This is a genomic window from Litorivivens sp., from assembly GCF_057445395.1.
This window is the reverse complement of the sequence record NZ_JBVBUV010000015.1, coordinates 1-57,671: the sequence shown is the minus strand read 5'-3', so window position 1 is coordinate 57,671 and position 57,671 is coordinate 1. Positions and strand designations below refer to the sequence as shown.

The window sequence follows — 57,671 nt, the reverse complement described above, 5'->3', positions numbered from 1 at the left end:
TTCGATGGCATTGATATCGTTTTTGATGTCTCACACAACCCGGCGGCTGCCCGCGCGCTGGCTACGCGTTTGCAGACCCTGGAACCTGTGGAGCGCTGTTGCGCATTGTTTGGGGTAATGAGTGATAAGGCCATCGGCGATATCATTGCGCCGATGAAGCCGGTCATAGACGCCTGGTTCCTCGGTGATCTGGTCGGTAATGCGCGTGCCAAACCTGCGCGAGACTTAGCGCCATTGCTACACGCTCAGGGTATCTCTATGATCAGTGTCAGTAAAAATATGCGTCAGGCATTTGCGCGCGCTGTGTCACTGCTTGAACCTGGGCACCGGTTGGTTGTATTTGGCTCGGTGTTTACGGTGGCCGCTGTGATGGAAATCATTGAACGTCGCAAATCCAGGCGTTCACTGGAAGAGGATATCTAAATGAAACAACGCCTCGTAGGGGCTCTGATTTTGCTGAGTGGCGGCGTGGTTTTGTGGTCAATCCTGTTTACCGGTCCCGCAGCCTATAAGGTCAATGAGGCGACGCAAATTCCTTCTGCGCCGGTGGTGACTCAGCCGCCGCCAATCGAGCCGCAGCGGCCACGCCAGGTGCCTGAAGTGGCCGACCCTGAGCCCTTGCCAGAGCCACCCGTGCCTGCGTTGACCAGCGCCAACAAAAAAGTCGCTACTGAGCCTCCGAAAACCGAACCTGTGCAAGCCTCGCCGACTCCGCGTCCTGCCGAGCCACCAAAGGCCCCGGTGAGCACGCCGGCAAAGGTTGCTGAAAAGCAAAAGCCAAGCGCGGATAAAGCCGCGGGCGACATGCCTCAAGCGTGGGTTATCCAAGTGGCCAGTTTCAGCAGCGAAGCCAATGCCGAAAGCCTAAAAAAGCGTTTGTCTGACAAGGGTTATGACGCCTATGTGAAGCCTGTTAAAACCCCTTCTGGCAGCAGTATGCAGCGGGTATTTGTCGGGCCGGAACTGAAGAAATCACAAGCGGAAAAACACAAGGCCGAGATTGAAAGTGCTTTCAAGCTCAAGGCGCTGTTGCACGAATATGCGCCCTGAGGCGAATTAAGTTGGGCGAAGGCGGCATAGCTTGATAGAATTCGCGCAAATTCACTAGGGCGAAGGCAGTGCTGACTGAATTTTTGTGGGTAGACTGGGCCATCGTAAGTATTTTGGCGGCGTCAGCCATTATCAGTCTTATACGTGGCTTTGTTAAAGAGGCGCTGTCGCTGGCCTTTTGGGCCGTCGCCTTCGTTGTCACAATGACCTTTCATCCACAGATGATGGGCCTGCTCGAAAATGCAATCGACAAAGTGTATATCCGGGAGCTGGTCGCCTATGTCAGCCTGTTTGCCGGCACATTGGTCATTGGTTCCATTACCACCTATCTGCTCAGTGAGTTTGTCAAAAAGACAGGGCTCGGCGGCACCGACCGTTTGTTGGGAATGATTTTTGGTGCGGCCAGAGGCGTTATTATCGTCGTGGCCCTGTTGGTGCTCGCACCGACCCTATTGACCGATATCGACCAGGACCACTGGTGGCAGGATTCGAGTTTGATCCCGCACTTTCTGCAGCTGCGGGATTGGTCTGAACAAAGTTTCAATGATGTAAGCGCCTGGATTTCGTCGCTGGTGGCGAAGCATCGGGCTTAGAAAGAGGTAGCACCATGTGTGGCATAGTTGGCATCGTCGCCAAGTCTCCCGTAAATCAGGATATCTACGATGCCCTGACAGTTCTACAGCATCGCGGGCAGGATGCGGCCGGGATCGTCACCTGCCACAACGGCAGGCTTAATCAGCGCAAAGCAAACGGGTTGGTGCGCGATGTATTTCGCGCAACGCACATGCAGCAGTTGCAGGGCAACGTCGGAATCGGCCATGTGCGCTATCCGACGGCGGGCAGTTCCAGCCCCGCATTGGCACAACCTTTTTATGTTAATTCTCCCTATGGTATTTCGCTGGCACACAACGGCAACCTGACCAACTCCGATGTACTGTCAACAGAACTTTACCAGTCGGATTTGCGTCACTTGAACACTGAGTCAGACTCGGAAGTACTGCTGAATATCTTTGCCCACGAGCTGCAGAAACTGGGCAAACTGGTGCCCACCGCCGACGATATTTTCCATGCGGTCAGTGGCGTGCACCAGCGTTGTATCGGTGGTTACGCTGCCGTGGCGATGCTCGCCGGTTATGGCATTGTCGGCTTTCGTGACCCCCACGGCATTCGTCCCATCGTTTACGGCAAGCGTGAAGGTAAAAACGGGCCGGAGTATATGATCGCCTCAGAAAGTGTGGCGCTGGATGCACTTGGCTACAAGGTCGTACGGGACCTGGCTCCCGGTGAAGCGATATACATCGACTTCGATGGCAACATCGAAATGCGTCAGTGCGCCGAGGAGACAGAGCTGAACCCGTGTATCTTTGAGCACGTTTATTTCGCTCGCCCGGATTCTATTATGGATGGTGTCTCTGTCTATAAAGCGCGGTTGCGGCAGGGTGAGCGACTGGCCGATAAAATTTTGAAGCTCCGACCTGATCACGATATCGACGTGGTTATTCCGATACCCGATTCAAGCCGTATTGCTGCTCAGTCATTGGCCGCGCGGCTAGGCGTGAAATTTCGCGAGGGCTTGGTGAAAAACCGTTATATCGGTCGCACGTTTATCATGCCCGGACAAAGTGTTCGCAAAAAATCGGTCAAACAGAAACTCAATGCGATTGGCCTGGAGTTCAAGGGTAAAAACGTATTGCTGGTTGACGACTCCATTGTCCGCGGCACGACCTGTGAACAAATTATAGAAATGGCCCGTGATGCGGGCGCGGCCAAGGTCTACTTCGCGTCGGCAGCGCCACCCGTGCGTTACCCCAATGTCTACGGTATTGATATGCCGTCAGCGCATGAGCTGATCGCTCACGGCCGAACTGAAGAAGAAGTGGCCGAGCTGATCGGTGCAGATTGGCTGATTTACCAGGATCTTGACGCCCTTATTGCGAGTTCTGGCGAGGGCAATAAAAAGATCAAAGGCTTTGACTGTTCTGTGTTTACCGGCGAATACGCTACCATGGATGTAGATCAGGCATACCTCGACCGATTGGCGCAGGATCGCAGTGATGCGATGAAAGAAAAGCGCGAGCAGATGCTGACCACCGATGGCGCATTGATTGGCCTGCACAACGATATGTCGTGACCTTTTTGAACCCAATGCATTGACCCAGAAGGCGGAGCCGGAATTGACCGATATTGACCAGCAACGACGCGATGTACTGGCACAGGCTGACCTCGACACACGCGCTGTGCGAGCGGGACAGGTTCGAACCCATGAAGGTGAACATGCCGAACCCATCTTCGCCACATCGAGTTATGTTTTTGCCAATGCCGCGGAAGCCGCGGCACGATTTTCCGGTGACCAGCCGGGCAATGTATATTCTCGCTACACCAACCCGACGGTGCGCACCTTCGAAGAGCGGATAGCCGCGCTGGAAGGGGCTGAGCAAGGCGTGGCAACCTCGTCGGGCATGGCCGCCATACTGACTACTTGCCTGGCTTTGTTGAAAAGTGGCGACCATATTGTGTGTTCCCGCTCGGTGTTTGGAACCACAACGGTACTGTTCACCAAATACCTGGCCAAGTTCGGCGTTGAGACCACCTTTGTTGCGCCCACGGTGCTTGATGAGTGGAAGCACGCAATACGTCCACAGACAAAACTGTTTTTCCTGGAAACGCCATCCAACCCGCTGGCGGAAATCGCCGATATCGCCGCTATTGCTCAAATTGCCAAATCTGCCAACAGTTTATTGGCGGTGGACAACTGTTTCTGTACGCCGGCGCTGCAACAACCCTTGGCGTTAGGGGCTGATATCGTGATTCATTCTGCCACCAAGTATCTGGACGGGCAGGGGCGTTGTGTCGGCGGGGCGGTAGTTGGGCGCGCCGAACAAATGGCGGAAGTCCTCGCGTTTGTCCGCTCTGCGGGGCCTACTATGAGTGCCTTCAATGCCTGGGTTTTTCTTAAAGGGCTGGAGACCCTGCGTCTGAGAATGGAGGCCCATTCCGCTAACGCCTTAGCCTTGGCGCAATGGTTAGATGAGCAGGATAAGGTTGAGAAAGTCTTCTATAGTGGTTTAAGCAGCCACCCGGGCCATGACTTGGCGGCGCGTCAGCAACGCGCCTTTGGTGGTGTGTTATCCTTCAGAGTGAAAGGCGGTAAGGAGAGTGCCTGGAAATTCATCGACGCGACCCGGCTGATGTCCATTACCGCGAATCTGGGCGATGCGAAGACGACAATCGTGCACCCTGCGACAACGACCCACGGTCGTTTAAGTCAGGAAGATCGCGACATTGCTGGCATCACCGACAATTTAATTCGCGTAGCGGCAGGCCTGGAGTCTGTGGAAGACCTGAAGGCCGATCTGGGTCGGGGTCTCGCTGCGCTCTAACAGCGATTGCAAACCATGAAAACCGATGCCCTGGTTAACGCCGTAGGTTCTATTTTACTTGGAAAACAGCAGCAGGTTCGCTTGGCTATCTGCTGTCTGCTGGCCCGGGGCCACTTGCTGATTGAGGATCTTCCGGGCGTCGGGAAAACCACTCTGGCCCAGGCCTTGATGCGTGTGACAGGGTTAGACTATCAGCGCATTCAGTTTACCAGCGACCTGCTGCCGGCCGATGTACTTGGCGTGTCGATCTTTGATCGTAGGGAAGGGGGCTTTCAGTTTCACAACGGCCCCATTTTCACTCAGCTGCTGCTGGTGGACGAAATCAATCGCGCCAGCCCCAAGACCCAGAGTGCGCTGCTGGAGGCCATGGCGGAATTTCAGGTCACAGTCGAAGGGAAAACTCGACCACTGCCCCGGCCGTTTTTTGTTATTGCCACCCAGAATCCGCTATTTCAGTCGGGCACCTTCCCGTTGCCGGAATCGCAGCTTGACCGGTTTTTGATGCGAATTTCCCTTGGGTACCCGGATGCTGTATCTGAGCGGCAATTGCTGACCGGCACAGACCCTCGGCATCTGCTGGATAAACTATCCGCGGTGGTTACCCCGGATGAGCTGACAAAACTGCAGGCCAAGGTTGATACCGTTGAAGCGCGTGACAGCGTGCTCGACTATCTACAGCGGCTCGTGGCCTATACCCGAACCGACTCACACTTTGCTTACGGTCTATCAACTCGCGGCGCACTGGCGTTGCTGCAGTGTGCCAAAGCCTGGGCGCTGTTGGCCGGTCGCGACTACGTATTACCTGAGGATGTGCAGATCGTGCTGGAGCCGGTCGCGGGCCATCGACTGCGGGAATCTCAGTCTGGCGGCGACAGTCGATCATTGATAGATCATCTGTTGGACGATGTGCCGGTTGTGGCCTGATCTTCCATGATTCGCGAGCGTATCCGGCAACGTTGGGAAAAGTGGCTGGCGGTGCGAATCAGGCCGGTCAACTCGGTGACGCTCGAGCAGAAACGGATTTTCATCTTTTTGTCGCGCACGGGGCTTGGCTATCTTGTGCTGCTGACTATTCTGTTGGCAATGGCCATCAACTATCAGAACAACCTCATTTTCGGTCTCACCTTCTGGCTCTTCAGTTTGTTGTTGGTGGTGATCTTTCACACCTACGCGAATTTTTCTGGTCTCGAACTTCAGGCTGGCGCTGCCAGCACCGCTTTTGCTGGCGATGTGGCAAAATTCACTTTGTTTTTGCGCAGCCACTCACGCGAGCGGGTTGCCATACAGGTCGGTTGGCCGGAGCAGGGTTTGCAGACCGTTTGGCTTAAGCCCGGCGAAGAACGACAGCTTGAGCTGCGGCACCCGGCGGAGGAACGTGGCCTCTATCGGCCACCGAGACTCCGTTTAGAATCCCATTTTCCACTGGCCTTGCTGCGCACCTGGAGTTGGGTTCAGTTGGACTGGACGGCATTAGTTTACCCGAAGCCCTATTGGCCCGGCGATATTCCCCCTCAAGCCGGTGACCAGGAGGGTACAGCGGTTACTGCTCAGTCCTGGGGTGACGATTTCGCGGGTTTTCATCAGTATCAGCCAGGTGATTCTCTACGCCGCGCCTATTGGCGTGCTTATGCGAAAGGGCTGCCACTGCTGATCATGGATCACGCCGAATCCATCGAGCAGGAAATCTGGCTGGATTGGAACGCCTTGCCGGCGCTCGGCATTGAGCCACGGCTCAGTGGATTGTGTGCCTGGGTATTACACTGCGAACAGGAAGACGTTCTGTACGGACTGCGATTACCGGGCACAGAGTTTCCCCCTCACAAGGGGGATCGTCACCGCGACGCCTGTTTAAAAGCGCTGGCGTTGTTTAACGGAGCAGTGCCATGAAGGCCGATTACCTCAGCAGGCACGCCTTGCTGTGGCTGTTTTTAGCGCAGGTGGTTGTGATCGTGCCGCGCCTCGATATTCTGCCGCTCTGGACCGCACTGGTATGGGGTGTCGTGGTGTGGTGGTACCTCAAGATATTTCGCGGTGACTGGCGTTTTCCCGGAAGAAAAGTCACTTGGGCGCTGGCGGCAATCGCGCTGTTGGGCATTGGTTTTGAGTACCGCACCGCGATGTCCCTGGAGCCGCAGGTAGCGCTGCTGATTACCGCCTTCATTCTGAAACTCCTCGAATTGAAGACGCTGAGAGACCACTGGTTGCTGTTGATGCTGTGCTACTTCCTGGTGGCCTGCGGTTTCATTTTCAGTACCTCCATCAGCACGGTGATTATCGCCGTGTGTCAGCTTTTGATATTGCTGATGGCGCAGCAGGCATTATTCCGACCTCAGGCTGCTGTGAAGCCCATGCTGGCCTCTACTGGCCGGGTTTTTGCGCAATCGATTCCACTGATGCTGATTCTCTTTGTGGTTTTTCCACGCTTCGGGCCGTTGTGGTCGGTGCCGCTACCGGGCGAGTCTGGCACCACCGGCGTTAGTGACTCCATGTCGCCCGGTGACGTGTCAAAACTGAGTCGATCTTCTGAGCTCGCCTTTCGCGCAAGCTTTACCGGCAATATTCCTGCCCAACCGGATCTCTACTGGCGTGGTCTGGTGCTCGACAGTTTTGACGGCAGGGAATGGACTCGCGATAGATTTGGCAGGCGTAGCGAGGAGCCTGGCACTTACACCGGGCCTGGCGTGAGTTATGAAGTCATTCTTGAACATGGCGTGCATGAATGGCTGTATGTTCTTGCTCCCGCAGAGGTTAGCAGGGAGGGTGTGAGCCAAGATACAAAGTTTCAATGGCTTACTCGTTCGGCACTGATTGGCCGCGTACGCTACGAGGCAACCAGTTACCCCGAAGCGGGGCTCAAGACTGCACTGGAAAACTATGAGCGCTTTAGAAACCTCCAGCTCCCTTCAGGTTATAACCCTCAGGCCAGAGCCCTGGCTGCAAACTGGCGTGACTTGGCACCGGCGGAGCGTGTTACTGCCGCACAGCGCTTTTTTCGCTCGGCTCCCTTCGTCTACACGCTTGAGCCGCCGGTGTTGGGTGAGCATTCGGTCGACGACTTTATTTTCGGCCAGCGCCGAGGGTTTTGTGAGCACTATGCCAGCAGTTTCGTGGTGTTAATGCGAGCTGCCGGGGTGCCAGCACGGATTGTGGTGGGCTACCAGGGCGGCGAGCGCAATGAGAGCGGCGGCTACCTGCTGGTGCACCAGTCGGACGCCCACGCCTGGGCTGAGGTCTGGCTTGAAAACAGTGGCTGGGTGCGTGTTGATCCTACCGGCTGGGTTGCCCCGGACCGCATTGAGCTCGGTGCGGATATCGCGCTAGCGGGGCAAAGCGGGTTTCTTGCCGATAGTGCGGTTTCATTGCGCCGTTTCAGCGGTTTGAAATTCGTGTACCGCTTGCGCTTGTGGCTGGATCAGGTCGAATATCAATGGGTGCGCTGGATTGTCAATTTCGATAGCGAACGCCAGTGGGATATTCTCAATAAGCTATTTGGCAGTATCGATAATCAGCGGTTGGCGTTAATCATTCTGTTTGCCTTGGCGGCACCATTAGTCATCAGTGCATTGTTGACGGTTTCCTGGCGCCGACGAAAACCTGCTGTGGCGGAGGTGCGCGCCTACCGGCGCTGCTGCGACAAACTTAAGGCGCAGGGCTTGGAACGCAGCGCAGGGGAAACCCCCGGAGATTTTGCTCGACGGGTTGCGTTAACAAAGCCGGAGCTGGCCGAGTGGATTAACGCGGTGACCGAGCAGTTTACGGCGGCGAGCTACCGGCCTGTCGGCGGGGTGGAGCATTCGGAAGCGGTTCAGAGTTTGCGCAAGCTCGCCCGACAGAACCCGCTCAATCGTCGACCCCGTAAGCCCTCATAAACACGTTCAGGCAACTTTCCAGATAGGCGGGTAACTCGCGACGGGCTTGATCTGTGGGCAGGCCGAGAACACCGCGCATATGTACATCCGATTTGATCATGAACAACAGCTGGTCGGCGGCAAATTGGACATTGTCGATGTGCAGCCTGCCACGTTTTACCTGCTCTTCTAAATATTGCGTTAACTGCTGCTTGATGGGCTCTGGTCCCGCATGCCAGAACAGCTCGGCAATCCGACTGGGTTTGTCGGCTTCGGCAATGCAGATCCGATGAATGCCGATACCGGCCTCGGACGTTACCAGATCATTGAAATGTTGAGCAAAATCATGAAGGTAGTCGCGAACTGGCCGATCGTAGTCCGGCGTATGGCTGTTGATCTCATAGTCAGCGCACTTTTTTTCAATGGCAGCTGAGAGAAGGGCTTCCTTGCTGCCGTAGTGGCTGTAAACCGTCTGCTTTGAAACGCCCGCGTGACGGGCGATCTGCGCCATGCTGACCGTGCTGAAGCCCTCATTGAGAAAGAGCGCGCCAGCGGCCTCCAGTATCTGGTTTCCCTTGTCTTCATCCTTGTTGCGACCTGGGGCTGCGCGATTGTCGAGCGTTGCGGTTTGGGACACTGCAGAAACCTTGTGCATGAATCAAAGTGAATTCACTTTAATTAAACTAGACTGGACTGTCTAGTCTAGGTTTAATAGCCTGGACTGGACTGTCCAGTATGAGTAGCTGTCGTTATTCGCTTTTTGGAGTTTCACATGATTTTGCGTGCCGTGGTTTTGGTGCTGACATTGGTAAATGCTGTGCAAGTGGTTGCGGGCGACGTCTACCGGCATCCGGTAAATATTGTTCAGGTCGCACCTCAAGACAGTTATCTGGCCAACCGCCGTTTTTCCGGTCGCGCGGTTGCTGCACAGCGCTCCGCACTGGCTTTTGAGCTCCCTGGCACGGTAAACGCTGTTCACGTTGAAAATGGCGACAAGGTCAAACAGGGTGATGTACTGGTTGAGCTGGACCGCCGCCTGTTAGAGGTGCAAGCCAACGAAGTGGCTGCCGCGCTGGCAGAGGTGCAGGCGAGTTTGGAGAAAAGTGAACGCGACCTGCGACGTCAGCAAAGTCTGCAGAGCAAAGGTTATTCAGCGCAGCAGTCGATCGATGATCTGAATGCCAATATCAAAATTCTTAGCGCCCAGCGCGAGCGTCTGCGAGCGCAGCAACAGGGCGTTGCCTTGCGGTTGGAGAAATCTGTGCTGGTGGCTCCCTTCGATGGTGAAGTCGTTGCCAAGGCAGTGGATTCCGGGGTGATCGTCAAAGAGGGGCAGCCAGCACTGGAGTTGGTGGAGACCAGCCATACTGAAGCCGTTATCGGTATCCCGGAAGTGATGAAATCCTCGGTTAGCGCTGGTCAGACTGTGACGGTTAGCGGTCTGTTTGGTACTACCGAGGCGGAAGTTGAGTCGGTTTCGGTTACGGTGAATCCCAATACGTTAACGCATTCCGTGCGCATACGTTTTCCAGCTACAACGCAAGTCGCTGACGGCAGCATCGTGTACATGCTGCTGGATCAGCGGGTAGAGGCTGAGGGCTTCTGGTTACCACTTTCTGCACTGTTGGAGGGCTATCGTGGCACCTGGGCGGTGTATACGCTCAATGACCAGAAGGTGCTGGAAAAACGTAGCGTAACGCCGTTGTATCAGGCGGGTGAGCGAGTGTTCGTTAGTGCAGGTCTGGCGGCGGGTACACAGGTGGTAGCCAATGGCGTTCATCGTTACGCCGCTGGACAAGAGGTGGAGGTTGCCAAGCAATGAGCCGCCCATTGGAAAAATTACTGGGTAATCCGCGTATAGTCACACTGATCATTGCATTGGTGCTGGTTGCCGGTCTGGGTGCATTGCAGAATCTGCCGCGTATCGAAGATCCCTTTATGACCAATCGTCACGCGACGGTGGTTGTTCATTTTCCTGGAGCCAGTGCCGAGCGCGTCGAAGCGCTGGTGATTGAACCGCTTGAGCAGGCCTTGCGGGAAATTCCGGAGATCGAGCACCTGACGGCAACAGCCCGCTCCGGGGTAGCCTCACTGGTGATTGAACTCGAAGACGCGGTCACGGCGGAAAACACTGATGGGCTTTGGGCTGAGGCGAGAGACAAAATTCGGCAGGCGCGCAGCCAATTACCTGCCGAGGTTTCTGAGCCAGTACTCGATAATGATCGTTCCTACGCATTTACCTGGATAGCAGCTTTGTCGTGGGAAGGCGCTGGTAACAACATCGATGTGCTCAGTCGTCACGCCAGTGAGCTTGCCTCGCGCATGGTCAACACCCACGGTACCGCTCAGGTAAAAATATTTGGTCAGCCCCGCGAAGAAGTAAGGGTTGATATCGACCCGGTAAAAATTGCGTCTCTCGGCCTGGACGCCAACGCGGTAAGTCAGCGTGTGGCGCAGGTTGATGCAAAAGGGGCATCAGGTGAGTTGCATAACAGCAGTCATCGCATGTCGCTGGAAGTATCGGGCGCTTTTTCTCGTGTTGAAGACGTGCGGGGCCTGCCCTTGGTCACCAGTGACGATGGTATTTCATTGCAGCTGGGCGACGTTGCTCGCGTCTATCGCGCGGAGGTAACGCCAGCAAACGACTATGCCATTATCGATGGCAAGCGTTCTGTTGTGATTGCGGTGCGTATGCTGTTTGATGTTCGAGGCGATCGCTGGACTGAAAAAATACGGCAGGTTGCGGCTGATTTTGAGCAGGGGCTTCCCCGCGAGGTAGCGCTTAAAGAACTGTTCGTTCAAGAGCGCTACAACCAATTACGGCTTGGGGACCTGCTGGAAAGCCTGGCACTGGGTTTTGTGTTGATTCTGTCGGTACTGTGGATAACCCTGGGCTGGCGGTCAGCGATTATTGTGGCCGCTGCATTACCACTGACTACGCTGTTTTCACTGGCCTGTATGAGGCTGATTGATTTGCCAATTCACCAAATGTCGGTGACGGGGCTTATCGTTGCGCTGGGTATTATGGTAGATAATGCGATAGTGGTTGCCGACACGGTGATGCGTTATCGGCGCGATGGGAAAAGCGTGGTGCAGGCGGCTGCTCTCACCTTCAGTCATCTCTGGATACCCCTGCTGGGCTCAACGCTGACCACGGTGCTTGCCTTTATGCCCTTGGTGTTGATGCCAGGTCCCGCCGGCGAATTTATTGGGGGCATCGCACTGGCCGTTATTGGCTCACTGGTAGGTTCCTGGCTGATATCACTGTTCGTGATTGCGCCTTTGGCCGGACGCTGGTTATCCAAGGGCCAGGCGCACGGACTTCAGGCGCCAGGTTTGGCCGCACTGTTTGCTCGCAGTCTCAATTGGGCTTTGAAGAAACCGCGATTGACCATGGTGGTTATTACACTGTTGCCGGTGCTTGGATTTGTGCAAGCCAGTAAGCTGCCGGAACAGTTTTTCCCGGTATCTGATCGGGATATGCTCAACGTGGAGGTATATTTGCCAGCCTCGGCTGGTATCGAAGCCACGCTGAATGCGACCCGCGAAATTTCCGGATTGATGGCGGAGTATTCGGGCATTACCGGGCTCAACTGGTTTGTGGGCAGCAGTGCGCCGTCGTTTTATTACAACCTGAAACAGGGCAAAGACGGTGCGCAAAACTACGCCCAGGCAATGATAACCACCAGTGACTATCGAGTTGCCAACCGCCTGGTGAAAGAGTTGCAACGCGAAATTGATGCGCGTTTTCCGCGTTACCAGGTGATTGTGCGTCGCCTTGAGCAGGGCCCCCCGGCCGACGCGCCAGTGGAATTAAGGCTGTTGGGTTCCGACATCGAACAGTTGAAAAAGGTTGGTGAGGACATTCGCCGTATCGCCTTGGCGACGGAGGACGTAATCCACGCGCGCAATTCTCTCGGTGAAGTTGTCCCAAAGGTCTGGCTCCAGGTGGATCCGGTGAAAGCACGCGTTGGTGGCGCTGCTCCTACCGACCTTTCAACGAAATTACGCGCTGACCTGAATGGTATTGAACGTGGCTCAATGCTTGAAGCAACAGAGCAGTTACCGGTGCGAGTTCGCGTCGCCGGCATTTCTGCGGTGGCTGTAGATGAGCTCGATCTGCTGCCGATAACCCTTGCCCGTGGCCCGCGCCCACTGATGGCGATTGCCGATACGGAGCTGCGTCCAGCGCCGGCACAAATTACTCGCCGCGACGGATTGCGTTTGAACAAGGTTCAGGTTTATCTCCGTGACGGTGTTTTGCCGTCGGTGGTATTGGCGCGGCTTAAGAAAGGGATCGAATCAGAAGGTGTAGAAATCCCGGCCGGAGTGCAGTTGCAGATTGGCGGGGATAGTGAAAACCGAGATCAAGCACTGTCGAAACTTCTGAGCAGCGTCAGCCTGATCGCGGTGTTAATGCTGGTTGCTGTTCTGATGGCCTTCAATTCCTTCCGTTTCTCACTGGTTATTTTTATTGTGGCCGGTCAGGCAGCCGGGTTAGGGATGTTAAGTTTGTCGTTAAGTGCCTTTCCATTCGGTTTCACTTCCATCATCGCTCTGATGGGACTGATTGGTCTGGCGGTAAATGCGGCAATCATTATTCTCAGTGAGCTGAAAGTGAATGCGCGAGCAATGGCGGCCGATCGACAGGCTATCGTCAGTTCGGTGAGTGAATGTACTCGCCATATTACATCGACCACTATCACGACGGTTTTTGGTCTGTTGCCGTTGATACTTGGCGGTGGAGGCTTCTGGCCGCCGTTTGCCATTGTGCTGGCAGGTGGCACGGCTTTGGCCACCATTTTATCGCTGTACTTCGTGCCGGCGGCATTTATGGTGTTGCGAAAACCTTTTCTGCTTACTTTGCTAAAAAGAGAAAATGGTGTGCGGTCTGAAGGTCATCGCGAGGAGCGGCAGATTGTGGTCAACCAGTAGCGCTCCTTCTGCACGGTGGTGTATCAGCCCGGCGGATGCTGTTCTAGAAAGGCTCGGTACTGATCCAGGTCTTTGCGAACCATGCTCCAGCACAGGGCGAGCACACTGGCGTCGTCGACCAGGCCGAACATGGGTATCATGTCTGGCAACATATCCAGCGGGTTTAATACGTAGAGCAGGGCGGCGACGATGGCGGCTATACTGCGCCATGGAATTTCCCGGTAGCGGCGGCTGCTGTAATCTCCCAATAACTGATAGGCGAGATTGACGTCCTCGATAAAGGGTTGCAGTCGTTTGTTGTCACGGACCATTTGTTCAAGCTTTGGCCAGCGCGATAGCAGGCGGGTTACGTCAGCTTGCTTAACATTGGCGGCATCCCTTTCCAATCGGTTATTAGCACTCATTGCTACAGCGTCACAGTTATCGCTTTGCTGGCATTGCTGGCCTTGTCCCGGGCAGCGCTAATACTGGTGTCACGCGCCAGCGCCACGCCCATCCGGCGCTTGCCAGAAACTTCCGGTTTGCCGAACAGTCGCAGATCGGTGTCGGGTTCTGACAAGGCTTTGTCGAGCCCGGAAAACTTCACAGCCGATGACTGACCGCTGACCAGTAGTACCGCCGACGCGGAGGGTCCATATTGTCTGATGGCGGGAATTGGCAGGCCGAGTATCGCTCGGGCGTGTAAGGCAAATTCAGAGAGGTTTTGTGAAATCAGAGTGACTAGCCCGGTGTCGTGTGGGCGTGGTGACACCTCACTGAAATAGACTTCGTCGCCGCTGATGAATAGCTCAACACCAAAGATGCCCCAGCCGCCGAGCGCTTCGGTGACGCGCGCTGCGATTTGCCGGCTTTTCTCAAGTGCCACGCCAGACATCGGCTGGGGCTGCCAAGATTCCTGGTAGTCACCGTCTTCCTGCCGATGGCCGATAGGGTCGCAAAAACTGACACCGTCGCGATGGCGCACGGTGAGTAGTGTGATTTCGTAATCGAATTCTACAAAACCTTCTACAATGACCCGGCCAGCACCAGCGCGTCCACCTTCCTGGGCGTATTGCCACGCTGCATCGATATCAGCCTCACTGCGGACCAGGCTCTGACCTTTGCCAGAGGAGCTCATAATGGGTTTGATGACGCACGGCAAACCAATTTCACTCACCGCCTGGCGGTAATCTGAGAGCGTGTCGGCAAAACGAAAGGGCGAGGTTGGAATGCGCAGCTGTTCGGCGGCCAGACGGCGGATACCTTCGCGGTTCATGGTCAGTTGAGCCGCCTTGGCGGTGGGCACCACCGTGAAACCTTCTTCTTCGAGCGCGACCAGTCGCTCCGTAGCGATCGCTTCGATTTCCGGTACGATCAGGTGGGGTTGTTCCTTACGGACAATCGCTTCGAGAGCTTCACCGTCCAACATGGAAAGGGTGTATGAGCGGTCGGCTACCTGCATTGCCGGGGCGTTGTCGTAGCGATCGGCGGCTATGACTTCGACACCAAAACGTTGCAGTTCGATTGCCACCTCTTTTCCGAGTTCGCCGGAACCGAGTAGAAGAACGCGTTTTGCCGTTTTGGAAAAGGGCGTGCCAATCGAAGTCATATCTATTCCTTGGTTTTTGCCGTGGGTAGCCAGCCCTGTGCTCAGTGATTGATGGCTGTGCGCAATCCTTGCAACAGCGCATTTCGCAGTTGTCGTGGATCTACAATCTCGTCAAAGGCCATGGTATCGGCTGTACTCCATGACGCGCTGGATTCCAGCGCCTGCATTTTCGCCGCCGTTTCCGGGTCCATGCCAGCGGCTGTGTCGCCGCCGCGAGTGGGCATGCCCCCGAGCATCACGCCCGGTAACGCCAAACTGATGGTTTGCCCGTCAAACGGGTTCATGGCCATCAGTGAGCTGCCAAAGCCAAATGCTTTTCTCAGGGTAACGTGCAGTTTCGCCGGGCGAAAACGGGTCTGGGCGCGATACATCTCTGCCGCTGCGCGCAGTGTGCCAGCCTGTTCAGCCTGACTGCCCGACATGATACCGGGATTATCAGCGAGGAAAAGAGCCGGGAGATTAAAGCGATCAGCGAGCTTGATAAGGTGGGTCGCCTTGTTAGCGGCCTCGGCCGTAATTGTACCGGCCATCACACTGGGTTGATTGGCTATCACTGCTATTGCATGGCCGCCGAGTCGACCCACACCAGTGATCATTGAGCGGCCGTAGTCGGGCTGTAGTTCAAAGAAACTGTCGCGATCCAGCAGTTCGCCGATCACCTTGCGGATGTCGTACGGAATTTGTGTATTGCGCGGCAGTGTGTGGAGAATATCGTTAAGTTCGCGCGGCGCAATATCGGTCGTAGTTTTTGGCGCGGCACTGTGAGCGTTGGCGGGTAGGTAACTCAATAACCGACGAATCTGCGCGCACAAGTCGGCCTCATCGGTAGCCAGATTATGCGCCACACCACTGTGACGGGTATGCATCTGCGCGCCACCGAGAGCTTCCTTGGTAACTTTCTCACCGGTGGCTGCCTCCACCAGCGGTGGTCCTGCGGCAAACAGCGTGGCATCAGCGGTCATCACAACAAGGTCCATCAGCAGGCCGCTGATGGCACTGTGACCTGCACTGGAGCCGACAACCCCGGCGATGGTGGGCGCAATGTCGTTGAGCCGGGCAATTTCGATCATGTCGTTGGGCGCATAGGGGTGCCGTTCGAGAGCATTGGTTGCTCTGGCGCCTGCGCCATCGAGTAAAAGCACGTAGGGAATCTTTTCTTGGGCTGCCAGCCGCGCATAGCGAACGCGTTTGGCGTTGGCGCCGTGGCCAATGGAGCCGCCCTTTACAGTAAAGTCTTCGCAAGCCACGACAACTGGGCGGCCATCGATCGTTGCGGTTCCACCAATAATACCGTCACAGGGCAGGGTATCTTCACCGTGGTAACTGACGCCGCCAACAAGCGTCCCCAGCTCCATAAAACTGGCGTCATCGACCAGCAGGGCAATTATCTCACGGGCATTCAGCTTGCCCTGGCTCTGTCGCTTAGCGAGTTTCTCCGGGCCACCCATACGGCGGCCGGCCTGTTGGCGCTGCTCAAATTCCTCAAGCAGCGCTTTCCAGTCGTCGGGGATCTCAGCCATGCTGTGCGAGGTAGTCTTGCTGCAGCTGTTTTTTGAGTATTTTGCCCGTAGCGTTGCGTGGCATTTCTTGGTCACGAACCCAGACGTAGCTCGGTACCTTGAAACCCGCCAGGCGAGATTTCACATGAGCTTGTACGGCAGCAGCATCCACGCTTGCGCCCGAGTTTGGGGTAATGGCAACGGCCAGTTCTTCACCCAGCGTATCGTGGGGAATGCCGAACGCGGCAACTTCGTGCACTTCGGGCATTTCCAGTACGCAGCCTTCTACTTCGGCTGAGGCGATGTTTTCGCCGCCGCGGATCACCATGTCCTTAGCGCGGTCGACAATGAAGACAAAGTTTTCTTCATCGATAAAACCGATATCGCCAGTGGCAATCCAGCCATCGTGAAAAGTCTCCGCGCTGGCTTCGGGCTTTTTCCAGTATTCGCTGACATTGGTGGGCGATTTGATCCAGACCTCCCCGGTTTCACCTCGCGGTAATTCGCGCCCCTGTTCGTCCACCGTCTTGAATTGCACTATGGGCGACAGGGTGCCGGCGCTGCGCGGTTTGTATTGAAACGCTTCGCCGGTGCAATTGGAGCAGGTGGCGTTGGACTCCGTCATGCCATAGCCGGACCCGGCGTAAGGGTGCTCGATTTTTTCGTTCAACAGGCGGTTGAATTTGGGCGGGCACGCGGTGCCGCCACCGCCTATGGAGATCAGGCTGGAGGTGTCGGTGCTATCGAACTCTGGGTGTTCAAGCACGTCTATCACCATCGAAGGCACGGCACTTATAATGGTGATGCGTTCCTGTTCTATCAATTTCAGGGCTTGGCCCGGATCCCATTTGTACATCATGACAATACGGCGACCACCGCGCAGAGACAGCAGGAATAGGGCGTGACAACCAGAAACGTGAAACAGCGGAACCGCCAGCAGGGAGGTTGGAGCAAATCCGCAACTCATCATGATTTCAACCGCTTTGGGGTTGGCCATGGCGGAACAGGCAGCGTGAAATTCGAAGTTGATCAGCGCCTGAACGATATTTCGGTGACTGCTTAAAGCACCTTTGGGTTTGCCGGTGGTACCAGAGGTATACATGATCATCACCGGGTCATCGGCATCACAGGCAAAGGTTGGCGCGGTTTTGCCCAGCCCGTCCTCGATGAAATCAGCATAATGCTCGGCATTATCCCCGAGGGTGTCCTGGGTGCGCGTAACAACGGCTTTTACGCCGATGTCAGGCAGAAGGTCAGCAACAAACCGATAGCGCTGCTCGTCGCAGAACACCACACTGGCGCCAGAGTCTACCAGGCCATATTCCAGCTCAGCGCGCTGTCCCCAGGAATTGAGCGGCACCACGATGGCGCCCAGAGAGACAATGGCGGTAAAGGCAATCATCCACTCCGGGTAATTGCGCATCGCGACGGCGATACGGTCGCCTTTTTGAATGCCGTAACGCTCTACCAGTTGATGGGTCAACGCGTCAACCTGACGAAAATAGTCACTGAAGGTTAGCTGTTCGCCCTCATAGACAATAAACACCGCGTCACCATGGGCGCGGCCGACGTCCAGCATTTCCTTGACGGTGGTCGGACAGTTTTTGTAAACGGTGAAGGGTATGCCGTTTATAGTCTGTTCACCGAGCTCAAAGGGCGAGCCAGGCTGCATGAGTTGTTTGGCGGATTCGTTTAAGCGGTTGACGATATCGGTCATGAACAATTCCTGAGCAAAGCTGGTGTTGTACGTTTTGATTAATCGCCCATGATAAGGCGGCCGATACAGGCGGGTCTATGCACGCGCCGGGAAAGTCGGCCTGGGTACCCCGAATGGCGTACCCTGAACCGGAAAGCTAGGCGCGGTGCCTGTCAATTAAGCGATTTCTGTTTATTCTGTAGTGCTCGGTTCTGGCTTAGCGAGGGGTATTTTAGGAGTTCGCTTACCTGCTGCCGCTGCTCGCCGACAGGGCTATTTTCCATAATGACCAGTAACTCGGCGATCAGAGCGTCTATTGCCTGTACCACATCCGGGTTACGTGGATGCAACGCATACGCTTTGTCCAGATAAAACAGCGCGCCGTTGATATCGCCAAAGCCCAGCGCCTGCTTGCCCTCATTGAGATTCTCAATAACGGCCTCCTGGGTCTCGGCCGGGAGTTCATCAAAGGGTATGTCTGGCCCGGCTTCAGGTTGAAATAAAACCAGGTAAGCACCAAAGGCGATGATGACAACCGCAAGGGCGCTCGCCAGTTGCTTGACGCGGCGACCACTGCCGGAAAATTGTTTGCGGAACTCTTCTGCATTCTGCCAGCGATCCTCGCGGCGAAATTCCAGTGCCCTGGCTATGGCTTTCCATTGGTAGCCGGGAAGGCCTTTGATTCGCTGGGGCTTCATGCCCTGAGACTGCGCGCGCGGCGCGCTTTTCCGGTCAAAGGGATGTTGACCTGTCAGCATTTCATAGGCGATCAGGCCCAGCGCGTAGACATCGTCTGCAGGGTGGGGCGGCTGGCGCTCAAACATTTCGTAACTGGCGTAGCTGGGGGTCAGCCCTGATATTTCGTCGGGGTCTGCTGCGGTTTTCTCGCCTTCTATCGCTGAATAGGCGCGGGCAATCCCGAAATCCAGCACCTTAAGCACGTTGTCTGCTGTGATGAAGATATTGGCGGGTTTTAGATCCGAATGCACGATACCCTTCTTGTGGGCGTATCCGATAGCGCTAGCCAGATCCTGTATGTAACCAACGGTTGTAGCCCAGGCGGCTTTGTCGGGATGATTGCCGATGTAACCGTCCAGCGTATTGCCGCTGAGCGATTCCATCGTCATAAAGAAAATAGCCCCGTCCCGATCGAAGTCGTAAACGGTGATGATATTGGGGTGAGCGAGGGTCTGGGATTTGTCCGTTTCTCGCTGCAGGGCAACAAATGCACGGGAATCTCTCGCGAAATCACCAGTGATAACCTTGATGGCGACCGTGGGATCGCTGTTTCCGGTCTCGACCCTGCGCAAGTCAGTGGCCCGGAATACCGCTCCCATGCCGCCTTCGCCTAACTTCTCGCCCAGTTCAAACCGATCTTTTAGTGAATAGCCCGGTTGGAGCTGGGTAATGCCACCCTCACTGGCGCCGTCTTGCTGGCCGGTGTGCGCCAGTGTGTTGTCCTTTTCAGTGGAAACAACTTCCGTCGTGTCGATGACCTCGCTGGCATCAGACACTTGCGTCGAGTCGTTGGGCTGCTGGTTGCTGATCTGAGTTTTATCGTCGTTCATAGGATGCGGGTATTCCCCTGCAGTAAGTGGTCAGGGCAGCTCATAGCGAATCCCCAGATTAATGCTTTCGCGGTCGAAGAGCTCGTTGTCGGCGTAAACAGCGTAGCTGAAAAATGCTGAGGCGCCGCGTCGAAATTGGGCCACAAGGCTCAGTTCGATATCTTTATAGTTCTTAACCGGAGCTTCTGTTATCTGTACCTGAGCCTGCCCGGCGGCAGACGTTTCGATCGATTGGGCGCCAATATATTCGTGGATATAGGCAAAGGTGGCTGTGGGTATCAACACACCCCAGTCCGTGGGAGTCGCATAACTGACACTGATACTTGCCGAGGCGTTAAGTGATTCAAACGTTTGTGTATTGAAGGTGGTGGGTGTGGCTGTTCCCGCAGCGGTTTCCGTATAGCGATTTATCTTGCCTCGTGTGTGTGATAAGCGAACTGCGGGTGACACCGATAAGGCCTGCATGTGATGGTTGATGCCAAGCGAAAGGTCTGCGGTGTGAAAATTGCCGTCGGTACTGCCATGCAGCCGGTTGCCCGAAGCCCCACGTTCCGATTCAATGTCGAGCTCGCCGTAGCCAATAAAGGCGTCGAGATAGATCCCCCCCCAATACTGAGAGGCATACGCACCCAGCAGATAGCTTTCGGTCGCGGATTCGCCGAGATTGGCCTGAAGGTCGGTGTCGCCATCACTGTATGAGGCCACGCCACCTAGGATGCGGTCAGCGTTTAGCCTGTAATCAGCGCCAATAAGCAGCGACTTTTCTGTTTGCTCAAAAGCGACGCCTTTGCTTGTCTCGCGTTTGTCGGTCTCGGCACCATTGATAATAATAAAGGGCGACAGCCTTCCGCTGTCGGTAATCGAATCGGCGCTGGCGCCGCCGCCTTTTTCTCTTCTGTTGCCTTGGTTGCTATTTGATTTTTGACCAGAAGGGCTACCGCTTGGTCTTGATTGACTGCGCAATGCGCGCCCCATAGTTCCGACCGCTGTGCTGACAGATTTGCTGCTGGTAACGGCCGAGCCCTTTACGGACTCGAAACTGGATACTTCTTCCTCCTTTTTGCAGTCGTTTTTGCAGGCCGGTGCATCAGAGGTGTTTGATGGTTGGGAAGGGGGCGGCACATTGTGACCATCTCCGTTGGAGCCCGTTGCGCCGGTTTGTGCCTGAGCCAGGCTGATGCACAACAGGCAACTGACGATCCCGAACAGGTAGCGTCCGTGTTTTTTCATGGTTCTATTCCTGGCTGCCAACGGCAGCTGCCTTAGGTACGTGGTGCTGGGCCCCGATAGATTGTCTCACCCAATGCTTGTCGGACGCCGATGTTGTCTGCGGAAAGTATTTGTCTTCTGCCAGCAGGGTTTTAAGCAGATCGGGCCAGTGTTCAAGCCAACAACAGCGATGGTTGTAGGATTCAAAAACCTGAAATTCACCGCCGTGGCTTTTTGCGAAAGACTTAATCTGCTCTTTGGGTATTACCCGGTCGTGTTCGGCAGCAAGGTGCATATGGCGCACACCCTTGAGCGAAACAGTTTTTGCCGGGTTAAGGGATTCGTGTAACGGTAGATAGCCGTGATGGCTAGTCCAGCGGTCGATATCGAGATTGCCGGCGACCGTAATAAGTACGAGGTCGCCGTCCAGCCGCTCAGTCAACAGTGTGGCCAGGGTTGCGCCGCCGCTGTAACCAATAAGCACGAGACGCTGACCCTGAAGACGCAACCGTTCAATGACGGCAAGCATACTGTTAACAACGGCCTCGCTATAACGGGCAGAGGTCCAATAACGCGGTTCACAAAGCTTGGTGGTAATCTGGTCAAAGTAGCAAGGGCGACCAATATAGACGCTGTTATAGGGCGATTTTGCCATCAACCGCAGGGCGAGAGGGTTCCTTGGTGTGGGGTCTGCAGCAACGGTGTTTCCACCAATCCAGGGGCTGCCGTCACCTTCAATGTATATATGCAGGCTATCGTTCGGCAGCGTATGCTGCGTGAACACCCGGTGATCGAAGCCTTTACCGGCAACAATTTGTGTGGCCATGCCTTGCCTCTGCGCAAAACGCAGTGTCTGATCTGATAGGGTGGCGCATGCGGTTATCAGGCAGACACTTACCAGCAGGGCAAATCGCCGCCTACATTTCGTAACGAACGCCCAGGGTAACGGTATCTCTGTCAAAGTATTCGTGATCAATCAGTCGCTCGTAACTGAGAAAGCCTGACAGACCACGCTTGAACTGTGCGGCCAGATTCAACCGCCCCATGCGATAATTTCTCGCCGGATCGTCCGTGGTTTGTGTCAGGGTGCCAAAAGTGGTTTGGCTGCGGGTGGTTTCTGCGCCAATGTATTCGTGATGGTAAGCGAAATAGAGAGAGGGAACCAATACGCCCCAGTTTTTCAACATGGCGTAATCCACTTGCAAGGCTGCGCGGGCATTCAAGGATTCGAAATACTGGCGCTGGAAATTATTAGCCTGCCCACCACTGTTAATATCGACCTCCCCGTATCCATCAAGGCTTCCCCGCAGATGCAGTAAGCGAACAGAAGGTGTGAAACCCCAGCCCCGATGTGTTGCGTTGTAGCCCGTGGCCAGTTCTGCGGAATGAAAGGCACCTTCGGTTTCGCTGTCATAGCGGTTGCCTAACGCATCGATACGGCTGATGTCGATATCCAGTTTCCCGTAGGTCAACAACGCATCAAGATAGAGATTGCCGATATAGTGGGAGGCGTGCAGTCCAGCGACGTAATTATCACTTTCAGAATGGCCGCGATTATTGGCGAAATCTGTATCCGATTTCAGATAGTTCAATGTGGCGCCCATAATAAGATCATTGCTCACCCGAAAGTCGGTGCCGAGAATCACCGCATCGAGATCCTGTTTATAGGCAAGGCCGGCATTGGTCGCGCGTCGTTCATTTTCGCTGTGATCAACTACGACAAACGGTGACAATCGGCCGCTCAAAGTGATGTCACTGTCGGTATCAGCGCTGGCGCCACTACCCAGTGAGCGACCGCTGGTCGCTGCTTTTTGCCGGCTGCCGGGACGGGAGTAACGCCCAAAGCCGCTGCGTTGAATCGAAATTTTGGTGCTTAAACCGCTGACAAAGTCGACGCTCTGGGTGCTCACGCTTGAGCTTGTTTGGCTAGGGCATTCGGCGCTGCCTGCTTCTTGGGTTTCGCAGCTGTTGCGGGTTTCCGGTTCATCACTTCGCGGAGCAGGGGAGGGCTCACCGGCGCTTTGGGTACAGCAGGTACCGCTCCGGTTTTCGGTTGTCGCACTGTTAGCATTCATTGCAAACACCGTGCAGAACAGCAGTGCGCCAAGAATGGTGCCACTCTTGACCAGATTCATCGCTTGCCTCACTTTTTCATTTTGTTATGGCTTGCCGGTTTTGATTAATTGGCTCTGGGAATAAAGAAGAAATCGCCGACTTCGTGTCCGGCGCCCTTGATGCTTTTGTAAACCGGTGCCTGATTGAAATTATTGGCCAGCGCACGTTGCGAAACCGGCTCCTTGATCGTCATAAATAGGTCAGGTGCTGATAACACTTGGCTGTTGTTTCTGAGTGCTTCGATCAGCTCGCGTGCAAATACCGAGTGGCCCTGGCCGCCGGCATCGATAACCGGTTTATCACCACCGGAGGAGAGCAGAAGGCGCGAACGTTTGGGGAGTTTGTAGCGAATGTATTCCAGTTTGTTGTTATTGCCACTGTTTCCAAAAAACAGGTGTCCCGGAGAATTGGACAGCAGTCCGCCATAGCAGGAATCGGCAACAACGAGAACCCGTTTGGCTTTGAGTCGCCCTAGATGATTGGTGACAAATTCATTGGGTACCCAGAAGGCGTCGTTAGGGGGGGGATCCGCATTCACTGGCAGCCAGTAGCCGGTGTTACGTTCACCCACATCAATCAGGTTGCCGTGACCCGCATAGTAAATCAGCAGGTTGTCGTTTTCGCCGAGTTTGTCATGCAGGTCATTGATGGCTTTCATAATGCTGAATCTATCTGCATCGAGCAGCATCTCAACCTGAAAGCCATACATGTCTTGTAGTATGCGGCCTAGCTCCTTGGCGTCATTCCACGGCGTATCGAGGCTAATCAGTGACTGGTATTGCTTGTTGCCTATGATCAGTGCGTAGTAGCGACCAAAATTCATATCGCCGATCATCAGTGGAGTGACCTCGTCACTGGTGGAGCGCTGAGTTTGTACCAAAGCGCCTGGTGTTGCAGCCGATGCCGTGCGCAGTTTCGGCCCATCGTTGGGCAGCGCTGCAAGTTGCATCGAAACTGTTTGTTTTGACGATTGAAGGCTGGCTACGAGTTGTTGCAGTGATTCTAGTTCAACGCGCAGATCGCGTTGCTGTGGCGTTTCTGTGGCAGCGCTACTTTGCTGAGCGGACCTCAATTTTTGTTGCAGGCTGTCTATTTGCTTTTGCAGCAACCGGACCTGTGTTTCTTTGGATTGCAGCTCCTGATTCAGACTGGCTCGCAATGCCTCTTGTTCTTTGCGTGCAGTCTCCTGAAAAATCACGCTGTCTTCGGGCAGGCCCCAGGCCTGGCGATAAAGGTTGAGCGCCTTGAGTTTGTTAGCTTCGACGCCAAGCCCCTGTTCGTAGAGCGTGCCAAGATTGAACAGTGCGCGTTCATTTCCTTGGGCCGCCGCCTTTTCATACCAGATGGCCGCCGCTTCATAATTGGGAGCAGCGCCCAGGCCTTTTTCAAAAATTTCGCCAACATTGACCTGGGCTTCTGGATCGCCCGCCTTGGCTGCTGCCATCCATACATTCAGCGCCGACTTATAATCTGCACGATCGTAGGCGACGTATTCGCCACCGCGGATGTTGCAATCGGACGCTGTTGTTTTGATCGGGCGACGTGCCGTGAGATAGGTCTGGTTGCCGAGGCTGCGCACCTGGCCAGGCAGCAGACAATCAACTATATGCATGCCTGAAATCAGGTCTTCCTGCGAAGGGGGATTGGCAGAGGAGTTCTGGGGGCCGGTAGAGCTGCAGGCCAAGAGGAACAATGAGGCTATCCCTGCCAAGCTTGTACGGCTGAGAGGTATGAGAACGTTCATGGCCGGACACCTTTTGAGTGGTGCGAATTATTAACGAGATTTTAGCACCGCCAATCGGTAGTTTGGTGCATTCTACCCCGACATTCAAGCATGGCTGCAAGCGCGGGCTACACTGATGTGCCCTGCGCAGTGCGGAAGCAAAATAAAAAAATCGATGAATATTAATAATATCAATGTGTTTCGCGGGGAAGCCACTACCCGGTTGGGCAATTTGCTTTCATCCGGTCTCACCTTACTGGTACTACTAAGGCATAGCGGGTGCCCGGTTTGCCGGGAGCATTTGGTGGTTACCGAGGGAATTCTAGGTGATATTCGTGCCGCAGGCTGTGAGGTCGTAGGTGTCTGTCAGAATGACGGCCGCGACGCGGTGTTGATGGAGCAGGAGCTTGATCTGCATTTTCCCGTTTATGGTGAACCCTCGCTGAATCTCTACCGTCTACTTGAAATGCCTCGTGGCAACTGGTGGCAGGTCACCTTGGGGCCGATACTGCGCCAGCCGGTGCGGGCGCTACAGCGAATGCGTGACGTGCGCAAGCCCGGTAAGGATGTCCGGCAGCTTGGTGGTGTGGTGCTGCTGTCGAGTGCTGGTGAGGTGCTGTTTCGGTACAGTCAGCGCGATTCTGGTGACCTGCCTGGTGATGACGAAGTGCTAGCGGCGATAGCGCAACACGCATCGGCCGAGTAATACCTTACGACCGGTGGTTTACATTTTTAACGTAGATGGAGGTAACAGAATCTGATGGAACGATTTTCGGGGAAGCGAGTGCTGGTCACCGGCGCTGCATCGGGTATCGGGCGAGCCTGTGCTGAGCATTTCGCACAAGAGGGCGCGTCATTGTATCTGTGTGATATGAATGCAGCGGGACTCAAAGCCGTAGCAGATTCGCTGGATGCCCGTGTTTTTTGCTCAGTGCTAGATGTAAGCGACGCTACTGCCTGCACTGCAGCGGTTGCTGATGCGGTTGATCAGTTGGGAGGCCTGGATGTGCTGTGCAATATCGCGGGGATTGCGCTGACTCACCACTTCCACGAAATCACCGATGATCAGTGGCACAAAATTCTGAACATCAATGTATCCAGTGTTGTGTATCTATCGCGTGCAGCATTGCCCCATCTGGTGAAGTCGAAAGGTAATATTGTCAACATGTCGTCCATCGCAGGCTTGATGGGGCAGGCCTACACCTCAGCCTACTGCGCCACCAAAGGTGCAGTCATCATGCTCACAAAATCCATTGCGCTGGAATACGTCAAGCAAGGTGTACGCTGCAATGCCGTGTGTCCAGGTGGGGTGCAGACTGATCTGGCGAAGAATTTTTCGGCACCCGAGGATATCGATTTCAGCCTGATGTCGCGCTATATGCCACTGGGGGAAATGGCCGAAGCCGGTGATGTGGCCAAAACCGTACTGTTTCTGGCGTCTGACGATGCCAGTCAGATCAACGGCGTGGCTATGCCGCTAGATGGTGGTGTTTCCGCAGGCTAGTTGTGGCTGGCGGGGGTGTTGGCCGCCAGAATAGATTACAATAGCGTGCTTTCCAGTTGCGGCGGTCTTGGTATATTCTGCCGCGGCTTGGTTTTTTAACGTTTTGATATCTAAGGAATCGCAATGAGCTTTTTTATCTCCCAGGCCCACGCCCAAAGTGCCGGACAACAACCCCCACCGGGCGGCGAACTGTTTCAACTGGGTTTTCTGGTGCTGCTGTTTGTTCTGTTTTACTTTTTGGCCATCCGCCCCCAGCGCAAACGCCAGAAAGAGCATGCAGAGATGGTGGCAAACCTGGGCAAAGGTGATGAAGTGGTAACCAGCGGCGGTATTCTCGGCAAGGTCGTGCGTCTGGATGAAAATTATGTAGTACTGCAGGTGTCTGACAATATGGAACTCAAGTTTCAGCGTGTCATGATCAGTGCTGTGCTGCCCAAAGGCACCATCAAAGCGATTTAAGGTGTCTGAGCGTGAGTGAGCAACGCGTTTCAAACCCGCCCGGTTTGCCGACGATGCCACCCCGACTGGCGTTGGCGCAGCTGCCAACGCCACTGCAGCCGCTGGATCGCCTCTCCGAGTCTCTCAACCTGGGGCCGAGGCTGTGGGTCAAACGAGACGATCTGACCGGCAGCATGTTAACTGGCAACAAGGTTCGCAAGCTCGAATTTACGCTGGCCCAGGCGCTTGAAGAGGGCGCTGATACCATTATTACCTGCGGCGGTGTGCAGTCTAACCACTGTCGCGCTACCGCCTTGCTCTGCGCCCAACTGGGACTTCGCTGTCACTTGATATTGCGCGGCGAACCGGCGGCGTGTCCCGACGGCAATCTGATGTTGGATGTGTTGGCAGGCGCCCACATCGATTTTTATCCCGCCAGAGAATACCAGTCCCGTTTGTCGGCGCTGTTGGAGCAGGCTCGCAGCGACTATGCGCGCGCTGGCCGCCACGCCTTTATTATTCCCACCGGAGCGTCTGATGGAATCGGGGTTTGGGGTTACCTAAATGCTGCCCGCGAACTGGCACAGGATTTTATCGCCCTAAACATGACCCCTGAACATATTATCTGCGCCACCGGATCGGGGGGCACGCAGGCCGGACTGACGCTGGGCAACCAGTTGTATGGCCTCGGCTCGACCGTATGGGGTGTTAATGTCTGCGATGACGAAGCGTGGTTTTTGAATAAAGTCCACGCCGACGTGACCGACTGGAATAGCCGCTATCAGGCTGGCTATGACCTGCAGTCGCTGGATACCCGGGTCATTGACGGGTATGTTGGGCCGGGTTACGCGATCGCTGAGGCGCCCGTGTTTCATACCATCGCGCTGCTGGCGCGCACGGAGGGCCTGATTCTTGACCCGGTATACACCGGAAAGGCTTTTCACGGCATGATCGAAGAAATTCGCGCCGGTCGACTAGTAGGCGAGAATATTGTTTTTGTTCACACCGGCGGCAGTTTTGGTCTTTTCCCGCAGCGTGAGCAGCTCGCCGGGATTTTAAGTCACGCAGAATAACCAATAGAGGCAGTGCAGTATAACAATGATTGATCAGATGATCGGCGCAATCACAGCGCTCAACGGCTGGGTTTGGGGTGCGCCGATGCTGGTGCTGATTCTGGGCACTGGGCTGTACCTCATGCTTGGTCTCAAGTTCATGCCCCTGCGCAATATTGGCGCTGCCTTTCGCATGCTGTTTGCCGGTCGGCACTCCGACAGCGAGGGGGATATCACACCGTTTCAGGCATTGATGACGTCTCTGTCTGCCACCATTGGTACCGGCAATATAGCCGGCGTGGCTACCGCCATTGCGATTGGCGGCCCGGGCGCACTTTTCTGGATGTGGTGTACCGCACTGGTGGGTATGGCGACCAAGTATGCAGAAGCTGTGTGCGCCGTACAGTTTCGTGAGCGTGATGCCAATGGTGATTACTGCGGCGGGCCGATGTACTACATCAAAAACGGTCTTTCCCGTCGGTGGCATTGGTTGGCTATCGCGTTTGCCGTGTTTGGCTCGATCGCCGGTTTTGGCATCGGTAATGGAGTGCAGGCCAATTCGGTTGCTCACGCCATGGAAAGCAGTTTTGGGGTTGATCCACGGGTAACCGGCGGTCTGCTGTTGGTGGCCGTTGCTGCTGTGGTCCTGGGCGGCGTGCGTCGTATTGCTGAAGTGGCCGGTGTGCTGGTGCCGCTGATGGCGACCCTTTACCTGGCCGCCGGACTGGTGATCATTCTGTTGTCGATAACCGAATTGCCCGGCGTGATTGCGCTGGTGGTGGATTCCGCTTTTACCGGCACGGCTGCAACGGGTGGTTTTGCGGGCGCCAGCATCTGGATTGCGATTCAGTTTGGCGTAGCGCGCGGTATTTTCAGTAATGAAGCAGGGCTTGGCAGTGCGCCCATAGCTCACGCTGCCGCCAAGACCAACAGTCCGGTAAAACAGGGCATGGTGGCAATGCTGGGAACCTTTATTGATACCTTGGTAGTATGCAGCATTACCGGTTTTGTGATTTTGCTGAGTGGAGACTGGAGTACTGGCCTGAACGGCGCCGCGCTGTCAGCACAGGCCTTTAGTAGTGCGTTGCCCGGTGGAGAATATGTGGTGACCATTGGTCTGGTGCTGTTTGCGTTCACCACCATTCTGGGTTGGAACTACTACTGCGAACGCTGCCTGGTATATTTGTTTGGTGTCAAAGTGGAATTGCCGTTCCGGATTCTCTGGGTGCTCGCCATTCCGGTGGGCGCGGCCGCAAACCTGCAAACCATCTGGCTGGTGGCGGACACCCTGAACGCCATGATGGCCCTGCCAAACCTGATAGCCCTGCTATTGTTAAGCCCGGTAATTTTCAGGCTGACCAGAGAGTACTTTGCCAGTGCAGCGGCAACAACACGCTAGGCTCGAGCAGGTTTGAACGGCGGCGGGTCAACTATAGATTCGCGGCACGCGTTGGGTTACCCCGGTAAATAAGTGGTAGCTGATTGTGCCGGCGCGCGCGGCGATCGTGGCGGCGGGTAGTTCGTCGCCCCACATCGTGGCCACATCACCCACGTTGATTGGCGATGCAGCCTGGCTGATATCAACGCTGCAAATATCCATCGACACACGACCAACCAACGGAAACAGCTGTCCTTGTATGGACACGGGGCAACCGTTGCCCACTTGCCGAGGGTAGCCATCGCCATAGCCAATGCCAATAGCTGCAATGCGGCAAGGTGAGGTGGCTGTCCAGGTAGCGCCATAGCCAACCGAATCGCCCGCTCTTATGTCCTTGATGGCAATTACACGCGCCCGCAGCGACATGACGGCCCTAAGATCTGTCTCTATCGCCGTGGTGGGGTTATCCCCATACAGCATAATGCCGGGCCTGACCCAGTCGGCGTGACTTTCCGGCCAGGCAATAATGCCGGCGGAATTGGCCAGGCTGCGTTCCATATCGGGAGCCAATGAGGTGAGTGTGGCAAAACGCTTGATCTGCTGCTGAGTTATGGGCGAAGACGATTCATCCGCACTGCTGAAATGGGTCAATGCTTTCAGCCTGAATCTGCTGTCTTTTTGCAAACTCGACAGGGCCTGAGTAAATTCATCGGCGCTGAGGCCAAGGCGGTTCATGCCAGTATCGGCTTTGAGCCAGACTTCCAGTGGGTGATCGAGCTGGCTGGTGAGCAGTAGAGGCAGTTGATTGCCTTCGTGCAGCGTAATGGCAACGTTATTGTTGGCGCACCATTGCAAGGTCTCATGGTTGAGCAAAGTGCCCATTAGCAACAGCGGGCTGTTAATGCCGCGGTCCCGCAGTGCCACCGCTTCTTGGAATCGGGCTACGCCAAGCTTGTCTGCTTTGCCGGCGAGGGCTTTGGCGATGGCAGTCAGCCCATGGCCATAGGCATCAGCTTTGATCATGGCAACAACGCGAGAGTGGGGCGCGAGTGAACGCACGGTCGCGAGATTGTGGGTCAGGGCGGTCAGGTTTATATCGGCCCAGGCCGTATGGTTCATTGTTGAGTCTGCTGTGGTCTCGGATGGCCCCGCGAAAGTAGCGCGCCGCACGCATTACTGCAACAGGTGAATTCACGGCGCATTAAAAAATCGCTATGCTGCGTTCAATGCTGAGATATGTTTGGGGTAACCATGCCAAAGGGTTTTGAAGAGAAACTGGTGATATCACTTTCTTCGCGCGCCCTGTTTGATCTTGGCGAAAGCCATCGGGTCTATGAAGAGCAGGGGCTGGACGCCTATCAGGCGTATCAGATCGAACACGAAGATAAGGTTCTGGAACCCGGGGAAGCATACCCGTTGGTGCAGAAACTGCTCAATATTAATGAGCGACTTGGCGAGGAACGCGTTGAAGTCATCCTGTTGTCGCGCAATTCGGCCGACACTGGTCTGCGGGTATTCAATTCCATTGAGCATTATGGGCTCAAGATTTCGCGGGCCGCGTTTTGCGGCGGGGAAAGCCCCTACCGCTATATCAGTGCCTTCGGCTGTCACCTGTTTCTATCTACCCACGCCGACGATGTTCGCAACGCCCTGAATAACGGGGTGGCGGCAGCGACACTGTTGCCGCGAGGCAAGCGCCAGATCGATGAGACCGACCAGCTGCGCTTTGCGTTTGACGGCGATGCAGTGCTGTTTTCTGACGAGGCCGAACGCATTTTCAAGGAGCGAGGCCTGGAGGCCTTTGCTGCCAGCGAGCGGGCTGCGGCCAGAACGCCGCTGTCAGGTGGGCCGTTCAAGCCATTTTTGGCGGCTCTGAATCGCCTGCAATCGAGTTTCCCGCCGGACCAGTCACCGATACGCACCGCGCTGGTTACCGCGCGCTCTGCGCCAGCCCATCAACGCGTGATTTTGACACTGCGAGATTGGAAGATCAGAATCGACGAGTCACTGTTTCTGGGTGGTCTGGACAAGGGCGACTTTCTGCAGGCCTATGGCGCTGATGTATTTTTCGACGATCAGGCAACCCATTGCCAATCAGCCAGTCAACACGTGGCGACCGGGCATGTTCCGCACGGTGTGGCCAACGATTAAGACTTCAAACAATGGGTGAAATTGCAGTTATAAGCGACACCATGCTTATGACTGTACTACACTTTCGCTGAGTGCCATCAAAAACAAGTATCAGGCCATGAAGCTTCAGCAATTACGTTATATCTGGGAAGTTGCCCACCACGATCTGAATGTGTCTGCCACGGCACAGAGTCTGTTTACCTCCCAGCCGGGTATCAGTAAGCAGATTCGCCTGCTGGAAGACGAACTTGGCGTGGAGATCTTTGCCCGTAGCGGCAAGCATCTGACACACATTACGCCGGCAGGGGAGGCTATCCTGAAGGCTGCGGGCGAGGTGCTGCGTAAGGTAGAGGGGATCAAACAGGTTGCCCAGGAGTTCAGCGATGAGAGAAAGGGTGCGCTGTCCATTGCCACCACTCATACCCAGGCCCGGTATGCGCTGCCTCCAGTCATTCGCAAGTTTATGAGCAGCTACCCCGACGTGTCGCTGCATATGCACCAGGGTACGCCATTGCAGATATCGGAGCTGGCAGCTGATGGGACAGTGGATTTTGCGATAGCCACCGAAGCGCTGGAGCTGTTTGGCGACCTGATCATGATGCCTTGCTATCGCTGGAATCGGACGGTGCTGGTTCCCAAAAACCACCCGCTGACCCAGGTAGCGACCTTAAAGCTTAGCGATGTAGCCGAATATCCTATCGTGACCTATGTCTTCGGTTTTACCGGACGCTCTAAGCTGGACGAGGCGTTTATCGAAGAAGGGCTGTCCCCGAAAGTGGTCTTTACCGCAGCTGATGCGGACGTCATCAAAACCTACGTGCGGCTGGGGCTGGGTATCGGTATCGTGGCAAAAATGGCCTACGATCCCGAGCTCGACAAGGATTTGGTGCCGCTCGATGTGAGCCACTTGTTTGATGCCTCGGTGACCAAGATTGGATTCCGGCGAGGAACCTTCTTACGCGGTTTCATGTACGAGTTTATTGAGTTGTTCGCCCCGCACCTCACACGTGATCTGGTTGACGAGGCCTATCGCCGGCACAGTAAAAGCGAGATAGAGGAGCTGTTTTCGCACATTGAGCTGCCAGTGTACTAGGGTCTGCTCACGTTGCTTTCACGCGGCGAACTGGTTAGAGTGCTGCCCTTTTCAGCAAGGGAATTAGTCACGTGGAAATAGCCTGTCTTGATCTCGAAGGGGTTCTGGTACCGGAAATCTGGATCGATTTTGCCGAACGCACTGGTATTGATGCATTGAAGGCGACCACCCGCGATATCCCTGACTACGACGTGCTGATGAAACAGCGTTTACGTTTGCTTGATGAGCACAAGCTGGGGCTCAACGAGATTCAGGAAGTGATCGCCACCATGAAGCCGCTTGAAGGCGCCGCCGAGTTTACTGATTGGCTGCGCGAACGCTTTCAGGTGGTAATACTTTCTGACACGTTTTATCAGTTTGCCAAGCCGCTGATGGCGCAATTGGGTTACCCGACTCTGCTGTGTCATAACCTTGAAGTGGATGCGCAGAGCGGCCGGATTACTGACTACAAATTGCGTCAGGCCAACCCCAAGCGGCAAGCCATTGTCGGCTTTAAAAGCATGTATTACCGCACGATAGCCGCCGGTGATTCCTATAATGACACGACCATGCTGGCTGAAGCCGATGCCGGTATTCTGTTCCACGCGCCAGACAATGTGATCGCAGAGTTTCCACAGTATCCGGCGGTGCATACCTACGAAGATCTTAAGAAAGAATTCCTCAAAGCCTCAAATCGCGAGCTTGAGATATAAGTGAGCCTAGCGCCGGACGCAGCGCGTCCGGCACTAACCGATCAGGGTCTGTCTGTCAGGCTTTCTAGCAACACTCCCACCTTGTTCCAGGTTTCCTCGAACTCAGCCTCAACTTCGGAATCTGCCACGATCCCGCCGCCCGACCAGCAATAAATTTTGTCGTCTTCGCACAGCAGGGTACGAATGGCGATATTGCTGTCCATATTGCCGTTCAGATCAATATAGGCAATAGAACCACAGTAGATTGAGCGGTCGTGGGGTTCGAGTTCGTGAATAATTTCCATGGCCCGCCGTTTTGGCGCGCCTGTAATAGAGCCTCCGGGGAAGCATGCCGCCAACAGGTCCAGGGTGCTGTATCGCGATGCGAGCCGCCCGCTGATGGTGCTCACCAGATGGTGTACTGTCTGAAAGCTCTGCAACTCGAACAGCTTTTCTACGCGAATACTGCCGGGTTCACAGCAGCGGCCGATGTCATTGCGCAGCAGGTCAACAATCATCAGATTTTCGGCCCGGTCCTTTTCGCTTTGTGCGAGCGTTTCTGCCAGTTCGCGATCGCGCTCGGGGATAGGCGAGCGCGGTGCTGTGCCTTTAATGGGGGCCGTGCTGACCTTGCGCTCTTTAACCTCAATAAAACGTTCCGGTGAAAGACAGAGAACCTGGCTTTCAGGGAGCTCCAGGTAGGCCGACCAAGGTGCCGCCGCGATCATTCTAAGCTTGCGATAGGCCTGCCATGGGTCGCCCTGGTAATCGGCGCTAAAGCGGCGGGCGAGGTTGATCTGGTAGCTGTCGCCACTGTCGATATACCTCTTAACTTTATTGAATAATGCTTTGTATCTTTCTGAATTTACATGTGTTTCAAACTCTCCTTTAATGGAGAATCTAGGGTGTGCTGGTGGCTCATCAAGCGATGCCAGACGATCCTCGATCGACGTGAGCAGATTGCCCGGGGTAGCGGGGTGGCTCACCAGCCAGCGTTGTTTGTTGTGGTGATCAACGATAATTGCCCAACTGTAGAGGCCGGCATAGATATCGGGCATCCGGTAAGGGTTCTCGGCGCTGCCTACACCGGCAATATAGCGTCCACCATCGTAGCTCAGACTGGTAATGATGCCGGCGGTAAAGGGCAGGTCTGGGTGGTCACAGCTGGCCGCGGGGAGGGTGCTGTGAAGCGCAGCCAGTTCTCGGAATGACTTTTGAAAGTCTCTTTTACTGTCTGATTTATTTATGAAAAGGGTGTCTAATGGCGCTGCGCTAATGATGTCAAAGCGGCCCCGTTCCGAGTATGGCCAAGCGCTGTCGAGAAAGACCGGGCAGGGTAGATCACGCACCCGTTCAAACAGCAGGCTGCTGTCGGACTGATAGGTCAGTTCACGAACAGATAGTCGAAGCATAGGAGAGTTTGAACAGGTTTGTTGAATGCGTGTGGCTATTGTATCGAGCGCAACTTCTTGAAATCCAGCGACATTAACACTTAAGGCAATATTTAGTGTCCGCTTTGTACATTGACAGCGTCCCCCTATGCAATTAATGTTGTCGCCCGCCTGAAGCCGAAGAACACGGGCATAAGCCCTTGAATGCAAAAGTGTTCTTTGTCAACTTTCGATTCAAAAGAGTGGGCCGCTGAGTATTGATAGCAGCGGCAGGTGAGCGACTTCTGCCTACCTGAAACCAGCCCGCCACCATCGTCAGTTGCTTATACAAGCCTCAACTTTAGTTGCTGAGACAGGAAGCATGACAAAAAAATCGCAGATCGCCCCAACACTGACAAACCCTTTTGAACAGGCCCAGGATGTGGAGTTTACCGTTCCCGGTCAGCTCGACTACGACCCGGGCCTGTATGAAACCACCCTGAAAATGGGTCACGAATTGCTCAAGCTCCCCTATAAAGCGGCGGGTGTTAAGAGTATTCAGAAGCAGCACCAGAAAAAGCGCATGACCATCTGGGAGCGCATTCAGGTGCTCAAGGATGCAGGTACCGAACCGAAGATTCTTTACCAGAACTGGGGTAAGAACCTGGACGGTGCTTCATTGGTAACCGGCATAATTAAGGTTAACGGCCGCGATGTGGCGATTTACGGTCACGATTTCACCGTGCGTGCGGGTTCAATGGACGCCACTAACGGTAGCAAGCTGGCTCGCCTGTTTGAGCTGGCCGGCAAGCTCGGCGTACCGCTGGTCGGTATGAATGACTCTGCAGGTGCGTTTATCCCCGCCGGTGTTGGCGGCCTGGATGGCTATGCTGAAGCCTTTACCGCGCTTCGCCGAATCAATGGTGTGGTGCCGTCCATAATGTGCATGTTCGGCTACAATGCCGGCGGTGGTGCTTACCTGCCGCGCCAAGGCTCATTTGTTGTACAGCCTAACGACACGTTCTTTGGTCTTACCGGCCCCGGCGTTGTGAAATCGGTGCTCGGTGAAGATGTTACTGCAGACGATCTGGGTGGGCCAAAGGTTCACTCTCAATCCGGCGTAACTGACTTTGTAGTGCCCGATGAAGTGGCGGCCCTGAACAAGGTCAAGCAGCTGCTGAACTACCTGCCAAACAACAATAGTTCACAGGCACCGTTCCAACCCACCTCGGACCCGATTGACCGCAAAACCTGGGATATCGACCTGCTGCTGAAGAAGTCATTCAACAGCCCGACCGGTTTCAACACGCCGTTTGATATCAGCATTATCATCCAGCAACTGTGTGACCACGGCGATTACTTTGAAGTGCAGCCCGAGCGTGCCCGCAACACCATTACCGCCTTTGGCCGTATTGGCGGCAACGTGGTGGGTTTTGTCGCTAACAACTCGGCCGTGGCCTCCGGCCAGATCGATATCGGAGCGGCTTACAAAAACGCCCGTTTTATTCGCTTCTGTAACGTCTACAATATTCCGGTGATGTTTATGGAAGACACCACCGGCTTCCTGCCCGGTCGTGAGCAGGAAGAGGGCGGTATTGTTCAGGCCGGTCGCGCCATGCTCGACTCCATCGTCGATCTGCGTACACCGCGTTTCCTGATCATCATCCGCAACGCCTTTGGCGGTGCCTACGCCTCTTTCAACAACTACCCGACTGGCGCCGACTTTGTCTGCGCGCTGCCGACCACTCGCCTTGCGGTGATGGGCCCGGCCGGTGTTGAGTATGTGTACAAGGATGAGCTGCGGGCTATTCGCAACACACTGAAAGATCGTGTAGCCAAGGCCATGAAACAAGGGCTTTCAGAGAAAGACGCGAAAGCTGAAGTGGCTGCCTGGCAAAAAGCGCAGGAAGCCGAGCTGGCCCTGCGTTATGAGCGCGAGCTGATGAACCCCAATGAGGCTCTTAGCCTCGGATCCATCTCACAAATTGTCATGCCGTCGGATCTGCGACAGGTCATCGCTGAGCAATTGCAATTGCACTTGGCGAACTACAAGCCCGAACCCATGGGCGGACCGCAACGCGAATTCCACTAACGTCGCAGAACTGGCTAACCGGATTACAAGGGGAACACACTCGTGCAAAGCAACAACTACTATCTGAACAACCCGCTGATCCATAAGGATCGCAAACTGTCCAATGCATCCTCTGAGTGGGTGCGCAGCTTTTCCTGTGAAGATCTGAAACCGCTGATTATCTGTCGTGGCCCGATTCGCAAAGAAGCGATGGACGTGTTCGATGAAATGGGTATTAACGGTTATGGCATTCTGCTGTCCGAGAAAGACTCTATCACCTACACCAACGCGCTGGCGCCGGAATTGCGTAGCTTGACGGACCCTGATCGCGTTCACCGCGTACCCGATTACACGGGTGCCAATAAAGAGGAGCGCACCAAACGCATTCAGCAGATCGTTCGCATCGCCAAAGACAATGGCTATAACTCGATATTTGCGGGTTACGGCTTTATGTCAGAAGACGCGGAAATGGTTGAGGCTATGGAAAAGGCCGGCCTGAACTTCATCGGCCCCTGTTCCTACACCCAGAAAGCGGCGGGCATGAAAGACCAGGCCAAGCGCACTGCACTGGAAACCGGTGTGTCAGTTACACCCGGTGTAAACAATGCCACCAGTCTGGCACTGTTTGCGAAATACGGGAAAAACGGTCTCGAGAAATGCGCTAAAGACCACAAGCTGAAAGTTGATTTTGGCAAGTGCAAGGATGACGAAGAGAAAGCGTTGGCGCTGCTGGCTGCTTCCTACGATGCGGGCATCGATATCATCGACGCCAAGGATATCGGTGAAGCACTGAAGCAGGAAGCCAAACGCATGCTGACGGAGAAGCCTAATAACCGCTTCCGTCTGAAGGCCATTGCCGGTGGTGGCGGCAAGGGGCAACGTATCCTGCAGTCTGCCAACTCTTACAAAGGTAAGAGCCTTGAAGAGCGTGTCGAGCAAGCCGCGGCTAAAGTACCTTCACTGGTACTGGAGTGCTTGATCGAGCTCAAAACCAACGGTGTGGGCGATAACAAAAACGTCCTTATCGAAATGAATATAGAAACAACCCGACACCAGGAGATCCAGGTGGTGGGCAATGGCGAGTGGTGCATGACCATGGGTGGTCGCGACTGCTCATTGCAAATGCATGAACAAAAGCTGCTCGAAGTCTCGGTTACTGTTGAGGAGCTGGAAGCCGCCATAGAGGAAGCCAAGGCGGCTGGGCGAAAAGCCGAACTAGCCCAGCTAAAGAAAGACCTAGAAATCCTGCAGCGTATGGAGGAAGAAGGGGCTGTCTTTGGCGAAGCGGTGAAGCTGGATTCGGTGGGAACCTTCGAGTGTATCGTCGACGGTGAATCGCATTATTTCATGGAGATGAACACCCGAATTCAGGTAGAGCACCGCGTTACCGAGCTTTGCTACAAGCTCAAGTTCACCAATCCCGATGATCCGAACGATTTCTTTATCGCCGAGAGCCTGGTCGAGGTGATGGCGCTGCTGGCCCGTCACGGCAAGCGACTGCCTAAGCCCGAGCGTATCGTGCGTGAACCTGCATCGGTTGAAGCGCGTATGAACGCCACCAACCAGGCCCTGCAGCCTCATGCGGGTGGCATTATCGAGTACTGGTCCGACGCGCTTGAAGGCGAGATCCGTGACGATCAGGGTATTTCCTTGCACAACCCGGATACGGATGTGTTCATGAAATACCACCTGGCCGGTGCCTACGACTCCAACATCGCCCTGCTGCTGACGACAGGCCAGAACCGTCTGGATAGCTACACCAAGCTGGCGGAAATCTTGCGTCGCACTGAGCTGCGGGGCAAGGATCTGGCGACCAACCTGCAGTTTCATTATGGCCTCGTGTACTGGTTTCTTGGCAATGGCATCAACGCCAGACCCAGTACTCGCTTTATCGTGCCGTACCTGACCGCTGTGGGTGAGCTGAAAGAAGCAGCGTCACAAGTTGATCTCGATTTTGCCTACGGCCAGATCAAGAAAAAGTATCTTGCGGAAGCCGACGCCAAGACCGCGAAAGACTGGGCCGCAGCACTGGATATGAAGCAGCTGCTGATTACCCGTCCGCTGGAGAGACTGTTCGCCGAGCCGCATTTTATGGCGGGCTGGCTGAGTGTTCACAAAGATGTGGTTAAGATCAGCAAGAAGACCGTCACTTGGTCGGTCAATCCCATCGAGCTATTGGGCGAGCTCTACCACTTCCTGAACATGAATTACGAAGCCGGCAAGCCTGCGCGTCATATGATCTGGGATCATGACAACGATGTACTGCAGGCGGCGCTGAGCTTTTATCAGACGCTGAAAGAGAAATTGGGTACTGAAGACTTTGCTGAGCTTGATAAAGCGCTGTCAGCTGACAAAGCGCCTAAAGGCATCACCAAAAAGCAGTGGACCCAGGCACAGCAGGCGCACGCGGGTTATCAGGCGGGTACCGAACTGCTGGCCGTATTGGCCTATATCGCAGGCAAAACCCGATTCTATGATCTGAAAGTGAATGCGGACCTGAGCATTACTATTCCGGATCGGCTGACCGAGAAAGAACTGCAGGATCGCATGGCGAAGGTGCTCGTGCCGCCGCCAGCGGCGAAATCAGACGAAATACTCGCGGCCAGCGGTGGTATGTTCTATCCCCGTGAAGCGCCCGGCATGGATGTGTTTGTTAACGAGGGCGATCACTTCGAAGCCGGCGATGTGCTTTACATTGTTGAAGTTATGAAGATGTTCAATAAGGTTGTAGCACCGTTCTCCGGAACCGTAGACAAATGTCTGATCGATGGCGACGGTGTGATCATCAAGAAAGGCCAGCCAGTCTTCAAAGTCACACCGGATGAGAAAATCGTGATTGAAACGCCCGAAGAAATTGCGGAACGCCGCAAGGCCAAAACGGCTGATTTTCTGAAAGCGATCGTGTGATTCGAGCCGGCCAGGTGCCTGTTTTCAGGTATCTGGCCGGAACATCTCGCACTGTTTCGGCGCAAATGCGCTCAACCCCATCGATTTACGCTGACAGGTAATTCCTTATGATCACTGCACTTGACCATATCGCCATCGCCGTTCCCGAGCTGGAAAAGGCAATTGCGCGTTTCAAGGAAGATTTCCAACTGAATTTTGAAGGGACGGAAGACGTGCTGGATGCCAAAACGTCCACCGCATTTTTTCCGGTACCGGCTACCAGTATTGAGCTGGTTCACCCCTTGAATGGTGAAGGCCCCATTGCCAAATATCTGGAAAAGAAGCCCGGCGGCTTGCATCACATCTGCTTTCGCAGCGATAACATTGAAGAAGATGTTGCGCGCTTGAAAGCCAAGGGCTACCAATTCCTGTCCGATGCCCCCAGCCCGGGTGCTCACAATTCCAAAGTCATTTTTATACATCCGAAAAGCTGCGACGGCGTGCTGGTAGAGATAAACCAGCCCGGTGACGATCACTAACGCACGCTCACACTGACAGATACGACCGCAGGTAAACAGACATGGCAGACAAAGACTACGTAGCACCCGAGGCGACCCGTGACGCCTGGGAAGAGATGGCCAACAAACAGATGAGCAAGGGCGGTAAAAGCCTGGATGATCTGGTATGGCATACGCCGGAAGGCATTGATGTCAACCCGCTGTACAGCAAGAAAGACGTCGAGGCGCTGCCCTACACCGATACCATGCCGGGTATGGAGCCCTTTATACGCGGGCCGCAGCCTACTATGTATGCCGGTCGTCCGTGGACCATCCGTCAGTACGCGGGTTTCTCTACAGCAGAAGAATCGAATGCGTTTTACCGCAAGGCTCTGGCGGCAGGTGGTCAGGGTGTGTCGGTTGCCTTTGACCTGGCTACCCACCGTGGCTATGACTCGGATCACCCTCGGGTAACGGGTGATGTGGGTAAGGCGGGTGTTGCAATTGACTCAGTCGAAGACATGAAAGTGTTGTTCGACGGCATTCCGCTCGACAAGGTCTCGGTGTCCATGACCATGAACGGCGCGGTATTGCCGGTGTTGGCTGGCTATATAGTTTCGGCGGAAGAGCAGGGCGTCAGCCAGGACCAGCTGTCGGGTACCATCCAGAATGATATTCTCAAAGAATTCATGGTGCGTAACACTTACATCTATCCGCCGCAGCCGTCGATGAAAATCATTGGCGACATTATTGCCTATGCGTCGGATCATATGCCGAAGTTCAATACCATCTCCATTTCCGGTTACCACATTCAGGAAGCCGGGGCTGACGCGGCACTTGAGCTGGCCTACACGCTGGCTGATGGCAAAGAGTATATTCGCACCGCACTCGCTGCCGGACTTGATATAGACAAGTTTGCGGGCCGTCTGTCCTTTTTCTGGGGCATTGGCATGAACTTCTATATGGAAATTGCCAAGTTGCGTGCCGCACGTTTGCTGTGGGCGCGCATTGTCAGTGAGTTTAATCCCAAAAACCCGCGCTCAAAAATGCTGCGTACTCACAGTCAAACTTCCGGCTGGTCGCTGACCGAGCAGGACCCATACAACAACGTGGTGCGTACCACTATTGAAGCAATGGCTGCCGTGTTTGGCGGTACCCAATCGCTACACACCAACGCACTGGATGAGGCGATCGCACTGCCGACGGAATTTTCGGCCCGTATTGCCCGAAATACCCAGCTGATTATTCAGGAAGAAACCGGTATCACCAAGGTCGTTGATCCTTGGGGTGGTTCCTACATGATGGAATCGCTGACAAATGATATCGCCGAGAAAGCCTGGGAGCTGATTCAGGAAGTTGAAGAAAAAGGCGGCATGGCCAAAGCCATAGAGACTGGCATGCCCAAACTGCGTATTGAAGAATCGGCGGCTCGCAAGCAGGCCCGTATCGACCGCGGCGAAGACGTGATTGTGGGTGTGAATAAATACCGTCTCGACACTGAAGACGATATGGATATTCTCGATATCGATAACGAGAAGGTTCGCAAATCTCAAGTGGCGGCACTTGAGCGTATCCGCGCCAGCCGCGATGAAAAGGCCGTTGAGGATGCACTGGAGGCCATCTATCAGTGCGCAGTCAGCGGTGAAGGCAACCTGCTGGACCTGGCTGTGAAAGCCACACGTGTGCGTGCTACTGTGGGCGAAATATCCTTTGCCATGGAGCGAGAATTTGGTCGCTTCAATGCGCAGGCTCAAACGGTATCCGGAGTGTACGGCAGCGCTTATCAGAACGACGACAACTGGAATGAAATTTCCGCCGATATCGAGGCGTTTTCCGAGAAGCACGGCCGTCGGCCTCGCATGCTGGTCTGCAAAATGGGGCAGGACGGGCATGATCGCGGCGCCAAAGTAATCGCAACCGCTTTCGCCGATGTGGGTTTCGATATAGACCTTTCGCCCATGTTTTCAACCCCTGAAGAAGTCGCCAAGCAGGCCATCGAAAACGACGTTCACGTCGTTGGCGTATCGTCCCAGGCAGCGGGCCATAAAACTCTGGTGCCGGCCCTGATTGAGGAGCTTAAAAAGCAGGGCGCTGGCGACATCATCGTGGTTGCCGGTGGCGTTATCCCCAAGCAGGATTATGACTTCCTGACCAAGGCCGGTGTAAAAGGTATCTTTGGACCGGGTACCCAGATACCCAAGGCCGCGCGTGACGTGCTGGATGCGATTAACGCGAACTACAAGGGTTAGGCTAGCTTAACGGTAGCGGGGGCAGAGCCAATTTAACTGACAGCGTTAAATTGGTTCCGACCCCGAACGGTGCTGCCCGTCCATAGGTAAGTGGTCTCGACGCGGCAGAGGACGGGGCAGGCCACTTTTTCGCCTCCCAGAATTTGCTCTGACCCCTGCTAACCGAAACCACCTAAACCAAAGCAGAGCTACAACCCATGCCCATTGATATCGACCAACTCCGACAAGGCAATCGTCGGGCTCTCGCCAAGGCCATCACGCTGGTTGAAAGCAAGCGGCCAGAGCACCGCGAAGAAGCCCAGCGGCTGCTTGAAGCCGTTCTGCCGTATACCGGCAACAGTATTCGTGTCGGTATTACGGGTATTCCCGGTGTTGGAAAATCGACCTTTATTGAAAGTTTTGGCCAAACTGTTATAGAGCAGGGCAAGAAAGTGGCAGTGCTTGCCGTTGACCCCAGCTCACCCATTGCCGGGGGCTCCATCCTTGGGGATAAAACCCGAATGGAAGAGCTGTCGCGAATGGATAATGCCTTTATTCGTCCGTCGCCGTCGGAAGGCGCGCTCGGTGGGGTGGCGCTGAAAACCCGGGAGACTATGCTGCTTTGCGAGGCGGCCGGCTACGACGTGATTCTGGTAGAAACTGTCGGGGTAGGGCAGTCTGAATATGAAGTGGCCAGTATGGTCGATTTTTTTATGGTGCTGATGCTGCCAAACGCCGGTGACGAATTACAGGGCATTAAGAAAGGAATCATGGAATTGGCTGATGCTCTGGTAATTAACAAGGCCGATGGCGACAGTATTCATATGGCGCAGCAAACCCGGCGTCATTACCAAAATGCACTGCATTTGTTGCGTCATACTACGTTCTGGACGCCACAGGTTAAAACCTGTTCGGCGCAAAAGAAGGAAAACATCGACGAAGTCTGGGGCATGATCTCCGACTACCAGGTCGATGCTATCAAGAATCACGCATTTCATGAAAAACGTGCCCGCCAGGCACAAGAATGGATGCACAAACTTCTGCACGAAATGCTGGATCTGAAACTGAAGCAGAATCCGGATGTGAAAAAGCAGATGCCGGTACTCGATCGTCAGGTGACGGAAGGCAAGACCACGCCCTACCTGGCCGCCAAATCGTTGATTGACCTGTTGTTCAAGGGCTAGAAATGAAAGACGTTGCCCACAAACTCACCGAGTTTGTCCAAGCCCATCTACCGACAGCACGGGCGCTTGAAATAGAAGTTGCTGATTATGACAGCGAGTCACTGACGCTGCGCGCACCACTTGGCCCGAGTATTAATGACAAGCACACCGCCTTTGGTGGCAGCCTCTATGTGGTTGCGGTTATGGCTGGCTGGGGCATGGTTTACCTGCGTTGCCGTGAAGCGGGCATAGACCCGAATATTGTGGTGGCAAAAGGTGAAATTGAATATCACGCGCCGGTGCCGACCGATATCGTAGCGTCGTCGATAGCCCTGGAAGAGAGTGAGTGGGACGCTTTTTTTCAGCACTTTGACGAGCGCGGCAAGTCTAAGATAGAGCTGCGCACGCAAGTGTTGCAGGACGGCAAGCCTGCGGTCAGCTTTAAGGGTTTGTACGCCATTATTGGTCTGGCGCCGAATCTCTGATCGCGCGCCATGCCGGCCTGATGTACTAAAATTTCAGGAACCTGCCCGAGCTTCCCGGTTCACTCCCCATAAACAAAGTGCCGCAAATCTTCAATGTTGGCCATGCCGTCCTTGTAACCCAGTTGAATGAGCCGCTCGCTGAATTCGTGGGTAAATAGCAGATAACTGGCAACGTTAACGCCGCCGCTATAGCGAGTGCCGCTACTGCGGAAGAAGGTTTTGATGCTGCGCGGCAGGCCGTCGACATATTCATCGGCCAGTGCATCGATATCTTCCGAGGGCGATATGACCAGGGCATCGATCGGCCGCAGCTGGTGTTCAGTAAAAGAGTCCTGCGGGGGCATCAAGCGAATCAACTGATTGATCCTTTCAAGACGTTCGATATCGGTTTCGATGCTGTCCACAAAGGCGCTGTTTAGCAGGTGGCCGATAATCTGCCCAAAGGCGGGAGAGGTTATTTTTCTGGGCAATCGTTTGTATTCACGACGGTGGCCGTTCGCCGGGATAATCAGCACTTTATCTGCACCCAGGTGCAGCGCTGGACTGATAGGGGTGAGCTGGCGCAGCGCGCCATCGCCAAAATAGTGCTTGCTGATTTTTTCCGGAGGAAAAATAGTGGGAATGGCGGTAGACGCCATTACATGTGACAGATCAATCGGCGTGGGGATGCCCTGTCGGCGCCAACGCTGCCATCCAGCGCGCTCAGGGCCGCCCTGGAAAAAGCTCAGCGACACACCCTGGGTGTAGTCCATCGCCGTTACGCTGAGTGCGTCAAGGTGGCCATCGGCGAGATTGCGGGATATCGCACCGAAATCCAGTTTTTCCCTCAGCAGCTCACGCAATGGTGTATTGTCGAGCAGACCCACCGGCCGGCCCACGGCGACGCCGGCATTGAACAGCGAAATCAGTAGCCGCCAGGCATTTCTGAGAACTCCCAGAAAGTCCGAGCGGTAGATCTGATCGGTTGACAGTTGCGACCAGAGCGATTCCAACCAGTGAGCGGCGTCCACAAAATCATTGGCACGGGAGGCCAGTGCGACGGCGTTGATGGCACCCGCCGACGTGCCGCAAAGCACCCGATAGGGATTGGTGGTGCGATCGCCGTGCAGTGTCGCCAGAGCTTTGATAACGCCCACTTGGTAGGCGGCCCTTGCACCGCCGCCAGGAAGCACCAGGCCAATAGCGTGGGAGGATTCGTTGAGTTCTTGCTTCATTATTTGCTGTGTCCGCGCAAGCCAGTATCTACCAGTATTCTGGTCGCAATTTCTTCAATCGAAGCGTGCGTGGAATCAATATACGGAATGCCAAAGCGCTTGAACATCACCTCGGCCTGGCGTACCTCATATTCACATTGAGACAGAGTGGAATAGCGGGCATTGGCGCGGCGCTCGGTACGGATCATTGCCAGTCGTTCCGGGTCAATGGTCAAGCCATACAGTTTATTGCGATAAGCTGCCAGCGGCCTCGGAATGCGACCGTTGTCCAGATCATCGTCGGTGAGCGGATAATTGGCGACAAATACACCGGTCTGCAATGCCAGGTAGAGGCTGGTTGGGGTTTTGCCACTGCGTGATACACCGACCAGAATCAGTTCTGCCAGGTTGTAGCGATCAATCTTGGCACCGTCGTCGTTATCCAGCGCATAGTTCACCGCGTCAATACGGTGTTTGTAGTTGGTTTCATTGGTGACGCTGTGTGCGCCGCCGACGGTAAATGACGACTTGATACCCAGGGCATCCTCAAGCGGCGAAAGGAAGGTTGAGAGGATGTCGACTGTGAATCCTTCACTATTTTTAATGATATCGCGAACTTCTGAGTTAACAATGGTATCGAAGATTATCGGCGCCACGCCGTCCCTGGCGGCCACGCGATTGATTTTCTCGGCCGCGGAGTGGGCTTTGGCGGCGGTGTCGATGTAAGGCAGGATGACCCGCTCAAACTGAAGGCCCTCAAATTGGGCCAACAGGCTCGATCCCAGGGCCTCAGCCGTGATTCCCGTGCTGTCAGAGATGAAAAAGGCGGTTCGTTTTTTATTTTCTGTCACAATCAAGAGGCTCTTGCAGGGCGAATTTCTGTCTGAATTCCAGTATCATACGCGAACTTTTAACCACGTACCTTATGCACTAGAGGAACCCGTTTTGTCTGAATACGTACTTTGGTTTCAAGAACTCGGCATGGCAGACGTCGATCGTGTGGGCGGCAAGAACGCATCGCTGGGCGAAATGATCAGCGAGCTTTCAGGCGCTGGCGTCTCAGTGCCTGGTGGTTTTGCGACCACGGCCTCTGCCTATCGGGATTTTCTCCAGCAAAGCGGACTGAACGAGCGCATCAAACAGCGCTTGGAAGGCCTCGATGTCGATGACGTGAAAACCCTGCTGGAAACCGGCAAGGATATCCGTCAGTGGATCATTGATACACCGTTTCCGGCCGAGCTTGATGCAGCCGTAAACGAGGCTTTCGCTGAATTGGCTGAGGGCAACGTCGACATTGCGGTGGCGGTGCGTTCCTCGGCAACAGCTGAAGACCTGCCAGATGCGTCTTTCGCAGGTCAGCAGGAAACCTTCCTCAATATTCGCGGCTTGGACAACGTTAAGGTAGCGATCAAGGAGGTCTTTGCATCGCTGTACAACGACCGCGCCATTGCATACCGGGTGCATAAAGGCTTTGAGCATGCGGATGTGGCGTTGTCAGCGGGTATTCAACGCATGGTGCGCTCCGAAATTGGCGCCAGTGGCGTCATGTTCAGCATGGATACCGAATCCGGTTTTGACGGGGTTGTATTCATTACGGCGTCCTATGGGCTGGGTGAAACCGTAGTGCAGGGGTCAGTGAACCCCGACGAATTTTATGTGCATAAGGCGCTGCTTGAAGGCGGCAAACACGCCGTCCTGCGCCGCAATCTGGGTGCCAAAGCCATTAAGATGATTTATGGCAGCGAGGCCTCTGCGGGCAAATCTGTGCAGACTGTTGATGTCGAGGATGCCGAGCGCAACCGTTTCTGCATCACGGATGAAGAGGTGATGGCGCTGGCGCAACAGGCGCTGATAATCGAAAAACACTACCAGCGTCCGATGGACATCGAGTGGGCCAAAGATGGTGACACTGGCGAGCTGTTCATTGTTCAGGCTCGACCGGAAACCGTCAAAAGCCAGGAATCCGCCAATCTGATGGAGCGTTACCTGCTCAAGGAAAAGGGCAAGGTGGTCTGCGAAGGACGATCTATCGGGCAGCGTATTGGCAGTGGCCCGGTGCGGGTAATCGCCGATCTTTCTGAGATGGACCAGGTGCAAAAGGGCGATGTTCTGGTTACAGATATGACCGATCCCGATTGGGAGCCGATCATGAAGCGAGCCTCTGCGATTGTCACAAATCGCGGAGGGCGCACCTGTCACGCGGCCATCATTGCACGCGAACTCGGCATTCCTGCGGTGGTTGGCTGTGGTGATGCAACTCAAGTGCTTAAAAGCGGGCAAGAGGTTACCGTCTCCTGCGCCGAGGGTGATACGGGTCTTGTTTACCAGGGCTGCCTGGATTTTGACATCAGCCGCAATGAGCTCGATACCATGCCGGAGCTGCCCTTCAAGATTATGATGAATGTGGGTAACCCGGACCGTGCGTTTGATTTTCAGGCTTATCCCAACGCCGGCGTCGGCCTGGCACGGCTGGAATTTATCATCAATCGCATGATTGGTGTTCACCCGAAGGCGCTGATGGACTACGACGAGTTGCCGCGTGATGTGCAGCAGGCCGTCAGCCGTCGGATTGCGGGTTACCCCTCGCCAGTGGACTTCTACGTTGAAAAGCTGGTGGAAGGCATAGCAACCATTGCCGGTGCTTTCTATCCGGAGCGGGTGATCGTGCGGATGTCGGATTTCAAATCCAACGAATACGCCCATCTGATTGGCGGCACGCTGTACGAGCCAGAAGAAGAAAATCCGATGTTGGGTTTCCGTGGTGCCGGCCGTTATATCTCAGAATCGTTCCGCGAGTGTTTCCGCCTGGAGTGTCGCGCCCTGAAAAAAGTGCGCGACGAGATGGGCCTCACCAACGTGGAAATCATGGTGCCCTTTGTGCGCACGGTGGGTGAAGCCAAGCAGGTTATGGAGCTGTTGGCTGAAAATGGGCTCAAGCGCGGCGAGAATGGCCTGAAAGTTATCATGATGTGTGAGCTGCCAGCCAATGCCTTGTTGGCGGACCAGTTCCTTGAGCACTTTGATGGTTTCTCGATTGGCTCTAACGATCTGACCCAGCTTACGTTGGGCCTGGATCGCGATTCTGGACTGGTGGCGCACCTCTTTGACGAGCGCAATGATGCGGTTAAAGTGTTGCTGAAAAACGCTATTGACGCGTGCAAGAAGCAGGGCAAGTATATAGGCATCTGCGGACAGGGGCCGTCAGACCACGCGGACTTTGCACTGTGGCTAGTAGAGCAGGGGATAGACAGCGTTTCGCTGAACCCTGATTCAGTACTCGATACCTGGATGTTCCTCAGCGAACAGTTGCCTAAAGCCGAGTCCTGATCCCTCCCCCAGCCCGTCGTGTCCTACTGTCGCTGCCTTGTGCGACGACAGTGGGACAAAATTCCGCCGCAGTCACTATAAAAAAGGAAAGGGACGATGCGGTATTACGCGCTGGAAAAGCTTATCAATCTCCATGACGGTTACCGTAAAACCTTCAAGATTGATGAGTATCATCTTTTGCTTATTCAGGAGGAAGGAGAGCGCTTTCTCGTCGACGCCTACTGCCCGCACCGCGAGCATAGTCTGATTGATGCCACGGTGTTCGGCGATACCATAACCTGCCCCCATCACCGCTACCAATTCCATCTTGCCACCGGTGCCGTTCTGGAGCGCACCGAAGAGCCCTGCCAAAACCTGCGCTGCTATCCACTTGTCGAAGAGGGGCGCGAAGTAGGTGTAGTGTTATAGTGGTAATTGTCCCTACGTTTTTGCCGAGTGGAATTTTACCGAAGAAGGTTGCTCGTCAACTAGGTTAAATCACTATACGCTGGCGCGCTTTTGTGGCGGCCTGGCGAAGTTTCAAGGAGGTTGTCTTGCGCAACATCGTATACACCGCGCTGTGTGTATTTTTAATAGGCTTGGCCCATGCCGAAAACTATAAAAACACCATTCAACGACTTACCAGCGCCGGTAGTCTCCACTCGCCCGTCAGTGTTTCGCGGGTTTATGAAAAGATGCCCGCGCCAATTTGGAACGCTGCCCGCATGGAGAGCCTGTTGCAGGCTATTGCCGGCAGTGCAAGCCACGGGCTTGAACCGGCCGATTACCATCTCGGCGTGCTAAGTTCGCCCGGCAATACCAGTGAACGGGATGTGTACGCCACCGACGCCTACCTGACACTGGCGGGGCACCTACTTGGCGGGCGTATCGATCCAGTGTCACTGGAACCCACCTGGACCGCAAAAGGGCGTGAGCGAGATTTACCGGTCTACCTGATGGAAACTATTGATACTGTCAGTCCGGCCGCTTCACTGGATCAGCTGGCTCCCTCCCAGCCGCGCTACGCGCGCCTGCGTGACGCGCTGGCTCACTTTGAGAAAATCGCGGGGGAAGGTGGCTGGCCTACCGTTCGTGGCAGTGGTCTCCTCAAGCCGGGACATCATGCCGCCTGGGTGCCATCATTACGCGCCCGCATGCGAGCCAGTGGTGATTATAACGGCACACCGCAGGAGGCAACGCTTTACGATGCTGAGCTGGTGCACGCGGTGAAAATTTTCCAGGTGCGATCCAACCTTGAGCCAGACGGTATCGTCGGCCCGATTACTCTGAAAAATCTAAACCAGTCGGCTCAGGACAAGGTAAACAAGATCAAGGTCAATCTTGAGCGCTGGCGCTGGCTTCCCGATGATATGGGCTACCGCCATATCCGAGTGAACATCGCGGACTACCGTCTGGAGGCGCACGAAGGCACAAACGTGAAAGAAATATTTGACGTTGTAGTCGGTCGTACCTACCGCCAGACGCCAATATTTTCTGCCAATATGTCCTATCTGGTACTAAACCCCTGGTGGGAAGTGCCGCGCAAGCTGGCACGGCAGGATCTGTTACCGAAATTTCAGAAGACCCCTGAGATTATCCGGGAGTTGGGTTATCACATCCTTGACTCACAGGGGCAGTCGGTTGACCCCTATGCGGTCGACTGGAAAGCCATCCCGGCGGCGCGCTTTCCATATCGTGTTCGGCAGGAACCAGGCGGAAAAAATGCCTTGGGCCGCGTCAAATTCATGTTTCCCAATCAGCATGAGGTTTATTTGCACGATACCCCGTCACGGGACCTGTTCGCCAAGGTTCGACGGGACTTTTCATCCGGTTGTATCCGGGTGAGCGACCCGATGGACCTCGCCGCGTGGGTGCTTAAAGCGACTCCGGGATGGAGCGAGGACAAGGTGCTGGATGTAGTTGCTTCAGGCAGGGAGACCAGCGTGAGGCTAAAAGACCGCATCCCGGTACATTTGCTGTACTGGACTGTGGTGGTTAATGACGAAACGGGTGATATCCGTTTCATTGAGGACATCTATGAGCGCGATGACAAAATCTGGGCGGCTATCCAGAATCGGTAGCTTTACTGGTCGTTACTGGAAAGTTTGTGCGGCCCTACTGCTACTAGCCAGACATTCTCTAGCCTATGGCTTTGATTCGGGTGAGGCGGGCTTTACCGCGGTGGTAGGTGGACTGCAGGTTCCCTACAAAGTGATGGCGGTTACCGCGATGCCGGGCGAAGAGCTGGTTATCAAGGTGCCCAAGGCTACGGCCGCCACCGCGGCGATGGGCACGCTGGTAAAAGACAGTGAAACCCGCTACCGCTGGACAGCACCGCAGCGCAGTGGCCTGGTGACGCTGGAACTGACCCGTGCCATTGAACAGCAGCGTATGACGCTCAATATCTTTGTGCTGCGGCCCACCGCAGACATCCGGGACGATAAGCTCGACGGCTATCGCATAGGTCAGTATCCCCAGCAGGCCTATCGCGGATTGGCCGCCTATGAAGCGCCATCCGGGCTGGTCGAGGTGACCTCGGCAGTGATGGATACGCCGCTATCCCCACACTTTACGCTGCGTCAGTTTCTGTGTAAGCAAGCAGCGGTGAACGGTAAGGAGTTCATGTTGTTTCGGCCCGAGCTGCTGCTCAAACTCGAAACTATTTTGCGAAAAATCAATGAGCGCGGGGTAACGGCAGATACGCTGTTTATCATGAGCGGTTATCGCACGCCGCACTACAATGCGAGCATTGGTAATTCGAAAAATTCGCGCCATATATATGGTGGTGCTGCCGACTGGTATGTGGACATGTCACCGAAAGACGGGCGCATGGATGATGTAAACCGCGATGGCAAGATAGACCGGAAGGATGCGGGCTACCTGTATTCGCTGGTCGAAGGGCTCAGTAAGGAATCAGAATGGTTTAAAGGCGGTATTGGTGAGTATGGTAGCACCGCCAGCCATGGACCGTTCGTACATGTCGACGTCCGCGGGCAGCGCGCTCGCTGGGGACGCCGCTAGTTACAGGCTGAGTCGGCGCAGGCGAGGGTCTTCCTGCGCCAGGTTCCAGAGCATGTCGAACTGCAGGATATAGTTAAGCGCGCTGGGCCGGTTACTGAAATCGGCCCAGTGAGCATTGGGCTCATTTCGTTTGGAAACTATCAACCCCGCGTTATCTGCCACCAGAAACTCTTCCTCCGCTTGACCCGCCTGATCTTCTGGCAGGGCGCGCAGCAAAATAGAAGTATTCAGCCGCTGTTGCAGTTCGAGCAGTCGATGGCCTCGGCCAGTAAGTTGGTCCGGACGTAATACCAGAATACGAATCTCGGTGGTCTTATGCAGCCGGGCGAGTTCGGAAAGCGCGGAGCGCACGGTATCGTTGTCGTAAACCGATGGGTCGAGAGATTCGCTGAATATCCGCAACTGGCGGCGACACTGCGACACCATGGATGCGACGGTGTGCTCCAGATCGGTGACTGCGTGCTTGCCACTGTCCTTACCGAGAATGAAATCCTGGCGGAGCGTCAGGCGCATTGACCTGTGGGCAATGCCGGCATCCATAAATTCCGGCCCGTAGGTTACAAAACCAAATTGCTCATAGAAACCAACTGCACTGAGCTGGGCGTTGAGCCAGACTTCACGCAGGTTTTGCAGCTTTGCATGGCGAATAACACGCAAAAGCAGATCTTTGCCGACGCCTTTAGAGCGATAGGGTTTGCGAACTGCCATGCGTCCGATGTGGCCGTCGCGCAGCATGCGCACGGTGCCCACCGGCTCGCCATTATCAGTTGCCAGCCAGTGATGGGCGCGGTCGTCCTCGCCATCCCATTCAAGGTCTTCGGGTACGCCCTGTTCCTGAACAAATACTTCGCGCCGAATGGCGTGGAGCTGTGCCTGATCCTGAGCCCAGCTGGCTTCTATTACGTTCATACTGCGTTCGCTACTCTGCTGTCAGCGCGCGTGTGGAAAGCAAAAAACTGGCCGCTTGCGGCGATATTTTCTGCAGCGCAACCCATAGTGTATCAGGGAGAAGGTCTCCGGGAATCAACTGGCACACATCCGTGAGTAACTCGACGGCTTCAGGGGCTATCTCCATGCTCATACCGTTGGCAAAAAGCAATGAAAATGGCGAGTCGATATACAGGGTTATGCGTGAATCCAGGCTTCGACAAACACCTTTGGCGGGAACTGCGCGTGGCTCGGGGTGGGGCAGTGTTTCATCGTCTGCCTCGGTGACAAGTTCTCCAAAGCTGGCTATCAGGCTGGTTTTATCACTGAGGGCATCGTGCAACAAGGACTGTAAATGATCGATATGCCGACGATCCAGCGTTTGCCCGGATGCCAGTGTCGCTGCGGTGTCCCGGTAGCGTAAATCTTCGGTGAGGTCCGCGCTGAGGGTTTCCCACCAGCGCTCCAGAATCTGGCTTAGTGAGGGCGCTCGAAAGCCGACCGACAGCGTTATACATTGATCATCCAGTGCGGTGCCCCAGTGTGCGACACCCGGTGGAATATAGAGGATGTCGCCAGGATTGAGAACATAGCGGGCCTGCTCGTGAAATTCGTCGAGCAAGCGCAGCGGCTGGCTGTCGAGTACGACATCGCTTTCGTCGCACCGCTGGCCAATGCGCCATTCGCGCTGACCACTGCCTTGAATGAGAAAGACATCGTAGCGATCAAAATGAGGGCCGACGCCACCGCCGGTGACCGCGTAACTCGCCATGATGTCTTCAATTCGCCATTGCGGTAAAAAGTCGAAGTGGCGTAGCAGGGCGGTGATCTCTTCAAACCACTGATCAACACGCTGTACCAACAAGGTCCAATGTGTGGACGGCAATTCGGAAAACACCGACGCCTCCATTGGCCCATTGCGAAGCTGCCAGCGCTTGTCTTTGCCAGCTATAAGACGAGATTCCACTTCGGCTTCGCAGGCCAGGCCAGCCAGATCATCGCCATCTATCGGACATTGGTAATCAGGCAACCCCTGCTGAATTAGCAAGGGTTCGCGTTGCCAGTAGTCGCGCAGGAACTGCGCGCTGTCGAATCCCGCCAGGGCCATTGTAGTTACTCTTAAACGCGCCGCGCTTGCTCGGCCGCATTGCCAATATAGGCGGCGGGGGTCAGTGCCTGCAGCTCTGCCTTTGCGCTGTCGGGAATGTCGAGTGTTTCAACAAATTCCCTGATCGCCTGCTGGTTGATGCTGTGGCCTCGGGTCAATGCCTTGAGTTTTTCATAGGCCTGCTCAACATTGTAGCGTCGCATGACTGTCTGAATTGGCTCGGCCAATACTTCCCAGGCTGCATCGAGGTCCTCGCTGATTCGTGCGGTATTGATTTGCAGCTTGCCAATGCCTTTCAGGCTGGCTTCATAGGCGATTAGGCTATACGCCATGCCAACACCCATGTTGCGCAGTACCGTAGAGTCGGTCAGATCACGCTGCCAGCGGGATATTGGAAGTTTCGCCGACAGGTGGCCAAAAATGGCGTTGGCAATGCCCAGGTTGCCTTCCGAGTTCTCAAAATCGATGGGGTTAACTTTATGCGGCATGGTAGACGAACCGACTTCACCCTCTACCGTTTTCTGTTTGAAGTAACCAAGGGAAATATAGCCCCAGATATCGCGGTCAAAATCTATCAGGATGGTATTGAAGCGCGCGATCGCATCAAACAGCTCGGCAATATAATCGTGGGGTTCGATCTGGGTGGTGTAGGGGTTCCAGGTCAGCCCGAGAGATTCAACAAAGCTCTTGGCATTTGCCTCCCAATCCACCTCGGCATAGGCTGAGAGGTGGGCATTGTAGTTGCCCACCGCACCGTTGATTTTGCCCAGCAGTTCAACCTGCTTGATGGTCTCCAGCTGGCGCCGCAGGCGAGCCACAACATTGGCAATTTCCTTGCCCATGGTGGTCGGGCTGGCAGACTGGCCGTGGGTGCGCGACAGCATGGGTACATCGGCCAGGTTGTGCGCCAGTGTGACCAGTTGATCGATGATAGTTTGGGCCTTGTTGACCAGGTATTCCCGCCCAGTTTTTAACATCAACGCATGGGACAGGTTGTTTATGTCTTCTGAGGTGCAGGCAAAGTGGACAAACTCGCCGCCACTGGCCAGTTCGGCATTGTCGGCAATAGTCTCTTTAATTAAATATTCCACCGCTTTCACATCGTGATTGGTGGTGCGTTCAATGTCCTTTACGCGCTGCGCGTGGTCTTCGGTAAAGCCGCTGACCAGTGTCTCCAGCAGGGCATTTGCGTCGCTACTGAACGGTTTCAGCTCGGGAATGCCGGGGTGGTTTGCCAGTTGTTGCAGCCAGCGAACCTCTACTTCAACCCGGTATTTGATTAGGCCGTATTCACTGAAAATGGGTCGCAGGTCGGCGGTTTTACTGCCGTAGCGGCCATCAATGGGAGAAATGGCGGAAAGTGCCGTCAAGTCCATGAAATCTTCCTTGCTGTGCGGGGGTACGGAAAGGCGGCAATTCTACCCTAGTGCGGGGCGCACGTCAGGTTTGGCGGCCGGTTTAATGCGGGATCTCGCGCTGCAGAATCTCACGCACAGTGCGCACAATACGGTTCTTCGCAAACAGGAAGTGGCGGCGCCGTCCGCCGAGCTGTTTCCAGAGATACGCACCGCGTATCCCCGCCAGCAACAGTGCCCGGATCCGGTCAGCATTGTGTGCATTTTGCAGCTGTTGTGCGCTCCCATTTATTTTCAGGCGGAACTTGAAGTTGCTGACAGTATCTTTATAGATTCCTGCAATAGGCGACGCTAACTCATTGATATTCTTGTCGCTTAGAAGCTGCCCCCTTTCAGTGTGGTCAAGCCTGGAGCGAATGATGGCAGCGGCCTCGGGCGTTTTCTCAAGCTGTTTCTGCAGGTGCGTAATACCAATGATATAGCGCACTAGTTCACGATCGCTGACACTGCGAGTACCGGTGAGTAGATCGTGTAATTTGCGCAGGCCAAGTTCTAGTGAGGCCACCGAGCCGTAGGCTTCAATCGGCGACTGGGATGAAAAAGAGAACAGACTTTTCAGGCAGGCTTCAAAAGCTTCTGGCTCGGCGTTACCGGTTCTGGCAATGGAATCCACCAGAGCAACACTCTGGCAAATGCCGGCCAGTGCCAACACCTGGTCTCGCAATGCCTGATCTGTTTGCGTCTGGCTCATGCGACTTTCTCCGCCGGATTGAATGCGCGTTCGATCACCGTGCCACCCAGACAAACTTCGCCTTGGTAAAATACGACTGATTGTCCTGGTGTAATCGCGCGTTGCGGTTCGTCGAAATGCACTTCAAGCCCAGCGTTTTTAGCGTAGACGGTGCAGGCTTGGTCTGGTTGCCGATAACGGGTTTTGGCAGTGCAGCGCAAGGGCAGCTCCGGGATATCGGCTATCCAGTGGGGCGCGGCTGTTTCCAGTGCAGACTTGAACAGCGCGGGGTGGTTGCTGCCTTGTGTGACACGCAAAACATTGCGGGTCAGATCCTTGTCGACCACATACCAGGGAGCATCGCTGGCCCAGGCGACACCGCCAATACCAAGCCCCTGGCGCTGGCCGATAGTGTGGTACATCAAACCATTGTGGGTGCCGATTTTACGGCCTTCCAAATCTTCAATATCGCCTGGTTGTGCTGGCAGGTAGGTCTGCAGGAAATCCTTGAATCGGCGCTCGCCGATAAAACAAATGCCGGTACTGTCTTTCTTATTGTGGGTAATAAGGTCGTGCTGTTCGGCGATAGTCCGAACATCTTTTTTGTCCAGCTCGCCAACGGGAAACAGGGTTTTTGCAAATTCTCGGCTGCTGACTGCATGCAGGAAATAGCTTTGATCCTTGTTGTTGTCGAGGCCCTTGAGCAGCCGACCTTCGGCATCTCGGCGGGCGTAGTGACCCGTAGCGATCAGGTCAGCCCCCAGCATTAATGCGTAATCGAGAAAGGCCTTAAATTTGATTTCGCGGTTACAAAGAATGTCCGGATTGGGGGTGCGGCCGGCCCTGTACTCGTCGAGAAAGTGTTCAAACACGTTGTCCCAGTATTCCGCGGCGAAGTTAGCACCGTGCAGGGTGATACCTATGCGGTCGCATACGGCTTGCGCGTCGGCGTAATCTTCTTTCGCAGTGCAGTATTCGGTGCCGTCGTCCTCTTCCCAGTTCTTCATGAACAGGCCTTCAACCTGATACCCCTGTTCGAGCAGGAGTAGGGCGGTGACAGAAGAGTCGACGCCTCCAGACATGCCAACGATGACTTTTTTCGGTGTGCTCATCCGTAAATCAGATCCAGTGGGTAGCGGTGGCCAGCGAGGTATTGATCAATTGTTGCCAGCACCAGATGGCTGCGCAGGTCGCCGGCACGGGCTTGCAGTTGGTTACGGCTTAACCACAGTGTTTGGATGATGCCCTCGTCAAGGGTGGCATCTGGTACCTGCCGTATCGCCGAACCGAAGAAACTTGTGCGGTAGTAGGTGACGCCATTGGCTGCTTTATACAGCGTGGTACCCACGACGCCATCTATTTTCGCTTCATAACCGGTTTCCTCAAGTACTTCGCGCCGTGCAGCCTCTACCAGGCTTTCATCGGGTTCCAGATGACCTGCGGGTTGATTGATCACGCGTCGGCCCTCGGCCTGTTCCTCGACCACGAGAAAGCGGCCGTCTCGCTCGATTACCGTTGCGACGGTCACATGGGCATGCCAGGGGCGGATATCACTCATCGGTTACTGAGGTGCCATAGTCAAAGAAGGGCGCGATTATACGCGCTTACGGCGAGAGGATGTAGGGCGTCGCCGCGCACGCTGCGGCGCGTGGACTCGCTCGGTGCGGTATTCGCCGGGCGCCAGATTATCAAGCCGCCAGTTGCCAATGGCAATGCGCACCAGTCGAAGCGTAGGGAAGCCGACGGCGGCAGTCATGCGCCGTACTTGCCGATTGCGACCCTCGGTGATTTCCAGCTCCAGCCAGCAAGTGGGTATGGCTGCGCGTTCGCGAATGGGGGGATTGCGGGGCCACAGTTGCGGCGTTTCAATGCGGCGGGCCTTGCAGGGCAGGGTAGGGCCGTCTTTCAGACTAACGCCGGCACGCAGCAGGTCTAAGGCCTCGTCACTAACCTCACCCTCTACCTGCACCCAGTAGGTTTTTGGTAATTTGTGTCTGGGATGGCTAATCTGTGCCTGTAGTTGGCCATCATCTGTCAGAATAAGCAGGCCCTCGGAGTCGTAGTCGAGGCGGCCCGCCGGGTAAACGCCGGGGACGCGGACATAGTCAGCCAGGGTTTTTCGCCCGTCTTTTGCGCGAAATTGGCACAGAACCTGGAAGGGCTTGTTTAAGAGAATGAGGGTGCTCATTAATTAGACAGGAAATAGTCACTATAAATTGTTATGATACGTCGCCTTTTGCCTACCGGCAAAGAAAGGTCTCACTGAAAAACAGATAATCCATGGAGTCAAGAATGGGATACCAACACATCAAGGTGCCTGCAGAGGGTGAGAAAATTTCCGTGAATGCGGATCTTTCCCTTAACGTCCCCGATCGGCCAATTATTCCTTTTATCGAAGGAGATGGCATCGGTGTCGATATCACTCCGGTCATGATCGATGTTGTCGATGCGGCG

At 55.0% G+C, this 57,671-nt stretch carries 49 protein-coding genes and 2 pseudogenes (1 of these 51 running past the window's edge); 29 read left to right on the top strand and 22 right to left on the bottom strand.

All coding sequences use genetic code 11. The annotated features are described in order from the left end of the window. The 8 genes from AC222A_RS06820 to AC222A_RS06785 all read left to right on the top strand — a co-directional run. Nucleotides 1–423, top strand: partial view of a bifunctional folylpolyglutamate synthase/dihydrofolate synthase gene (locus AC222A_RS06820; RefSeq protein ID WP_372798025.1) — the final stretch only. 858 nt of this gene lie to the left of the window's left edge; 423 of the gene's 1,281 nt are visible here — the last part of the coding sequence; the start codon falls outside the window, past its left edge; it ends in the stop codon at nt 421–423. After that, a complete protein-coding gene (locus tag AC222A_RS06815) occupies nt 424–1,050 on the top strand; it encodes an SPOR domain-containing protein (RefSeq protein ID WP_372749818.1) in 627 nt (208 codons plus the stop codon). A 68-nt stretch (nt 1,051–1,118) separates the two neighbouring features. Continuing rightward, a complete protein-coding gene (locus AC222A_RS06810; protein ID WP_372749819.1) occupies nt 1,119–1,643 on the top strand; it encodes a CvpA family protein in 525 nt (174 codons plus the stop codon). Nucleotides 1,644–1,657: 14 nt separating this feature from the next. Continuing rightward, complete coding sequence (purF, locus tag AC222A_RS06805) at nt 1,658–3,181, top strand: amidophosphoribosyltransferase (protein ID WP_372749820.1); 1,524 nt, start codon at nt 1,658–1,660, stop codon at nt 3,179–3,181. A gap of 43 nt (nt 3,182–3,224) precedes the next feature. Further along, nucleotides 3,225–4,430: an O-succinylhomoserine sulfhydrylase gene (locus AC222A_RS06800; protein ID WP_372748702.1), complete on the top strand. Its 1,206-nt coding sequence runs from the start codon at nt 3,225–3,227 to the stop codon at nt 4,428–4,430. A gap of 15 nt (nt 4,431–4,445) precedes the next feature. After that, nucleotides 4,446–5,354: an AAA family ATPase gene (locus AC222A_RS06795; RefSeq protein WP_372748701.1), complete on the top strand. Its 909-nt coding sequence runs from the start codon at nt 4,446–4,448 to the stop codon at nt 5,352–5,354. A 6-nt stretch (nt 5,355–5,360) separates the two neighbouring features. Beyond that, nucleotides 5,361–6,317: a DUF58 domain-containing protein gene (locus tag AC222A_RS06790; protein ID WP_372798021.1), complete on the top strand. Its 957-nt coding sequence runs from the start codon at nt 5,361–5,363 to the stop codon at nt 6,315–6,317. Then, a complete protein-coding gene (locus AC222A_RS06785) occupies nt 6,314–8,299 on the top strand; it encodes a transglutaminase TgpA family protein (protein ID WP_372782489.1) in 1,986 nt (661 codons plus the stop codon). Before AC222A_RS06790 ends, AC222A_RS06785 begins: the two co-directional genes overlap by 4 nt. Here AC222A_RS06785 and AC222A_RS06780 read toward each other — a convergent pair. After that, entirely contained in the window at nt 8,271–8,915 is a 645-nt protein-coding gene (locus AC222A_RS06780; protein ID WP_372765389.1) for a TetR/AcrR family transcriptional regulator, read from the bottom strand. The genes AC222A_RS06785 and AC222A_RS06780 overlap by 29 nt on opposite strands. Nucleotides 8,916–9,050: 135 nt before the next feature. On the opposite strand from AC222A_RS06780, the gene AC222A_RS06775 reads away from it, so the two are divergent. Together AC222A_RS06775 and AC222A_RS06770 are read left to right on the top strand one after the other, a co-directional pair. Further along, nucleotides 9,051–10,100, top strand: coding sequence for an efflux RND transporter periplasmic adaptor subunit (locus AC222A_RS06775; protein WP_372759091.1), 1,050 nt, complete (start codon nt 9,051–9,053; stop codon nt 10,098–10,100). Continuing rightward, a complete protein-coding gene (locus AC222A_RS06770; RefSeq protein ID WP_486774780.1) occupies nt 10,097–13,213 on the top strand; it encodes an efflux RND transporter permease subunit in 3,117 nt (1,038 codons plus the stop codon). The genes AC222A_RS06775 and AC222A_RS06770 overlap by 4 nt, the downstream gene beginning before the upstream one ends. Nucleotides 13,214–13,236: 23 nt before the next feature. Here AC222A_RS06770 and AC222A_RS06765 read toward each other — a convergent pair whose 3' ends face one another. The 10 genes and pseudogenes from AC222A_RS06765 to AC222A_RS06720 form a co-directional block, all read right to left on the bottom strand. Continuing rightward, nucleotides 13,237–13,617: a YkvA family protein gene (locus AC222A_RS06765; protein WP_372749703.1), complete on the bottom strand. Its 381-nt coding sequence runs from the start codon at nt 13,615–13,617 to the stop codon at nt 13,237–13,239. A gap of 2 nt (nt 13,618–13,619) precedes the next feature. Continuing rightward, nucleotides 13,620–14,801, bottom strand: coding sequence for a formate-dependent phosphoribosylglycinamide formyltransferase (purT, locus tag AC222A_RS06760; RefSeq protein ID WP_372749702.1), 1,182 nt, complete (start codon nt 14,799–14,801; stop codon nt 13,620–13,622). Between the two features lie 41 nt (nt 14,802–14,842). After that, complete coding sequence (locus tag AC222A_RS06755; RefSeq protein ID WP_486774779.1) at nt 14,843–16,321, bottom strand: acyl-CoA carboxylase subunit beta; 1,479 nt, start codon at nt 16,319–16,321, stop codon at nt 14,843–14,845. Next, on the bottom strand, nt 16,314–16,568 hold the full coding sequence (locus AC222A_RS06750; protein ID WP_372758291.1) for an AMP-binding enzyme: 255 nt from the start codon (nt 16,566–16,568) through the stop codon (nt 16,314–16,316). Before AC222A_RS06750 ends, AC222A_RS06755 begins: the two co-directional genes overlap by 8 nt. Before the next feature lie 183 nt (nt 16,569–16,751). Continuing rightward, nucleotides 16,752–17,879, bottom strand: a pseudogene (locus AC222A_RS06745) (class I adenylate-forming enzyme family protein); the annotation flags it as partial. 290 nt (nt 17,880–18,169) lie between these two features. After that, a complete protein-coding gene (locus AC222A_RS06740) occupies nt 18,170–19,564 on the bottom strand; it encodes a serine/threonine protein kinase (protein WP_486774778.1) in 1,395 nt (464 codons plus the stop codon). 30 nt (nt 19,565–19,594) lie between these two features. Beyond that, nucleotides 19,595–20,794 (bottom strand): autotransporter outer membrane beta-barrel domain-containing protein, encoded by a 1,200-nt coding sequence (locus AC222A_RS06735; protein WP_486774777.1) that lies wholly within the window; start codon nt 20,792–20,794, stop codon nt 19,595–19,597. 4 nt (nt 20,795–20,798) lie between these two features. Beyond that, complete coding sequence (locus AC222A_RS06730) at nt 20,799–21,599, bottom strand: alpha/beta fold hydrolase (RefSeq protein WP_486774776.1); 801 nt, start codon at nt 21,597–21,599, stop codon at nt 20,799–20,801. 91 nt (nt 21,600–21,690) lie between these two features. After that, the gene (locus AC222A_RS06725) at nt 21,691–22,908 is read right to left on the bottom strand and encodes an autotransporter outer membrane beta-barrel domain-containing protein (protein WP_372758288.1); all 1,218 of its coding nucleotides are present in this window, start codon (nt 22,906–22,908) and stop codon (nt 21,691–21,693) included. Between the two features lie 44 nt (nt 22,909–22,952). After that, on the bottom strand, nt 22,953–24,632 hold the full coding sequence (locus AC222A_RS06720) for a caspase family protein (RefSeq protein WP_372749625.1): 1,680 nt from the start codon (nt 24,630–24,632) through the stop codon (nt 22,953–22,955). 154 nt (nt 24,633–24,786) lie between these two features. Between AC222A_RS06720 and AC222A_RS06715 the strand changes: the two genes are divergently transcribed. The 5 genes from AC222A_RS06715 (at nt 24,787) to AC222A_RS06695 (ending at nt 29,004) form a co-directional block, all read left to right on the top strand. After that, complete coding sequence (locus AC222A_RS06715; protein WP_372749626.1) at nt 24,787–25,317, top strand: AhpC/TSA family protein; 531 nt, start codon at nt 24,787–24,789, stop codon at nt 25,315–25,317. 54 nt (nt 25,318–25,371) lie between these two features. Next, on the top strand, nt 25,372–26,115 hold the full coding sequence (locus AC222A_RS06710; RefSeq protein WP_372763860.1) for an SDR family NAD(P)-dependent oxidoreductase: 744 nt from the start codon (nt 25,372–25,374) through the stop codon (nt 26,113–26,115). A 123-nt stretch (nt 26,116–26,238) separates the two neighbouring features. Beyond that, nucleotides 26,239–26,574 carry a preprotein translocase subunit YajC gene (gene yajC, locus AC222A_RS06705; protein WP_372748757.1) on the top strand — a complete coding sequence of 112 codons (336 nt, stop codon included), beginning with the start codon at nt 26,239–26,241 and terminating at the stop codon, nt 26,572–26,574. A 53-nt stretch (nt 26,575–26,627) separates the two neighbouring features. After that, complete coding sequence (locus AC222A_RS06700) at nt 26,628–27,626, top strand: D-cysteine desulfhydrase family protein (RefSeq protein ID WP_372759628.1); 999 nt, start codon at nt 26,628–26,630, stop codon at nt 27,624–27,626. A 28-nt stretch (nt 27,627–27,654) separates the two neighbouring features. Then, nucleotides 27,655–29,004 (top strand): alanine/glycine:cation symporter family protein, encoded by a 1,350-nt coding sequence (locus AC222A_RS06695; protein ID WP_372748759.1) that lies wholly within the window; start codon nt 27,655–27,657, stop codon nt 29,002–29,004. Between the two features lie 27 nt (nt 29,005–29,031). Here AC222A_RS06695 and alr read toward each other — a convergent pair whose 3' ends face one another. Then, on the bottom strand, nt 29,032–30,102 hold the full coding sequence (gene alr, locus AC222A_RS06690; protein ID WP_372810710.1) for an alanine racemase: 1,071 nt from the start codon (nt 30,100–30,102) through the stop codon (nt 29,032–29,034). Between the two features lie 132 nt (nt 30,103–30,234). Between alr and AC222A_RS06685 the strand changes: the two genes are divergently transcribed. From AC222A_RS06685 to thrH, 3 genes are all read left to right on the top strand, one after another. Next, nucleotides 30,235–31,134: a 5'-nucleotidase gene (locus AC222A_RS06685; protein ID WP_486774775.1), complete on the top strand. Its 900-nt coding sequence runs from the start codon at nt 30,235–30,237 to the stop codon at nt 31,132–31,134. Between the two features lie 97 nt (nt 31,135–31,231). Further along, nucleotides 31,232–32,206 (top strand): HTH-type transcriptional regulator CysB, encoded by a 975-nt coding sequence (gene cysB / locus AC222A_RS06680; RefSeq protein ID WP_486774774.1) that lies wholly within the window; start codon nt 31,232–31,234, stop codon nt 32,204–32,206. Between the two features lie 71 nt (nt 32,207–32,277). After that, nucleotides 32,278–32,898, top strand: a complete 621-nt coding sequence (thrH, locus tag AC222A_RS06675) for a bifunctional phosphoserine phosphatase/homoserine phosphotransferase ThrH (RefSeq protein WP_372748753.1) — start codon at nt 32,278–32,280, stop codon at nt 32,896–32,898. 41 nt (nt 32,899–32,939) lie between these two features. On the opposite strand, the gene pabB is transcribed toward thrH, so the two are convergent. Further along, nucleotides 32,940–34,289 (bottom strand): aminodeoxychorismate synthase component I, encoded by a 1,350-nt coding sequence (gene pabB / locus AC222A_RS06670; RefSeq protein WP_372764476.1) that lies wholly within the window; start codon nt 34,287–34,289, stop codon nt 32,940–32,942. 340 nt (nt 34,290–34,629) lie between these two features. On the opposite strand from pabB, the gene AC222A_RS06665 reads away from it, so the two are divergent. From AC222A_RS06665 to AC222A_RS06640, 6 genes are all read left to right on the top strand, one after another. Further along, entirely contained in the window at nt 34,630–36,339 is a 1,710-nt protein-coding gene (locus AC222A_RS06665; protein ID WP_372748355.1) for an acyl-CoA carboxylase subunit beta, read from the top strand. Nucleotides 36,340–36,381: 42 nt separating this feature from the next. Further along, nucleotides 36,382–39,225 carry an ATP-binding protein gene (locus tag AC222A_RS06660; RefSeq protein WP_372758374.1) on the top strand — a complete coding sequence of 948 codons (2,844 nt, stop codon included), beginning with the start codon at nt 36,382–36,384 and terminating at the stop codon, nt 39,223–39,225. Nucleotides 39,226–39,332: 107 nt separating this feature from the next. Then, nucleotides 39,333–39,743, top strand: a complete 411-nt coding sequence (gene mce, locus AC222A_RS06655) for a methylmalonyl-CoA epimerase (RefSeq protein ID WP_372748353.1) — start codon at nt 39,333–39,335, stop codon at nt 39,741–39,743. A 41-nt stretch (nt 39,744–39,784) separates the two neighbouring features. Beyond that, nucleotides 39,785–41,950, top strand: a complete 2,166-nt coding sequence (gene scpA / locus AC222A_RS06650) for a methylmalonyl-CoA mutase (protein WP_372748352.1) — start codon at nt 39,785–39,787, stop codon at nt 41,948–41,950. 197 nt (nt 41,951–42,147) lie between these two features. Then, nucleotides 42,148–43,113: a methylmalonyl Co-A mutase-associated GTPase MeaB gene (meaB, locus tag AC222A_RS06645; RefSeq protein WP_372748351.1), complete on the top strand. Its 966-nt coding sequence runs from the start codon at nt 42,148–42,150 to the stop codon at nt 43,111–43,113. 2 nt (nt 43,114–43,115) lie between these two features. Further along, a complete protein-coding gene (locus AC222A_RS06640) occupies nt 43,116–43,577 on the top strand; it encodes a YiiD C-terminal domain-containing protein (protein ID WP_372783519.1) in 462 nt (153 codons plus the stop codon). A gap of 59 nt (nt 43,578–43,636) precedes the next feature. Here AC222A_RS06640 and AC222A_RS06635 read toward each other — a convergent pair whose 3' ends face one another. Both AC222A_RS06635 and ppsR read right to left on the bottom strand, forming a co-directional pair. Beyond that, nucleotides 43,637–44,791 carry a patatin-like phospholipase family protein gene (locus tag AC222A_RS06635; protein ID WP_372749262.1) on the bottom strand — a complete coding sequence of 385 codons (1,155 nt, stop codon included), beginning with the start codon at nt 44,789–44,791 and terminating at the stop codon, nt 43,637–43,639. Continuing rightward, a complete protein-coding gene (gene ppsR / locus AC222A_RS06630; protein ID WP_372749263.1) occupies nt 44,791–45,621 on the bottom strand; it encodes a posphoenolpyruvate synthetase regulatory kinase/phosphorylase PpsR in 831 nt (276 codons plus the stop codon). Before ppsR ends, AC222A_RS06635 begins: the two co-directional genes overlap by 1 nt. Before the next feature lie 94 nt (nt 45,622–45,715). On the opposite strand from ppsR, the gene ppsA reads away from it, so the two are divergent. From ppsA to AC222A_RS06610, 4 genes are all read left to right on the top strand, one after another. Beyond that, on the top strand, nt 45,716–48,097 hold the full coding sequence (gene ppsA, locus AC222A_RS06625; RefSeq protein WP_372764940.1) for a phosphoenolpyruvate synthase: 2,382 nt from the start codon (nt 45,716–45,718) through the stop codon (nt 48,095–48,097). A 96-nt stretch (nt 48,098–48,193) separates the two neighbouring features. Continuing rightward, a complete protein-coding gene (locus AC222A_RS06620) occupies nt 48,194–48,505 on the top strand; it encodes a Rieske (2Fe-2S) protein (RefSeq protein WP_372749265.1) in 312 nt (103 codons plus the stop codon). A gap of 125 nt (nt 48,506–48,630) precedes the next feature. Then, complete coding sequence (locus AC222A_RS06615) at nt 48,631–50,157, top strand: L,D-transpeptidase family protein (protein ID WP_372758836.1); 1,527 nt, start codon at nt 48,631–48,633, stop codon at nt 50,155–50,157. Then, nucleotides 50,114–51,097 (top strand): D-Ala-D-Ala carboxypeptidase family metallohydrolase, encoded by a 984-nt coding sequence (locus AC222A_RS06610; RefSeq protein ID WP_486774773.1) that lies wholly within the window; start codon nt 50,114–50,116, stop codon nt 51,095–51,097. The genes AC222A_RS06615 and AC222A_RS06610 overlap by 44 nt, the downstream gene beginning before the upstream one ends. Here the strand turns inward: AC222A_RS06610 and AC222A_RS06605 are convergent, their stop codons facing one another. The 7 genes from AC222A_RS06605 to AC222A_RS06575 form a co-directional block, all read right to left on the bottom strand. Beyond that, nucleotides 51,098–52,006 (bottom strand): GNAT family N-acetyltransferase, encoded by a 909-nt coding sequence (locus AC222A_RS06605; RefSeq protein ID WP_486774772.1) that lies wholly within the window; start codon nt 52,004–52,006, stop codon nt 51,098–51,100. 10 nt (nt 52,007–52,016) lie between these two features. After that, nucleotides 52,017–53,132: a cupin domain-containing protein gene (locus tag AC222A_RS06600; protein ID WP_372758833.1), complete on the bottom strand. Its 1,116-nt coding sequence runs from the start codon at nt 53,130–53,132 to the stop codon at nt 52,017–52,019. 11 nt (nt 53,133–53,143) lie between these two features. Then, complete coding sequence (gene purB, locus AC222A_RS06595; protein ID WP_372810294.1) at nt 53,144–54,508, bottom strand: adenylosuccinate lyase; 1,365 nt, start codon at nt 54,506–54,508, stop codon at nt 53,144–53,146. A gap of 82 nt (nt 54,509–54,590) precedes the next feature. Next, complete coding sequence (gene hflD / locus AC222A_RS06590) at nt 54,591–55,238, bottom strand: high frequency lysogenization protein HflD (RefSeq protein WP_372797077.1); 648 nt, start codon at nt 55,236–55,238, stop codon at nt 54,591–54,593. Further along, nucleotides 55,235–56,329, bottom strand: a complete 1,095-nt coding sequence (mnmA, locus tag AC222A_RS06585) for a tRNA 2-thiouridine(34) synthase MnmA (protein WP_372750517.1) — start codon at nt 56,327–56,329, stop codon at nt 55,235–55,237. The genes hflD and mnmA overlap by 4 nt, the downstream gene beginning before the upstream one ends. Beyond that, entirely contained in the window at nt 56,326–56,775 is a 450-nt protein-coding gene (locus AC222A_RS06580; protein WP_486774771.1) for an NUDIX hydrolase, read from the bottom strand. The genes mnmA and AC222A_RS06580 overlap by 4 nt, the downstream gene beginning before the upstream one ends. A 36-nt stretch (nt 56,776–56,811) precedes the next feature. Further along, nucleotides 56,812–57,405 (bottom strand): pseudouridine synthase, encoded by a 594-nt coding sequence (locus tag AC222A_RS06575; protein ID WP_372765305.1) that lies wholly within the window; start codon nt 57,403–57,405, stop codon nt 56,812–56,814. 104 nt (nt 57,406–57,509) lie between these two features. Here AC222A_RS06575 and AC222A_RS06570 point away from each other — a divergent pair. After that, a pseudogene (locus AC222A_RS06570) lies at nt 57,510–57,671 on the top strand (NADP-dependent isocitrate dehydrogenase); the annotation flags it as partial.

Excerpts from the sequence above, each read along its gene's own strand:
- AC222A_RS06815 (WP_372749818.1), top strand. The coding sequence starts at position 424 with ATGAAACAACGCCTCGTAGGGGCTCTGATTTTGCTGAGTGGCGGCGTG.
- purF (WP_372749820.1), top strand. The coding sequence starts at position 1,658 with ATGTGTGGCATAGTTGGCATCGTCGCCAAGTCTCCCGTAAATCAGGAT.
- AC222A_RS06795 (WP_372748701.1), top strand. The coding sequence starts at position 4,446 with ATGAAAACCGATGCCCTGGTTAACGCCGTAGGTTCTATTTTACTTGGA.
- AC222A_RS06790 (WP_372798021.1), top strand. The coding sequence starts at position 5,361 with ATGATTCGCGAGCGTATCCGGCAACGTTGGGAAAAGTGGCTGGCGGTG.
- AC222A_RS06785 (WP_372782489.1), top strand. The coding sequence starts at position 6,314 with ATGAAGGCCGATTACCTCAGCAGGCACGCCTTGCTGTGGCTGTTTTTA.
- AC222A_RS06775 (WP_372759091.1), top strand. The coding sequence starts at position 9,051 with ATGATTTTGCGTGCCGTGGTTTTGGTGCTGACATTGGTAAATGCTGTG.
- AC222A_RS06770 (WP_486774780.1), top strand. The coding sequence starts at position 10,097 with ATGAGCCGCCCATTGGAAAAATTACTGGGTAATCCGCGTATAGTCACA.
- AC222A_RS06765 (WP_372749703.1), bottom strand. The coding sequence starts at position 13,617 with ATGAGTGCTAATAACCGATTGGAAAGGGATGCCGCCAATGTTAAGCAA.
- purT (WP_372749702.1), bottom strand. The coding sequence starts at position 14,801 with ATGACTTCGATTGGCACGCCCTTTTCCAAAACGGCAAAACGCGTTCTT.
- AC222A_RS06755 (WP_486774779.1), bottom strand. The coding sequence starts at position 16,321 with ATGGCTGAGATCCCCGACGACTGGAAAGCGCTGCTTGAGGAATTTGAG.
- AC222A_RS06750 (WP_372758291.1), bottom strand. The coding sequence starts at position 16,568 with ATGCCCGAAGTGCACGAAGTTGCCGCGTTCGGCATTCCCCACGATACG.
- AC222A_RS06740 (WP_486774778.1), bottom strand. The coding sequence starts at position 19,564 with ATGAACGACGATAAAACTCAGATCAGCAACCAGCAGCCCAACGACTCG.
- AC222A_RS06735 (WP_486774777.1), bottom strand. The coding sequence starts at position 20,794 with ATGAAAAAACACGGACGCTACCTGTTCGGGATCGTCAGTTGCCTGTTG.
- AC222A_RS06730 (WP_486774776.1), bottom strand. The coding sequence starts at position 21,599 with ATGGCCACACAAATTGTTGCCGGTAAAGGCTTCGATCACCGGGTGTTC.
- AC222A_RS06725 (WP_372758288.1), bottom strand. The coding sequence starts at position 22,908 with ATGAATCTGGTCAAGAGTGGCACCATTCTTGGCGCACTGCTGTTCTGC.
- AC222A_RS06720 (WP_372749625.1), bottom strand. The coding sequence starts at position 24,632 with ATGAACGTTCTCATACCTCTCAGCCGTACAAGCTTGGCAGGGATAGCC.
- AC222A_RS06715 (WP_372749626.1), top strand. The coding sequence starts at position 24,787 with ATGAATATTAATAATATCAATGTGTTTCGCGGGGAAGCCACTACCCGG.
- AC222A_RS06710 (WP_372763860.1), top strand. The coding sequence starts at position 25,372 with ATGGAACGATTTTCGGGGAAGCGAGTGCTGGTCACCGGCGCTGCATCG.
- yajC (WP_372748757.1), top strand. The coding sequence starts at position 26,239 with ATGAGCTTTTTTATCTCCCAGGCCCACGCCCAAAGTGCCGGACAACAA.
- AC222A_RS06700 (WP_372759628.1), top strand. The coding sequence starts at position 26,628 with ATGCCACCCCGACTGGCGTTGGCGCAGCTGCCAACGCCACTGCAGCCG.
- alr (WP_372810710.1), bottom strand. The coding sequence starts at position 30,102 with ATGAACCATACGGCCTGGGCCGATATAAACCTGACCGCCCTGACCCAC.
- AC222A_RS06685 (WP_486774775.1), top strand. The coding sequence starts at position 30,235 with ATGCCAAAGGGTTTTGAAGAGAAACTGGTGATATCACTTTCTTCGCGC.
- cysB (WP_486774774.1), top strand. The coding sequence starts at position 31,232 with ATGAAGCTTCAGCAATTACGTTATATCTGGGAAGTTGCCCACCACGAT.
- pabB (WP_372764476.1), bottom strand. The coding sequence starts at position 34,289 with ATGCTTCGACTATCTGTTCGTGAACTGACCTATCAGTCCGACAGCAGC.
- AC222A_RS06665 (WP_372748355.1), top strand. The coding sequence starts at position 34,630 with ATGACAAAAAAATCGCAGATCGCCCCAACACTGACAAACCCTTTTGAA.
- mce (WP_372748353.1), top strand. The coding sequence starts at position 39,333 with ATGATCACTGCACTTGACCATATCGCCATCGCCGTTCCCGAGCTGGAA.
- scpA (WP_372748352.1), top strand. The coding sequence starts at position 39,785 with ATGGCAGACAAAGACTACGTAGCACCCGAGGCGACCCGTGACGCCTGG.
- meaB (WP_372748351.1), top strand. The coding sequence starts at position 42,148 with ATGCCCATTGATATCGACCAACTCCGACAAGGCAATCGTCGGGCTCTC.
- AC222A_RS06640 (WP_372783519.1), top strand. The coding sequence starts at position 43,116 with ATGAAAGACGTTGCCCACAAACTCACCGAGTTTGTCCAAGCCCATCTA.
- AC222A_RS06635 (WP_372749262.1), bottom strand. The coding sequence starts at position 44,791 with ATGAAGCAAGAACTCAACGAATCCTCCCACGCTATTGGCCTGGTGCTT.
- AC222A_RS06620 (WP_372749265.1), top strand. The coding sequence starts at position 48,194 with ATGCGGTATTACGCGCTGGAAAAGCTTATCAATCTCCATGACGGTTAC.
- AC222A_RS06610 (WP_486774773.1), top strand. The coding sequence starts at position 50,114 with ATGAGCGCGATGACAAAATCTGGGCGGCTATCCAGAATCGGTAGCTTT.
- AC222A_RS06605 (WP_486774772.1), bottom strand. The coding sequence starts at position 52,006 with ATGAACGTAATAGAAGCCAGCTGGGCTCAGGATCAGGCACAGCTCCAC.
- AC222A_RS06600 (WP_372758833.1), bottom strand. The coding sequence starts at position 53,132 with ATGGCCCTGGCGGGATTCGACAGCGCGCAGTTCCTGCGCGACTACTGG.
- purB (WP_372810294.1), bottom strand. The coding sequence starts at position 54,508 with ATGGACTTGACGGCACTTTCCGCCATTTCTCCCATTGATGGCCGCTAC.
- hflD (WP_372797077.1), bottom strand. The coding sequence starts at position 55,238 with ATGAGCCAGACGCAAACAGATCAGGCATTGCGAGACCAGGTGTTGGCA.
- mnmA (WP_372750517.1), bottom strand. The coding sequence starts at position 56,329 with ATGAGCACACCGAAAAAAGTCATCGTTGGCATGTCTGGAGGCGTCGAC.
- AC222A_RS06580 (WP_486774771.1), bottom strand. The coding sequence starts at position 56,775 with ATGAGTGATATCCGCCCCTGGCATGCCCATGTGACCGTCGCAACGGTA.
- AC222A_RS06575 (WP_372765305.1), bottom strand. The coding sequence starts at position 57,405 with ATGAGCACCCTCATTCTCTTAAACAAGCCCTTCCAGGTTCTGTGCCAA.